This is a genomic window from Chlorogloeopsis fritschii PCC 6912 (assembly GCF_000317285.1).
In the GTDB taxonomy this organism is placed as follows: Bacteria; Cyanobacteriota; Cyanobacteriia; order Cyanobacteriales; family Nostocaceae; genus Chlorogloeopsis; species Chlorogloeopsis fritschii.
This window is the reverse complement of the sequence record NZ_AJLN01000108.1, coordinates 1-57,671: the sequence shown is the minus strand read 5'-3', so window position 1 is coordinate 57,671 and position 57,671 is coordinate 1. Positions and strand designations below refer to the sequence as shown.

The 57,671-nt window shown below is 40.8% G+C and carries 53 protein-coding genes and 1 tRNA gene; 19 read left to right on the top strand and 35 right to left on the bottom strand.

The window, feature by feature from the left end; translation table 11 throughout:
• Positions 1–7: 7 nt before the first annotated feature.
• Complete coding sequence (locus UYC_RS0123015; RefSeq protein WP_016874948.1) at positions 8–1,057, bottom strand: 1-acyl-sn-glycerol-3-phosphate acyltransferase; 1,050 nt, start codon at positions 1,055–1,057, stop codon at positions 8–10.
• Between the two features lie 350 nt (positions 1,058–1,407).
• Here UYC_RS0123015 and UYC_RS0123010 point away from each other — a divergent pair, with 350 nt between their 5' ends.
• The 3 genes from UYC_RS0123010 to UYC_RS35720 all read left to right on the top strand — a co-directional run bounded on the left by UYC_RS0123010 (position 1,408) and on the right by UYC_RS35720 (position 6,114).
• Positions 1,408–2,358, top strand: a complete 951-nt coding sequence (locus UYC_RS0123010; protein ID WP_016874949.1) for an ABC transporter ATP-binding protein — start codon at positions 1,408–1,410, stop codon at positions 2,356–2,358.
• Positions 2,359–2,446: 88 nt separating this feature from the next.
• Positions 2,447–4,366, top strand: coding sequence for an ABC transporter permease subunit (locus UYC_RS0123005; protein WP_016874950.1), 1,920 nt, complete (start codon positions 2,447–2,449; stop codon positions 4,364–4,366).
• 62 nt (positions 4,367–4,428) lie between these two features.
• Complete coding sequence (locus UYC_RS35720; protein WP_100227220.1) at positions 4,429–6,114, top strand: hypothetical protein; 1,686 nt, start codon at positions 4,429–4,431, stop codon at positions 6,112–6,114.
• 55 nt (positions 6,115–6,169) lie between these two features.
• Here the strand turns inward: UYC_RS35720 and UYC_RS0122995 are convergent, their stop codons facing one another.
• Together UYC_RS0122995 and UYC_RS0122990 are read right to left on the bottom strand one after the other, a co-directional pair.
• The gene (locus tag UYC_RS0122995) at positions 6,170–7,054 is read right to left on the bottom strand and encodes a succinate--CoA ligase subunit alpha (protein WP_016874951.1); all 885 of its coding nucleotides are present in this window, start codon (positions 7,052–7,054) and stop codon (positions 6,170–6,172) included.
• Between the two features lie 244 nt (positions 7,055–7,298).
• Complete coding sequence (locus tag UYC_RS0122990; protein WP_016874952.1) at positions 7,299–8,534, bottom strand: succinate--CoA ligase subunit beta; 1,236 nt, start codon at positions 8,532–8,534, stop codon at positions 7,299–7,301.
• Positions 8,535–8,888: 354 nt separating this feature from the next.
• Here UYC_RS0122990 and UYC_RS39080 point away from each other — a divergent pair, with 354 nt between their 5' ends.
• Positions 8,889–9,053: a hypothetical protein gene (locus UYC_RS39080; protein WP_016874953.1), complete on the top strand. Its 165-nt coding sequence runs from the start codon at positions 8,889–8,891 to the stop codon at positions 9,051–9,053.
• 93 nt (positions 9,054–9,146) lie between these two features.
• Here UYC_RS39080 and UYC_RS0122980 read toward each other — a convergent pair whose 3' ends face one another.
• The gene (locus UYC_RS0122980; protein WP_016874954.1) at positions 9,147–10,082 is read right to left on the bottom strand and encodes an ABC transporter permease; all 936 of its coding nucleotides are present in this window, start codon (positions 10,080–10,082) and stop codon (positions 9,147–9,149) included.
• Positions 10,083–10,746: 664 nt separating this feature from the next.
• Between UYC_RS0122980 and UYC_RS0122975 the strand changes: the two genes are divergently transcribed.
• Complete coding sequence (locus tag UYC_RS0122975) at positions 10,747–10,965, top strand: hypothetical protein (protein ID WP_016879679.1); 219 nt, start codon at positions 10,747–10,749, stop codon at positions 10,963–10,965.
• On the opposite strand, the gene UYC_RS0122970 is transcribed toward UYC_RS0122975, so the two are convergent.
• Entirely contained in the window at positions 10,962–12,161 is a 1,200-nt protein-coding gene (locus tag UYC_RS0122970) for a PAS domain S-box protein (RefSeq protein WP_016874956.1), read from the bottom strand. The genes UYC_RS0122975 and UYC_RS0122970 overlap by 4 nt on opposite strands.
• Before the next feature lie 722 nt (positions 12,162–12,883).
• Between UYC_RS0122970 and UYC_RS39075 the strand changes: the two genes are divergently transcribed.
• Complete coding sequence (locus UYC_RS39075; protein ID WP_016874957.1) at positions 12,884–13,045, top strand: hypothetical protein; 162 nt, start codon at positions 12,884–12,886, stop codon at positions 13,043–13,045.
• Positions 13,046–13,344: 299 nt separating this feature from the next.
• On the opposite strand, the gene UYC_RS0122960 is transcribed toward UYC_RS39075, so the two are convergent.
• From UYC_RS0122960 to UYC_RS0122940, 6 genes are all read right to left on the bottom strand, one after another.
• The gene (locus UYC_RS0122960; protein ID WP_016874958.1) at positions 13,345–13,701 is read right to left on the bottom strand and encodes a hypothetical protein; all 357 of its coding nucleotides are present in this window, start codon (positions 13,699–13,701) and stop codon (positions 13,345–13,347) included.
• Positions 13,702–13,800: 99 nt separating this feature from the next.
• A complete protein-coding gene (locus UYC_RS38040; protein WP_157171269.1) occupies positions 13,801–13,959 on the bottom strand; it encodes a hypothetical protein in 159 nt (52 codons plus the stop codon).
• Positions 13,960–13,979: 20 nt separating this feature from the next.
• Positions 13,980–14,053, bottom strand: a tRNA-Pro gene (locus UYC_RS0122955).
• A gap of 47 nt (positions 14,054–14,100) precedes the next feature.
• Positions 14,101–14,466, bottom strand: a complete 366-nt coding sequence (locus UYC_RS0122950; RefSeq protein WP_016874959.1) for a DUF1818 family protein — start codon at positions 14,464–14,466, stop codon at positions 14,101–14,103.
• A gap of 101 nt (positions 14,467–14,567) precedes the next feature.
• The gene (locus UYC_RS0122945) at positions 14,568–15,107 is read right to left on the bottom strand and encodes a hypothetical protein (RefSeq protein ID WP_016874960.1); all 540 of its coding nucleotides are present in this window, start codon (positions 15,105–15,107) and stop codon (positions 14,568–14,570) included.
• Positions 15,108–15,131: 24 nt separating this feature from the next.
• Entirely contained in the window at positions 15,132–15,368 is a 237-nt protein-coding gene (locus UYC_RS0122940; protein WP_016874961.1) for a DNA-directed RNA polymerase subunit omega, read from the bottom strand.
• Between the two features lie 246 nt (positions 15,369–15,614).
• Here UYC_RS0122940 and UYC_RS0122935 point away from each other — a divergent pair, with 246 nt between their 5' ends.
• Positions 15,615–16,034: a fasciclin domain-containing protein gene (locus UYC_RS0122935; RefSeq protein WP_016874962.1), complete on the top strand. Its 420-nt coding sequence runs from the start codon at positions 15,615–15,617 to the stop codon at positions 16,032–16,034.
• A 15-nt stretch (positions 16,035–16,049) separates the two neighbouring features.
• Here the strand turns inward: UYC_RS0122935 and UYC_RS0122930 are convergent, their stop codons facing one another.
• Positions 16,050–17,513 (bottom strand): glycoside hydrolase family 13 protein, encoded by a 1,464-nt coding sequence (locus tag UYC_RS0122930; RefSeq protein ID WP_016874963.1) that lies wholly within the window; start codon positions 17,511–17,513, stop codon positions 16,050–16,052.
• Positions 17,514–18,178: 665 nt separating this feature from the next.
• On the opposite strand from UYC_RS0122930, the gene UYC_RS0122925 reads away from it, so the two are divergent.
• Positions 18,179–19,936, top strand: coding sequence for a WD40 repeat domain-containing protein (locus tag UYC_RS0122925; protein WP_016874964.1), 1,758 nt, complete (start codon positions 18,179–18,181; stop codon positions 19,934–19,936).
• Between the two features lie 63 nt (positions 19,937–19,999).
• Here the strand turns inward: UYC_RS0122925 and UYC_RS0122920 are convergent, their stop codons facing one another.
• The 3 genes from UYC_RS0122920 to UYC_RS0122910 form a co-directional block, all read right to left on the bottom strand.
• Positions 20,000–20,632, bottom strand: a complete 633-nt coding sequence (locus tag UYC_RS0122920) for a PEP-CTERM sorting domain-containing protein (RefSeq protein ID WP_016874965.1) — start codon at positions 20,630–20,632, stop codon at positions 20,000–20,002.
• Positions 20,633–21,054: 422 nt separating this feature from the next.
• Positions 21,055–22,992 (bottom strand): ATP-dependent zinc metalloprotease FtsH, encoded by a 1,938-nt coding sequence (ftsH, locus tag UYC_RS0122915; protein WP_016874966.1) that lies wholly within the window; start codon positions 22,990–22,992, stop codon positions 21,055–21,057.
• Positions 22,993–23,299: 307 nt separating this feature from the next.
• Positions 23,300–23,968: a DUF1614 domain-containing protein gene (locus tag UYC_RS0122910; protein ID WP_016874967.1), complete on the bottom strand. Its 669-nt coding sequence runs from the start codon at positions 23,966–23,968 to the stop codon at positions 23,300–23,302.
• A gap of 152 nt (positions 23,969–24,120) precedes the next feature.
• On the opposite strand from UYC_RS0122910, the gene UYC_RS0122905 reads away from it, so the two are divergent.
• Together UYC_RS0122905 and UYC_RS0122900 are read left to right on the top strand one after the other, a co-directional pair.
• Positions 24,121–24,312 (top strand): hypothetical protein, encoded by a 192-nt coding sequence (locus UYC_RS0122905; protein WP_016874968.1) that lies wholly within the window; start codon positions 24,121–24,123, stop codon positions 24,310–24,312.
• Between the two features lie 180 nt (positions 24,313–24,492).
• On the top strand, positions 24,493–25,665 hold the full coding sequence (locus UYC_RS0122900; RefSeq protein WP_016874969.1) for an AI-2E family transporter: 1,173 nt from the start codon (positions 24,493–24,495) through the stop codon (positions 25,663–25,665).
• Positions 25,666–25,669: 4 nt separating this feature from the next.
• On the opposite strand, the gene UYC_RS0122895 is transcribed toward UYC_RS0122900, so the two are convergent.
• Positions 25,670–26,386, bottom strand: coding sequence for an SDR family NAD(P)-dependent oxidoreductase (locus tag UYC_RS0122895; RefSeq protein ID WP_016874970.1), 717 nt, complete (start codon positions 26,384–26,386; stop codon positions 25,670–25,672).
• A 354-nt stretch (positions 26,387–26,740) separates the two neighbouring features.
• Positions 26,741–29,644: an excinuclease ABC subunit UvrA gene (uvrA, locus tag UYC_RS0122890; protein WP_016874971.1), complete on the bottom strand. Its 2,904-nt coding sequence runs from the start codon at positions 29,642–29,644 to the stop codon at positions 26,741–26,743.
• A gap of 338 nt (positions 29,645–29,982) precedes the next feature.
• Between uvrA and UYC_RS0122885 the strand changes: the two genes are divergently transcribed.
• Together UYC_RS0122885 and UYC_RS0122880 are read left to right on the top strand one after the other, a co-directional pair.
• Positions 29,983–30,210 carry an indolepyruvate ferredoxin oxidoreductase subunit alpha gene (locus tag UYC_RS0122885; RefSeq protein WP_016874972.1) on the top strand — a complete coding sequence of 76 codons (228 nt, stop codon included), beginning with the start codon at positions 29,983–29,985 and terminating at the stop codon, positions 30,208–30,210.
• Positions 30,211–30,583: 373 nt separating this feature from the next.
• On the top strand, positions 30,584–31,312 hold the full coding sequence (locus tag UYC_RS0122880) for an ABC transporter ATP-binding protein (RefSeq protein WP_016874973.1): 729 nt from the start codon (positions 30,584–30,586) through the stop codon (positions 31,310–31,312).
• A 1-nt stretch (position 31,313) separates the two neighbouring features.
• Here UYC_RS0122880 and UYC_RS0122875 read toward each other — a convergent pair whose 3' ends face one another.
• The 8 genes from UYC_RS0122875 to UYC_RS0122840 all read right to left on the bottom strand — a co-directional run bounded on the left by UYC_RS0122875 (position 31,314) and on the right by UYC_RS0122840 (position 41,932).
• On the bottom strand, positions 31,314–33,641 hold the full coding sequence (locus tag UYC_RS0122875; protein WP_016874974.1) for a GumC family protein: 2,328 nt from the start codon (positions 33,639–33,641) through the stop codon (positions 31,314–31,316).
• A gap of 892 nt (positions 33,642–34,533) precedes the next feature.
• The gene (locus tag UYC_RS39560) at positions 34,534–34,716 is read right to left on the bottom strand and encodes a hypothetical protein (protein ID WP_016879677.1); all 183 of its coding nucleotides are present in this window, start codon (positions 34,714–34,716) and stop codon (positions 34,534–34,536) included.
• A gap of 87 nt (positions 34,717–34,803) precedes the next feature.
• Entirely contained in the window at positions 34,804–35,142 is a 339-nt protein-coding gene (locus UYC_RS0122870) for a hypothetical protein (RefSeq protein ID WP_235082961.1), read from the bottom strand.
• 513 nt (positions 35,143–35,655) lie between these two features.
• Positions 35,656–36,507 carry a universal stress protein gene (locus UYC_RS0122860; RefSeq protein ID WP_026087476.1) on the bottom strand — a complete coding sequence of 284 codons (852 nt, stop codon included), beginning with the start codon at positions 36,505–36,507 and terminating at the stop codon, positions 35,656–35,658.
• A 410-nt stretch (positions 36,508–36,917) separates the two neighbouring features.
• On the bottom strand, positions 36,918–37,658 hold the full coding sequence (locus tag UYC_RS0122855) for a DUF928 domain-containing protein (protein ID WP_016874977.1): 741 nt from the start codon (positions 37,656–37,658) through the stop codon (positions 36,918–36,920).
• Between the two features lie 405 nt (positions 37,659–38,063).
• Positions 38,064–40,166, bottom strand: a complete 2,103-nt coding sequence (locus UYC_RS0122850; protein WP_016874978.1) for a M3 family metallopeptidase — start codon at positions 40,164–40,166, stop codon at positions 38,064–38,066.
• Positions 40,167–40,382: 216 nt separating this feature from the next.
• Positions 40,383–40,760 (bottom strand): DUF6658 family protein, encoded by a 378-nt coding sequence (locus tag UYC_RS0122845; RefSeq protein WP_016874979.1) that lies wholly within the window; start codon positions 40,758–40,760, stop codon positions 40,383–40,385.
• Between the two features lie 251 nt (positions 40,761–41,011).
• On the bottom strand, positions 41,012–41,932 hold the full coding sequence (locus tag UYC_RS0122840) for a LysR family transcriptional regulator (RefSeq protein WP_016874980.1): 921 nt from the start codon (positions 41,930–41,932) through the stop codon (positions 41,012–41,014).
• Between the two features lie 125 nt (positions 41,933–42,057).
• On the opposite strand from UYC_RS0122840, the gene UYC_RS0122835 reads away from it, so the two are divergent.
• Positions 42,058–43,095, top strand: coding sequence for a zinc-dependent alcohol dehydrogenase family protein (locus tag UYC_RS0122835; RefSeq protein ID WP_016874981.1), 1,038 nt, complete (start codon positions 42,058–42,060; stop codon positions 43,093–43,095).
• Positions 43,096–43,331: 236 nt separating this feature from the next.
• Here UYC_RS0122835 and UYC_RS0122830 read toward each other — a convergent pair whose 3' ends face one another.
• The 4 genes from UYC_RS0122830 to UYC_RS0122815 all read right to left on the bottom strand — a co-directional run bounded on the left by UYC_RS0122830 (position 43,332) and on the right by UYC_RS0122815 (position 45,467).
• Complete coding sequence (locus UYC_RS0122830) at positions 43,332–43,547, bottom strand: hypothetical protein (RefSeq protein ID WP_016874982.1); 216 nt, start codon at positions 43,545–43,547, stop codon at positions 43,332–43,334.
• 135 nt (positions 43,548–43,682) lie between these two features.
• A complete protein-coding gene (locus UYC_RS0122825; protein WP_016874983.1) occupies positions 43,683–43,988 on the bottom strand; it encodes an ArsR/SmtB family transcription factor in 306 nt (101 codons plus the stop codon).
• A 299-nt stretch (positions 43,989–44,287) separates the two neighbouring features.
• Positions 44,288–44,878, bottom strand: coding sequence for a thioredoxin family protein (locus tag UYC_RS0122820; protein WP_016874984.1), 591 nt, complete (start codon positions 44,876–44,878; stop codon positions 44,288–44,290).
• A 334-nt stretch (positions 44,879–45,212) separates the two neighbouring features.
• Positions 45,213–45,467 carry a catalase-related domain-containing protein gene (locus UYC_RS0122815; RefSeq protein WP_268743996.1) on the bottom strand — a complete coding sequence of 85 codons (255 nt, stop codon included), beginning with the start codon at positions 45,465–45,467 and terminating at the stop codon, positions 45,213–45,215.
• Between the two features lie 247 nt (positions 45,468–45,714).
• Here UYC_RS0122815 and UYC_RS0122800 point away from each other — a divergent pair, with 247 nt between their 5' ends.
• From UYC_RS0122800 to murQ, 3 genes are all read left to right on the top strand, one after another.
• Positions 45,715–46,119: an NIL domain-containing protein gene (locus tag UYC_RS0122800; RefSeq protein WP_016874988.1), complete on the top strand. Its 405-nt coding sequence runs from the start codon at positions 45,715–45,717 to the stop codon at positions 46,117–46,119.
• Between the two features lie 469 nt (positions 46,120–46,588).
• The gene (locus tag UYC_RS0122795; protein WP_016874989.1) at positions 46,589–46,999 is read left to right on the top strand and encodes a DUF3110 domain-containing protein; all 411 of its coding nucleotides are present in this window, start codon (positions 46,589–46,591) and stop codon (positions 46,997–46,999) included.
• A 171-nt stretch (positions 47,000–47,170) separates the two neighbouring features.
• Positions 47,171–48,097: an N-acetylmuramic acid 6-phosphate etherase gene (gene murQ / locus UYC_RS0122790; protein ID WP_016874990.1), complete on the top strand. Its 927-nt coding sequence runs from the start codon at positions 47,171–47,173 to the stop codon at positions 48,095–48,097.
• Between the two features lie 234 nt (positions 48,098–48,331).
• Here the strand turns inward: murQ and UYC_RS0122785 are convergent, their stop codons facing one another.
• A complete protein-coding gene (locus UYC_RS0122785; protein ID WP_016874991.1) occupies positions 48,332–49,090 on the bottom strand; it encodes a WecB/TagA/CpsF family glycosyltransferase in 759 nt (252 codons plus the stop codon).
• A 599-nt stretch (positions 49,091–49,689) separates the two neighbouring features.
• On the opposite strand from UYC_RS0122785, the gene UYC_RS0122780 reads away from it, so the two are divergent.
• The 3 genes from UYC_RS0122780 to UYC_RS0122770 all read left to right on the top strand — a co-directional run bounded on the left by UYC_RS0122780 (position 49,690) and on the right by UYC_RS0122770 (position 52,707).
• Positions 49,690–50,418, top strand: a complete 729-nt coding sequence (locus tag UYC_RS0122780; protein ID WP_016874992.1) for a response regulator — start codon at positions 49,690–49,692, stop codon at positions 50,416–50,418.
• A gap of 183 nt (positions 50,419–50,601) precedes the next feature.
• Positions 50,602–52,272 (top strand): SpoIIE family protein phosphatase, encoded by a 1,671-nt coding sequence (locus UYC_RS0122775; RefSeq protein WP_016874993.1) that lies wholly within the window; start codon positions 50,602–50,604, stop codon positions 52,270–52,272.
• A 3-nt stretch (positions 52,273–52,275) separates the two neighbouring features.
• Entirely contained in the window at positions 52,276–52,707 is a 432-nt protein-coding gene (locus tag UYC_RS0122770; protein ID WP_016874994.1) for an ATP-binding protein, read from the top strand.
• A gap of 164 nt (positions 52,708–52,871) precedes the next feature.
• Here the strand turns inward: UYC_RS0122770 and UYC_RS0122765 are convergent, their stop codons facing one another.
• From UYC_RS0122765 to UYC_RS39070, 5 genes are all read right to left on the bottom strand, one after another.
• Positions 52,872–53,786 carry a peptidoglycan-binding domain-containing protein gene (locus UYC_RS0122765; RefSeq protein ID WP_016874995.1) on the bottom strand — a complete coding sequence of 305 codons (915 nt, stop codon included), beginning with the start codon at positions 53,784–53,786 and terminating at the stop codon, positions 52,872–52,874.
• 443 nt (positions 53,787–54,229) lie between these two features.
• Complete coding sequence (locus tag UYC_RS0122760; RefSeq protein WP_016874996.1) at positions 54,230–55,927, bottom strand: NAD+ synthase; 1,698 nt, start codon at positions 55,925–55,927, stop codon at positions 54,230–54,232.
• 154 nt (positions 55,928–56,081) lie between these two features.
• Positions 56,082–56,828, bottom strand: coding sequence for an NUDIX hydrolase (locus UYC_RS0122755; protein WP_016874997.1), 747 nt, complete (start codon positions 56,826–56,828; stop codon positions 56,082–56,084).
• The gene (locus UYC_RS0122750) at positions 56,789–57,388 is read right to left on the bottom strand and encodes a nicotinate-nucleotide adenylyltransferase (protein ID WP_026087478.1); all 600 of its coding nucleotides are present in this window, start codon (positions 57,386–57,388) and stop codon (positions 56,789–56,791) included. Before UYC_RS0122750 ends, UYC_RS0122755 begins: the two co-directional genes overlap by 40 nt.
• 27 nt (positions 57,389–57,415) lie before the next feature.
• Positions 57,416–57,671: hypothetical protein (locus UYC_RS39070; RefSeq protein WP_040432577.1), on the bottom strand; the 256-nt coding region annotated here is incomplete at its 5' end.

Genomic DNA, 57,671 nt, shown 5'->3' with positions numbered 1-57,671 from the left:
GAACTGCTCACGCTTTATTTTCAATATTTTTATTCAATAAAGAATTAATTTGGCTTTGCATCTTTTCTCGCAATCTTTGTGCTTGTTGAAAAACAAAAGAACGTTTATTTTCGGATTGCTGCTCACCGCTTACTGCTGGTTTCAGCGGTTGAATAAAATAACGCAGACGACTTCTCATTGCCCAAACACCCATAGAAGGAAAGAGAATAAAAATTGGTATCAAAGGTGATATAGGCAAAAATGGTAAATTAAATAGGTGCTGCAATTTTTGGAGATTAATAGTCCAAGGATGCAAGCCTTCATTGCCAATACAAACAACAGGTAAAATCGGAATTTTAAAACGCTGACTCAACTGAATAAAACTGAGATCGAATTTCTCTAATTTATAACGTTTTCGCCAACCTTTTCTCGGCCCTCTCAATCCTTCTGGTGCATATAAAATAACTCTACGCTCTTGCACTACAGCAGTAAAATCATCTAATTCAGCCCTCACACCACCTAAAACTTTTGACCATCCAGGTGGTAACCACCAAATCATCCAAGCATGGTCAAATAAAGATACACCAGCCAAAGTTTTTATTATCCATCCCCTTTGTTTATTTAATAAATAAGCCAAACTAACAAAATCCCACGGGAAACACATTCCCGCATGATTCATTGCTACAATCATTGGCTCTGTAGATGGTAAGTTTTCAATTTGCAGTAGCTCTCCACGAAAATAATATTCAACTATAGGAGCTATAATTTCTTGTCTAAAAGCTTGTTGATAAGTAGGATCAAATTCAGTATTTTCCTGACGTGGCAAACGACATCCAAGACGCAGCCAACGAATCAATAGTGCTAGATAAAAACCACCAGGAATTAAAAATAATATATATTCAAGCCAATTCCAACCGTCTGGATCGGAATGGTAATGCTGCCAGTGACGATTGAATAAAATTAGCCAGCCTGGAGGATACCACAGACAAAACCAATCAAACCAGCTAAATTTATAACCTTCAATAGACGCTCTTTCAATTGGATTGCTGACTAAATTATCTGGATTTTGATTAATCACAACGAATCAGCATATTAACTAAACAGCAGCAGATAGGATATACTAACTCGCTATCTTAATAATTTTTATCTTGCCTTAGACATAAAAGGGAATAAGTAAAGAGGAATTTTCTATGTATCAGCATCTTGACAATTGCCTCAGCAACTGAAAGCGATAAAGATAGCTAGATGTCTGCGTTCTGGTGATGGCTGAGGCGATCGCTCTTGAGATCCGCTAACTCTATTGTCAGTGTGTGACAAAGCACTAACATCAAGTTTTCTTAAAGCCAGTTACATTTTCCGAAACGAACCTGACAAATACTGCTGCAAAAGGCTAGCTTATTTGTTAATCACAAGCCGTCTTCAGCAGCTATGGTAAAAGAATTAGCAATTCGCACTAGTGGATTGATTAAGCAATTTGACAGACATATTGCCGTTAATAATGTTGATTTAGAAATTTATTCAGGTGAAGTATACGGGTTAATTGGCCCCAATGGTGCAGGAAAGACGACTCTGATTCGGATGTTGGCAGCAGCAGAAGAACCTACTACGGGTGAGATTTATATTAATGGCGATCGCTTACTACGCGATCGCAGCAACCTCAATCTCAAGCGTCGTCTTGGTTACTTACCTGACGATTATCCGCTGTATGAGGAACTCACGGTTTGGGATTACTTAGATTATTTTGCTCGTTTGTATCGTTTGCGAGAACCACGCCGCACTAGACGCCTGCATGAAGTTTTAGAACTGATACAGCTAAGTAATAAACGCAATAGTTTAATTTCTACCCTGTCACGGGGGATGAAACAGCGTTTGAGTTTAGCACGAACAATTATCCACGAACCGATTTTACTGCTGTTAGATGAGCCTGTTTCGGGACTCGATCCGATCGCGAGGATGCAGTTTCGAGAAATTATTAAAGTCTTGCAGGAAGCAGGGATGACGATATTGATTTCTTCCCACGTTTTGAGCGACTTGGCAGAATTATGTACTTCTGTAGGAATTATGGAACTTGGTTATTTGGTAGAAAGTGCCTCGCTACAACAACTCTACCAACGTCTTGCCCGCCAACAAATCATCATCTCAACTCTAGGGAAACAAGAGGAATTGTTGGGGGAATTAAAAAATAATCCTTTAGTACAAGAGTGGGAGGTGATGACAGCAAAAAACAGCATCCGAGTGAATTTTTCTGGTAAACAGGAAGACAGTGCAGATTTATTGCGATCGCTCATCCAAGCTGATATTCCCATTACTGAATTTCACTGCACTCAAGAAGATTTGGAAACAATTTTCCTCAAATTAGGTCACAAACAAGCATCATAAGTTAATAGTCATTAGTCATTAGTTGTTCTCCCCTTGTCACTGCGTCACCGCGTCACCTACTTCCTCTTATCTTCGGAGAAATTTATATATGATGCTCAATTTTATTAACAGGATTGGCGATTTAAATCCCCAATTAATGAGGGAAATTAAAGGTCGCCTAAAAGTTTTTCCTGTTATTATTACATTTGTTTCATCGCTGTTCGGGCAGTTAATACTTTTTTTATATCAATTACGTGAACTACCCGGAAATAGATACTCTATGTCTGGCACCTACTGTCTTGAAGGTGTAACTTACAGACAACAATTGAACCAACTTTACCCACAAATTAATCAATTACAACAGCAAATATCTTTATTTAGTAAGGCAAAGAATGCAGTAAAAGTTCAGGAACTCACACAACAATTAGAACAACTAAGGGCAGAAGAACGTAGTATCCAGAATGTTTTATATAGTAGTAATCAATTTTGTCCCTTAAACCAAATTGATATGCAACTTTGGTGGCGGGATCACTGGGAATACATATTTTTATCACTCAGTGTCATTTTTATCTTTACATTATTAGTTGCAGGTACTTATTTATTAATCAATAACTTAGCTCAAGAAGAATACCGAGGTACATTAAATTTCTTGCGTCTTAGTCCCCAATCAGAAACAAGTATTTTGACTGGCAAGATATTAGGAGTGCCGATTTTAATTTATCTCGCTGTTGGAGTTGCAATTCCTTTACATATTTGGGCAGGGCATTCCGCCAACATAGCCTTGAGCCACATTTTCAGCTTTTATGCTGTTTTAGTTGCTAGTTGTATTTTCTTCTATAGCGCTGCACTTTTATTTGGCTTTTTTAGTCGTTTCTTCAGTGGCTTTCAGCCTTGGTTGGGTAGTGGTATAGTCTTAGTTTTCTTGACTATTACAATGCAATTAGCAACAACCGGGACATATTTAAACAATGCAGCAGCTTGGTTAAGACTATTAAGTCCTTTTGACTTAACTGGTTACTTATTCCCAAATCTCTTTCGTAGATACAACTGGGAATTGCTAGAACAAGTGCAGTTTTTTTATCTTCCTATTGGGAAAAATCTTGTTGGTTTACTTGGTTTGCATATCTTGAATTCTGGCTTGTGGACTTACTGGATTTGGCAAGGATTAAAGCGCCGCTTCCGCAACCCAAATGCCTCTATGTTGAGTAAAAGCCAAAGTTATTTACTAGTAGCTTATTTGCAAACAATTCTTTGGGGATTTACCCTGCAATACGAAAGAAACTACTGCCCATCTGGTAGCCATTACACACCATCATTATCTTCTTCTTGCTATTACGAGGTTAATTATCAGATTGGGCAAAATTTTCCTTGGCTAGTGTTATTTAATCTGATACTTTTGTTCAGTTTAATTGTAGTTATTTCTCCTCATCGCCAAGCAGTACAAGATTGGGCAAGATATCGACACCAAAATATTTCTAGTCGTAAGGGTTTCTGGCAAAATTTACTGTTAAAAGATTTGATTTGGTCTGAAAAAAGCCCAGCAATAATTACAATGGCAATAAATCTAATGATGATTACCACCCCACTCATCATTTGGATTTTAATCGCACCTATTTTAAATGCTCATCACCTCAATAACTTAAATTGGTTGAGTCAAATTGGGCAATTCAAAGCAATTTTAGGTGTGGCTTTGTTTATTACTTTAATGATGATTTATGCGACTTTGGCGCAAAGGATGCTTTTACTGAAAACTCCCAAGCGTTCTTTTTGGGCGATCGCTACTGTTGGCGCAGTAATATTCTTACCAATGATATTTCTAGTCATGCTGGGTGTTCAACCACAAAAAGCTCCTATTTTATGGTTGGTTTCCACTTTCCCTTGGAATGCTTTGGAATACGCTACAATCCCAACAATTTTTATTGCTCTTTTAGGTGAATTTAGTCTTTTAGTATTGTTAAATTTTCAGTTAACACGCCAAGTAAGATTAGCGGGTGAATCGGCTACAAAAGCATTGTTAGCAGGAAGTTAGATTAATAAATTTTGAAGGTGCGTTGTTTGCTAACGCACCTTAACTTTATTGGAGAGTTTACAATGATAAAAAATCTTTTAGATAAAATTGGAGACTGGAATCCCCAGTTTTTACGGGAAATCAAAGGGCGTCTACAACAACGCAACATTATACTGGCAATTACTGTTTCTTTGCTGGGACAATTTTTGCTATTTATGTATTTCCAAGCCCAGCTACCTGATAATAGTGAAAGTTTCCCAAGTTCAAATAAATATTGCACCGGAAAGATTTTGTATGGAATGCCAGAATGCCTGCAAGATGAGTTTGGCAATTTAGCTATAAATTGGCAGCTATTGTGGTTAAATTTATTTACATTGCTCAGTATTATCGGCTGCTATTCCCTCTTAGTAGCAGGAACTTATCTGCTAATTAGTAATTTAGCCACAGAAGAACGTCGTGACACGCTGAATTTTATTCGCCTTAGTCCCCAGTCTCCTCAGACTATTTTAGTAGGGAAAATCTTAGGGGTTCCAATCTTAGTTTATATTACATTAGCCCTAGCAATTCCTTTGCATTTGTGGTCAGGTTTGGCGGCAGATATTCCATTAGAATTGATTTTCTGTTTTTACGCTGTAATATTTGCAGCTTGTCTTTTCTACTATAGTGCTGCACTGTTATTTGGCTTAGTTGGTTCTTGGTTGAGTGGTTTTCAAGCGTGGTTGGGTAGCGGAGTAGTTCTTGGTTTCCTAATTCTTACTAAAGAATGGTTATCCTACAACCCTGTGGATTACCCTTTAGTTTTGCTGAGATTTTTTAACCCATATTTCTTGATTCCACATTTGTCACTCAATTCTGCTTCTAAATCGATTTACTCATCGGAAACATTTCATTGGTTTGCCCTACCAATAGGAGCTAGTTTTACCGCTACAGTTGCCTTAACAATTTTAAATTATATAGTGTTGACAAGTTTTGCATGGCAAGCTTTACAGCGCTGCTTTTCCAATCCCAATGCCACGATGTTAAGTAAGAAGCAAAGTTATTTGCTAACGTCTTATTTTACAGTCCTAACTATAGGATGTGCAAATTGGCATTCCTCAGTTTTGGTAAAAGATTCTCACTATTCAACGATAAGAGAAAATCTCTCATCTCTTTTCTTTTTGCATTTCTGGCTATTTTTATATCTAATTGCTGCTATTAGTCCTCATCGCCAAACCCTAATAGATTGGGCGCGTTATCGGCACTTCTCTGGTTACAAGAGTTTCTGGAATAGTCATACAATCAAAGATTTAATTTGGGGAGAAAAAAGTCCAGCATGGGTAGCGATCGCCTTAAATGCAATGATTGTTATTTTTTCTCTAAGCCTATTGGTTTTCTTCACACAAAATGACACAAACCATAAAATAAATGGGATTTATGCTCTCGTTTTAGCTGGTAGTTTAGCTATGATTTACGCAGCATTAACCCAACTAATGTTATTCATGAAAACTCAGCATCGAATATTTTGGACTGCTGCTACCCTCGGCGCTGTGATTGTATTACCAGTAATTATTTTAGCCTTGTTATTCAATAACCCGAATCATGCCACTGTTGTGTGGCTATTTTCAGTAATTGCACCGCTTATTGCCTTATATCCGACAGGGGCTTCATTATCTTTAATCACAGTCTTGTTTGCGATTCTTGTTCAAGAAATTATATTGGGAGGTTTAATCTTCTCAGTTGCAGCGAAAATTGCAAAAAGCAGGGGAATCTGCCACAAAAGCATTACTTAGTCATTAGTCATTAGTAAAAACAAATTACAAATGACTCATGACAAAGGACAAAAGACTATTTATTAATTACTTGTCTGACTAATTGTGGTATTTGAGAAGGGCGCTCGGCTACAGGAACTTTTAATTGAGAAAAAGCAGCCAGTTTACTTTTTGCAGAGCCAAAATCTGGATGACGCCCGATTACTGCTGCTAATGTTCCTGTTTGACGCCAATGTTTGGCTGGTGGTGCATTGATGCCTGCTATATAAGCAACTACTGGTTTATCGATCGCTTCGGCAATGTAACGTGCTGCTGCTTCTTCACGCCCACCACCTGGTTGTCCAACTAGTACAATTGCTTCTGTAGCATCATCCTCATCCAGAATTTGCAGCCATTGGATAAATGATGAACCTACGATCGCATCACTACCAATACTGACACTGAGTGACTGCCCTAAACCAGCTTTGGTTAATTCTCTGGCTATTTCATAGGTAAGAGTAGTACTGCGACTGATAATTCCCACAGAGCCTGGAGTATAAAATTCACTTGGTTGTGTGCCTAAAAGAATTTTTCCCGGTATGATAATGCCAGGACTATTTGGCCCTACTACTAGAGTTTCTTTTGCTTCAGCTTTACGCAGCAATTGCACCATATCTAATGGTGGTACCCCTGGCGAAATGATAATGATTTGGCGGATGCCTGAGGCGATCGCTTCTAATGCTGCATCTAAAACTTGGTAAGGGTGTACGCAGATAATCGTAGTGTCAATCAGCCCGAATTTATCAACTACTTGCTCTACCAAATCAAATACTGGTAGATCGTATATTTTTTGCCCACCACATCCAGGATTGACTCCAGCTACTAAATTTGTTCCATAAGCTATCATTTGAGCAACATGAGTCGCTGATATAAATTCACTAAAGCCTTGGATTACAACTTTACTATTTGGCGTTAAGTTCATAAAAATTTACTTTAATTTCTAAAATCGATGAGAGTGAGCCACTGTGAAAAACGGCATTTTATCGATACAAACTCAATTTTTACTAGAATTACGACAAATCCGTCTTAAAGCTTGATGACACAAAACAAACTATCCCATTTGCTCTTGCTAGTAATATTCACAATGCCTTTTCATAACAAGCACCTCTTCTAGAAGAGATTTATCTATTTTGCCTCCAGTGCCACTGCAAGTTTGAGGTAAAGTATCAAAATTTTTTATGAGAAGTTAATTTAACAAGACGAACTGCTTCCACTACAGCTTCATCTAAATTTTCTATCACTACTATAGATGTATCGCTTGAGGTTTTGATTGTTGCTAAGTATTTTCTAGCTGCATCAAACTCAGATCCGGCAAGACGAACAACCAAGCGCGGCAAATGACTTTCGCGGCGGCTTTTAGAGCCATTGTTGGAGCGCAGTACCTGTGGTTTGCGATCGTTTTTGTGATGTGGTACATAGTTGGCAATTACTTCCACCACTTCTTCTACTTGGGGAAGGCTTCCTAAAAAATTAATTAGTATTACTTGAATACTTTTGTCACCAGCCAGGATGTTGAGAGCTTTATCAAGGCGATCGCAAAAGGTAGTGGGTGAGGTATCGGTAGGAAAACCGTGGCGTAAATTTAGACAAATACCTGGTTTGCCACCCGCATTCACGACTAAGTCTAAAGTTGCCAGCACCGAGCCTGTACCGTTGCCCAGGATGCCAATTTTACCGTGAAGTTCTACCCCATCCCAGTTGCCTAAATGTGGTTTGAAATCTATATTACTGTGGCGAGTAACCATTTTTCTCGCCATTTCTGCGAGATCTGGATGACGGGCGATCGCTCGTTCATTGACACTCACATTACCATTGAGAGCCATCACTTGATCGGAACTACTCACTCCTAAGGGATTAATTTCCACTAAATCAAGGTCTTTTTCTACAAATAATTGATACATTTTTTCCACGACGGCGCTTACCGATTGCATTAACGCACCTTGCAAGCCCATTTTTAAAGCCAAACGTCGCGCATAAAATGGCGAGAATTCCTGTTCTACCACAACATGCTGCATTTTTTCTCCAGCAGATTCCCAATCTATATCTGCTTGTGTACAGCCCAAAAGTATGGGACGACAAACAGCTGTATCTAAAACTACTGCTAGATAAAATTCTTGTTCAGCATCATATTTTACTTCTGCCAGCAAAACTTCTGGCAACTCACCCAAGATTGGCAAATTAAAAATACTTTGGGCAGCAGCGATCGCATCTATGGTTGTTTCTGCAAACCTTACCCCGCCAACATTTGCCCGCTCACCCCCATACACTTGAGATTTGAGTACAATTGGGTAGTTTATTTTTAGCCTTTTCAAATCTGTGGGATGCTCGATTTTTTGGGAAGGCAAGACAGGAATACCGATCTCCCGAAACCATTCTTTTACCTGGTACTCTAATAATTCCATCGACACACACCTTGACTTTAGCCACTTTTGTTGGGTTAATTGGGAACTATCTCATGCTTGCGTAATGCACTCGAATCACATAGTTTAACTTTAGTCTTTAATTAAAAAATATTTTTCTCATTACTTCTATCTAACTCAGTTAATCAGGTAAAATCAAGCTTCTGTCTCTTCTGGCTGCAGAATGCCTCAGTAAAACTTCTTAGATATCAGGTGCAAAATTTTTGTCATTAAATATTGACATATTGAACTCCTGTTTGATTTTGGACAAAACTCAGTAAACTTTTATTCTTTCTTTTCTGTCCCCTATTCCTATGAGTGATTCAGTAATCAAATTTGATTTAGTTGTGGTAGCGAGTGCCTATCTTAACACTCAAAACTTTACGTGATGTAATTCGCTCATCTGTCTATCAAGCAATTGCACAAGGTGACAATCCTGATAAAGTTGCACAAGCAATTGTCCGTGTTGCTTCGAGCCAGTCTCCGCGATTAAGTTACTGTGTTGGTAATGAGGCACAATAGTTGCCTCGCTTGAAAGCGATACTACCTGATCAGCTGTTTCGATTTGGTGCCCGCAAGCGATTGAACCTGCCATGAGCTACAGCAAATAAGATTTTATTTACTTGCTCGATTATCTCGAACATACGGTACTCCTAACGCTGCTGGAGGTGTTGATTTACCTGCTAACCCCAACAAGGCGAGTAAGGCGATCGCATAGGGTAACATCACCAAAAACTGATAAGGTATATCCACGCCCAAGGCTTGAATCCGCAATTGTAAAGCTTCGGTGGCACCGAATAAAAAACAAGCCAAAGCACTGCCAAGCGGATGCCACTTACCAAAAATTAAGGCTGCTATAGCAATAAATCCCTTACCGGCACTCATGCCCTCAGCAAAATATCTGACTTGAACTAAGCTTAAATAAGCACCTCCCAAACTAGCAAGACACCCACTTATGGCTACAGCTAAATAACGCACGCGCTGTACAGGTACTCCAGCAGTATCGGCAGCTTTGGGATATTCTCCAACCGCTCTCAAGGTTAAACCAAAACTAGTTTTAAACAAAAGATAAGTAGTAAAAATAAGTAAAGTCAAAAGTAAATATACAAGAATGTCCTGCTGAAATAACAAAGAACCAACGAGGGGAATATTGACAAGGTTGGGAATAATAATCGGCTCGATTCCTGGTAAACGTTGGGTGCTACTACCATGAAACACTAGCCGTGCTAAAAAAGATGTTATCCCAGCAGCTACCAAATTAATCGCCAAACCGGATACTAATTGATTAACGTATAAACTGACGCATAAAAAAGCATGGGTTAGCCCTACAAATCCACCAGCTATTATCGCTGCAATCACACCAATCCAAACATTACCAGTGTAAAAAGTTGCTACTGCACTACTAAAAGCACCAGTTAGCAACATACCTTCCAAAGCAATATTTAGCACTCCCGAACGTTCCGAGTAAAGTCCTCCTAAGGCAGCAAATGCTAAGGGTACAGTAAGGCGCAAACTGGCAATGAGGTAATCTGAGAAAAAGTCACTTGTCATTTTTTTAGGGCGGGTTGAGTAGATAGGCGATCGCTCCACTAGAGATATCATTAACAAAACCCGCTCGTACAGTAATTGGTAGCTATCTCTCTCCTCAGGTAAACATTTTAACTAATCAGATAATAGAGTTACTGATAAAAATATTAAATTTTAAATTTAGATATTTTGAGAATCAAAAGCACAAAAGTATTTATTAACTAACAGAAATAAAGATAAGAAGATTACAAGGCTAATTGGTAATACCTTGTAATCTTCTGGCCCCAGAATACTTGTCTGAATCAAATCTAAGCTTATTAAAAAGTTAACTATATTCTATACTCAATACACTTCTATCCAAGGAAAGAAGTCCGTTTTACATAAGAATGTGATTGGTAATACATTTTCCGCATTGAACTTAATATTGCTAATGATAAAAACGATACACTTACTGTTTATATCAGGAATTTATAGGAAATTTAAGACTATTTCATCAATGAGATTAATGGGTAAAAAGCAATAATATTGCTTGATGGCAATCAAGAGAATTATTGTATTGACAAACACATATTAATTTAATGCTAAACAAACTTTTGATAGAAGACTAATCTATGCTCTAGTTAGAAGATACCAAAAATCTTATTAGTTAATTTAGTTAGTAGTTAACGAGTGAAAATGGAAACTAAAAATGAAGAGTCATCAGCAGCTAATGCCACCCAAGTTTACTATCCATCAGTTTGTTTATTTTCTTGGAGGTGTTGGTACAATTTTAGATTTTCATGTTGATTCCAACACCTGGAAATATGCCGTTGAGATGGAAAAAGGGCCAGAACCAGATATGGGTAGAATTGGCAGCGAAACAACGATTTTATTGCATGAAACAGATATTCATGGAGTAATTAACTAGTCGATATTTCTTAAGATTATATATCTATTAGCATCAAAAGAAATTCTTCCTTGTGTTTTTAACTTACACAATAATCGTGTAATAGTTACTCTGGTAGTACAGCAGGCATTAGCAAAATCTTCGTGAGTTAGGCGAACCAAAATACGAGTTCCCTGTGCTACCTTTTCACCAGTTTCCTCTTTTAGAAGTTGCAAAAAACGATCCAATCTGTCTTGTACTTTTCGTAAACCAGAAATAACTAAAAAAGACTCTGTCTGCTGTAATCGCTGATTTATCTTTGGTAAAAGAGCATGACTTAAACTTGGAGAAGCTATGATTTCTAATACAGAAATTGACACTAATTCAACATCCGAAAGCGCTGTAGCTTGGTAAGTTTTTAGAGAAGTCATGTAAGAGCCAAAAACCATTCCTGGCACTGCCAACCCTACCAGTACTTCTTCATTAGTTTCATGAAGTGTAGACAGTTTGACAATGCCTTGATGGACATACCAAAGCGTTTGTGGATCTAAAGGGATAATTTCTCTTTTGGAATACTTATGTACAGGGCGATCGCTACTAAAGCTGTAGTCTTTTTTATTTAGTGCTAATTCCCCTCGTCGAGAGTCAGTTATATCTCGCAGCAACCAACGTATATTTTGGGCTTTTCCCTGCTGATCGTAAGTAACTGCAACTGTTAATGCTGCCTCAAAGAACTCACCATTGCGTTGTTGTAAGCCTATAAATAACTCTTGATTTTTGCGATATTGGCTTAACTGACTAAGGAAGGTACGAAAGTACTGACGTTGTTCTAAGGCAACAAAACTAATCATTGGTTTGCCCAATAGAAAACGCTTTTCAACATTGAGCAACTTAGCAGCAGTACGATTAGCTGCCTGGATACAGCCTTGTGGATCAGTCACTAAATAGCCGTCTGGCGCTTCCTCAAATAATTCCTCGTAGCGTTCAAACTCCTGTTCTAAAATTTCTTGTGTTTGTTCTAGTTGCTCATTTTGCTGATAGAGTTCCTCTATTGCCTGGTGTAGTTTTTGTGAAGCGCTGCCAAGTTCGATCAGAGCTTGCGGTACTGTATTTGCTATCACAGGCATAGCAATCACATTTTCGTATAATTTAGCTATACGTTTGTCCATTGCCTGTGTTTTTTGAGCAAATTTATCTATTTTTGTTTTATCTACGTCTTTTGTCTTATCTACGTCCATTTTAGATTTGCCTACTTAGTTGCAAAATTTTAACAAGCCATTACTCCTAATGCCGTATACTCCACCTTCGGATGAGTTTCTAACTAGGTAGAGATGCTTGCTTATGTGCGATCGCAAAAATCTCCTCCAACATAAGCAAAATCTGAACTCGGCTCACGGATGTGTTGAAATTCTTCTGGCGTTTTCTATTCAATGGTTGGATCAATGTTAACCGCAGCATAGTGTATACACATATACAACTATCCGTTGCTTGCTTTTATTAGAAGTTGGCAATTTATCCTATTTTCAATATTAATAAACAAAATACCTACTACTCTTTACTCCAATCTTCTTCCATAGGAATAAATTACATATACCAAACGAATTGGCTTTATGTTAACTCAGTTTGTAACCATAAATACAAAAAAGACTGTAGTCAGCTAAAACAGATAAACAGCCAGACAACATTTCTGGAAAACTAGCAAGAGTTTGAGCTGATAGCGATCGCCTTCAAAGTTTTGTTAAAAATATTTGTGCTATGGGATACTTGGTAGGTGTGCTCTAAATCTATGCTGGCAAAGACAAGGAGGGCATAATTTGTTACCAGGCTTTGTGAAGTGAAGTGGCAGTGCTGGTTGAAGTTTCTATGAATTACCTTCAGTCGTTACCACAGTCACATTGCAAGCGGGAACAATAAAATCGCAAAGAAAGCGCAAAATCAAACAGGTAAAGGCAGCATAGGAATGTTGACGACTAGAGAATACCAAATACTGTACGCAATCATGGAATTTTGCAACGAAACCGGCAATATGCGAGAACAATTGCTTAATTTATATGGCTTTAATGTTACTCAGCAAGAATTAAATGAATTGAAGGACAAAGTATTGGAACTAGCAACAGGATAATATTATTTCTGCTTAAAGACTTACTGTTGTTAGACGTCAAACAAAAGAAGTAAAACGCGGTTCCTTCTGTTTCCCGTCAAGAAAAAGAACCCAAAAGGTTAATAAATTGAAGGTAAGCGGGATTACGCTAGATGAGGGGATATTTGGAAGGCACACTATTGCAGAGGCTACTATCTTTTACTGTCTTATCCGAGCGTAGATTCGAGTCTTACAGATATAGCGGTAATTTTGACTATTGCTCTACTGCATACTTAACGGCAATAAGGTCAAGTTTGGCTACACAAGTTGAATTATTGCCGTTAAGAAAGACACATTCTATCACTTACTCGGTCAATTGTCTCCTCGATTGCCCGTGAGTAAATCGATACTGCCATACTATGTACTTTTGCAGCCATCATGCGAGACTCTACAGCTTTTGTGTAAAAATCTGCTACATGATGTCCCTGCATCAGCAACTTAGAATACATCAATGATTGTGTAGCGTAATACTGGATTAACTTGCCGTATTGTTCAATAGAGTATCCATATTCTTGTACCATTAAATTCTCATGTTTCTGTAGACGCTTACCAATAGCTACAACAAAATCACCATGCTTCTTTGCCAGCAATGCGTGTTTAAAGGTTAGATGTACATTTTCCTCGGAAATCTGATGCATAACTATATGTGGGTTAGTACCTCACAAATTAGTTAATTCATGTCCACCTAACATCTACTTAAGGAATTAGTAGAATATTAATTTCTTATATATATAAAGTTAGCTACAGAGACACCCCGGCTGGCATAACACTAAGGATATTGCGATCGCGCAAAGACGCATTACAAGCCAAGGTACTGCTTCAACCACATCAGCAGGAGAAACAATGCCTTCAGAATCGGTACTGTAATAATGCGGCAATTGGCAGCTATCACTCAAGCTTTTTTACTGCTCATCAATCGGAGCGGCGGGATTTGAACCCACGACCTCCACTACCCCAAAGTGGCGCGCTACCAAGCTGCGCTACGCCCCGACAACCTTTATATACTAACACAAACTCTTAAATAAACAATAGTTAAATTAAAAAACCTTAAGCGTTCCAGCAGCTTGCAGTAAGCCTGGAACAGCACAAGCACTCCATTTACCTTCTACACAACGACCCGTATTTAAGATCAAGCGAAGGCTATAGGCATGAGGATAACCTTCTACCTCCATCCACAATAAATCGCTTTCGGCCTCACAAGCGATTTTTTCTTCATCCATTAATTCAGATCTAAGTTGCTGCATAGTGTCTGCCAACTGCAACAGTAATCGGCAAAAATCATCTAATTCTGCTTCTGTTAACTCGATCGCCCAATCATCTGTACCTACTAAACCTTTAAATTCAGGTGCAGATGGGTTCCAACCAATACGCCAACCAGATCCACTTTTAATCACACGTTCCATAATTAGGGGCTAGAGGCTAGAGGCTAGGGGCTAGGAAATTAAAATTTTTGAATTTGGTAGACGCGTAGCGGCTTCCGCAGGTATTTTGAATTAATTAGTCCTTAGTCCCTATTATTAAAAACATTAACTAATGCTTGCACCAAGGCATTTCGCTGCTGACGATTGAGGCGGCGAATGGCAGCGCGATCGCCCGCAAAAGGATTTTGCCGCAATGTATCATGACCTGGATATGATGTTTCATACATAACTTCATTTGCATCCAGGTAATCAGCCAAAGTTAATTTCCAATCAAGTCGATAATTTGGTGCACGTCCCTTAACGTAAATGTGATACCTCATCATGCGACTGACTAAGGTGTTATTTTCAGCAACCTTTCCTGTTTCCTGGCTGATATAACGATTTTCCTTTGGTAAATCTGGCAACTGTTTATAAACTTGCTGCCAAGCTTCGCTAGGATTAACTCTTTGAGCATAGGCAGGTTGAGCAACTAACAAACTGGTATATGTTGATTCAGTTTTGCCTAAACACAAAATCAACGCAGCAAAGACTAACATCAGCTCCACCCCCTTTTTGAGGGGGCGGACAGAAATTATCTGCCAAAGCTGGAGCATAAATCGCAATAACGGTAATTTTTCGCTCATCTTAACTTGGCAAATTGCATTCGGTTATACTTCACCAATAATTTCTGGTTGAGTTAGTTCGTCTGACATCTCAATAATTGCCCTCAGAACTGGTTTCATCATAATGTCATCGCTACTGTCAAAGTCTTCATAACGGCGACGTTTAGCGCGATTTGCCACCTGAACCGTAATGCGGTAGCGATTTGAAGCTGCACTAATCAGATCCTCAGCACGGTGCATAATTTGGGTTTGGGTAGTCTCGAACTTAGAACGCTTTAGCATATTTACTGGTTCTTGGGGTCATTTTTAGTTTAACAGGATAATAGTTAGTGGATAGTGGTAAACAACCAACTACTGTACGGGCGGGTTTTGTTGATTAACTTTCGGTTCAAACCGATAACTTATCTTCTAAACCCGCCCCTGCTAACTACTAACCACTAACTACTATCTCTTGATAGAGGTTGTATAGCTGTTGATAAATTTATAAGGGTTTTGTAGCACTACCTGAAAATAAAGTTACAAAATATTATGGCTGACATTGTGGAAACTGCCGTTAATGCAGGTTCTTTCAAAACCCTCTTAAAAGCGGTTGACATTTCCGGACTTACGGAAACTGTTAAAAGTCCTGGCCCGTATACAATATTTGCACCCACCGATGATGCTTTTGCCAAGTTACCGCCAGAAACGTTAGATTCTTTGCTGCAAAACGTTGAGAAGTTGAAAAGAATAGTTGCTTATCATATTGCTTTTGGAGATGTCAGATCTGAGGACTTAGCACAAATTGACGAAGCTGAGACTATTGAGGGATCGGTTGTAGCTATTGAGTCTAGTAACGGCACAATTAAGGTAAATGACGCCAATGTCGTCAAAGTTGATATCTTAGCCGATAATGGCGTCATTCATGTAATTGATATGGTATTAATGCCTGCAATCCTTGCTGGGCATTGAATGTAAACTAAAAAATTACCCTACACCCAAAATGCAGCCAGTACGTGGAGGCAGATTTAAGCTCAGATGCTTATTTTCTCCCTCGCCGTGCCACTCTATCTCAGCAGTGCCATACAAAAGCTTTTGGGGTTGGGTATGCAAATTAGTTGTATCTATATTTGCTTTTGCTGATGCAGTACCAGCATTAACAGCTACAACTAATTCCTCTGTATCTAAAGTGCGAGCAAACACGTAAAGCTCCCCTTGGGTATATAAAACTTGGTAATCACCTGTCCGCAAGCAAGGGTGAGTATGGCGGAGAGCAATTAAATGGCGGTGGGTATTGAGAATTTCTCGATCCCAATTGGCTTCTAAAGGAAATCCGCGACGCGAATCTGGATCGAGACGACCCGGTAAACCCACTTCATCACCATAATAAATACTGGGCGCACCAGGAAATGTAAGTAGCAGTAAAGTTGCTAATTCCACACTAGGGCGATCGCCTCCAGCAATAGTAAGCAAGCGGGCTGTATCGTGACTGGCGAGCAAATTTAATTGGGTAAGTTGAATTTCCCAAGGATAAAGTTGCAGTAATTCTTGAATTTTGGCAGCATACTCGGCAGCAAACAAAGGTGGGTAGGGATGATAGGAACGCCCTTGTACTTGTTCTATATCCACACGATCGCCTGCGGTAAAAGCGATCGTTGGCGCGGCAAATAAATAATTCATCACACCATCAAATTGCGTGCCATCCAACCATTCACGGGAATCGCCCCAAACCTCACCGACAATGTAAGCATCAGGATTGATTGCTTTGACGCGATCGCGGAATTCCTGCCAAAAACCAGGAGTCTTAATTTCAAATGGCACATCTAAACGCCAACCATCAATGCCAAATGTAATCCAAAATTCGGCAATTTCCATGATATATTCCCGCACCTCTGGGTTGTCATGATTAAATACTGGTAGCGCTCGATTTCCATCCCAACCCACATAGTTAGCAGGAAATTCCCCATTATAAGGAGAAAGGGGCCAGTCTTCAATTTGGAACCAATCTACCCAAGGTGAATAGGGGCCATTTTCCAAAATATCGTGAAAAAAGAAAAAGCCACGGCTAGCGTGATTAAATACTCCATCTAAAACAATTTTGATATTGCGGGCATGGGCTGCATCCAACAATTCTTTAAAAGCCGGATTTCCCCCCAGCATTGGATCGACTTGATAATAGTCGTGGGTGTGGTAGCGGTGATTACTTGCAGATTGAAAGATGGGTGTAAAGTAAATGGCATTTATTCCTAAATCCTGAATGTAATCTAACTGCTCGATCACGCCCCATAAATCCCCTCCTTTATAACCTTGGAGTGTGGGCATAGCATCCCAATCTTCCCAACTAGCATTACGCAACACCTTTCTGTGCGGTTGTTTGCTTCTGGCAAAGCGATCGGGAAATATTTGATAGAAAACAGCGTGTTTAACCCAGTCTGGCGTGTGAATCTGCATCAATCACTCCTGGCTCCTAATCTATATCATCGCGATCGTTGCAGATACTTGGTTATTTGTGTCTCACACTTGTGGTAGAAAATTTTGTTAATGGTAATTAGTCATTGGTCATTGGTTAGTAGTTAGTAGGGGCGGGTTTTGTTGATTAACTTTCGGTTCAAACCGATAACTTATCTTCTAAACCCGCCCGTACAGTAGTTGGTTGGTTTATTACTCCCCTTGTCCCCTTGTCTCCTTGTCCCCTTGTCCCCTGTTCTCTTGTCCCCTTTTTAGAAGAACTGCTTACCTAGAAACAGTATTTTCGTCCCCAAGTTCGTTAGAATGAACTGCCATCGTCTAAATTCTTGTTTCGGCAAACCTTGTGCAGTAACCATCTTTGACTGTATCTGGTGAATACCCCCCAGTCTCAGGCGCGATGGTTATGTTACCTTGACTTCTGGTATTACTGAGCGCTTGTTAACTCAATCTAATCACTTGAGCGATCGCCTCAGTATAGCCTAATGTTAGGTGTGCAATAATTTGCCGCAAGAATATATTGGACATAATCTTTGCCTATACCGCGAGGTTGGACAAAGAATTTTGGATGATGACAGTCTAACCCTTACTGGCTGCGCCACAACCAATCGCTAACGCGATATAGTTGCAGTACCCTTGCGAGGTTTTCGATGGATTGGACTAGCTTACTCAAAGCTCAACAGGCTGATTTCCTTCTACGGGTGAAAAAACCAAAGACTCATGATGTATCTTTGTTAGAAAGTCAAGTCAAAGGTTGCCACACCGAAATAATGGCTTTTTGGGGCGAAATGCTGGAAAAATTATTGGCAGTTGCTCGCCAACAAGCAGAAATTTTGGCTAAAAATCCGCCTCCAATCCCACCTGAATATCCCGAATTTCCTGAGTGGGCTATACCTTTTCCAACATACTTTCAACAACAAGCCGAAGATTATATTTTACGAGAGCAGATTGTCGAACAAGTCATCAATCAGCGCCTGGGCAAAATTGTCAAAAAAGTGCCACAAGATGCAGTCAAAAATATGCTACTTGATGATGAAGGCAATTTGCGTAGTGAAAGCAAATTTCCTTATGTACTTGCTAATAATCCTAAAGTCAATATTCTAGTTTGTGTTGCAGATGGAGAAAGTTTTAATGGTATCAAGAAAGACAAAATTAGATGGTCTGTTACTCAAGAGGATGTTAAAAAATACCGATTATTAATTTTTTTATGTTTGTTCTATCCGTTTAATGGCAAAAGAGGCTACGAAAAACAAGCTATAGTCGTCGGTTTCTTACCTACTAATCAAATTGAACTTAACGAGCCAAAAATTTCTGTCACTCCCAGTAACTTATTGTATGCAGGGGGATTGAATTGGTATTTAGAAGGAATTACCAAACTAGATGTACCACCAGTTGTTGATGAGATTGTAGTGCCAGAAAAAACTCAGACTGTACCATCAGAACATCCCCTTAAAAACATCATTGGAGACTGGGAATGCTGGCAAACATTGAAAGGCCATACTAGAGGAATAAATTGCCTTGCTTTCAGCCCAGAAAGTCAAAACCACGAAAATTTACCTTTAGTGGCAAGCGGTAGTCGCGGAGAGACAAAGTTATGGGATTTGGCTAGGGGGGAGTTGGTATGCACTTTATCCGAATATCCTTGGATTTTGTCAAGTTTAGTGGATGAGGTAAACGCCCTTGCTTTCAGCCCCGATGGGCAAACTTTAGTGAGTGCAGGTGCGGATTCTACAATCAAAATGTGGCACGTAGGCGCGCAAGACTTGATAGATATCCTGCACAAGCATAATGGTATGGTGCGCTGCGTAGCTTTTACCCCCGATGGACGGGTATTAGCGACAGGAGGAGATGACAGAAAAATTTTATTTTGGGATTTGATCCATCGCCAGGTGATGTTTGCCCTTTCTTTGGATGATACCGCAGCTCATGCTTTGGCATTAAGTCAAGATGGTCAAATTTTAGTCACGGGCAGTTACCGCAAAATTAAAATTTGGCAAGTCTCTCAACAAATAGGGGGCAAACCTCCTATTCCTGAACTATTGCACACTCTTACAGGTCATCTTCATATTGTTTGTTCCTTAGCCATGAGTGCAGATGGCAAAATTCTTGTCAGTGGCAGTCGAGATAAAACTATTAAGATTTGGCGGTTAGATACAGGGGAATTGTTGCATACTCTGAAGGGACATAGAGATGGAGTATACGCTATTGCCCTCAGCCCTGATGGGCAGACGATCGCTAGTGGGAGTGCTGATAAAACTATTAAGTTGTGGCATCTGTCAACTGGGGAACTGCTAGGTACATTTACAGGGCATACTCACACAGTTACAGCAGTCGCATTCACTGCTTCTGGGGAAATGTTGGTGAGTGGGAGTTTGGATAAGACGATTAAAATTTGGCAGCGGAGTTAACCAAACATTAATAATGTAAAAACGCCAAGAATAGTTTCTCTTGGCGTTTTTGCGTGAGTTTATTTATCCTTGTGAATTTGAAGTTGCTTGAAGCTTCTTCCTTTTGAGAACAATACCAATACCGCCAGCGAGCAAAGTACCAGCAATAGTAAAAGGTTCAGGTACTGGTTCGCTACTTTGGAGAGAGATGTTGTATCCCAGTGGTTCTGTCGAGGGATCGGATGCGAAAGAAGATACAGCAATTGTGTATAAGCCAGAATTTGGCAATGTAAAAGTTGCTTCTGAATCGCCCCAAAGCCCTGTGGGTATTGCTGGTGGCAAATCGTCATCTCCAACAGCAACTAGTGGAGTGGTAGCACCATCCGAGAAGATGTCAGTGTAGTCAGAAGTATCTGCCTCAGTACCAAACCATACACCAAAAGCCGGATCGAGTGCCTCTACAGTTCTTCTCACTGTTACAGTCGCAACATCACCTGCATTGCCAGAGAAACTCCAAAATTTCCATTCTGAGGGATTTCCGGTATTGTCTCCACCTGGAACTACTCCAGCCTGGGTGCTGCCATAAGAAAGAGTTCCTTCAAATGTTACTGCAGCAGCTTGGACTGAATTGATTGCTCCCAGAGCGATCGCTGTTGTTGTTGCAGCTAGTATGGAAAATTTCTTCACAATTGCAGTAGTGGTTTTTGCTAGCTTCATTAGATCAAGTACTCCTGTTGCTGATTTTTTTGGGTAAGCAAAGTCAATTGCCCAGCAATGTTATAATTAGCTTTTGTAATTTATGTCAACACACCCTCAGTAGTCTTACTTAGACAAATATGAGGATTCTCCAAGGTTATACAGCCTGTTTTACAAAAACTTGATATGAAATAATATTTTTTTTATATCTTTGGATAGATGAAAATCTAAAAAATTTAAAAATTGGTTAGACAAGAGAACAAGGAAGCAATACAGCGATTTCAGTCGTGTTGAAAAATGGCCAAATATTTATGCGTAGGTACTTAAACGCTCCGAGGGGGTTTGACATCAAAAAAGCGATCGCCCTCATGAAAGAGCGATCGCTGGTCTGAATTCTATTTCTGACTATTAGAGTAATCAGTAAAGCTTTACAACCCTCTGCTTTACACTAGCAATGTTTGCATCAAAGGCTTATCTTCCGATATCTTACCTGTGCGCAACCATTCTTGGAGTTCAACAGGTGGTTTGGCTTGGTTGAGTTTTTCCCGCAGTTGTGCACCTTCGAGGATTTCTTTTTGCAACAGTTCTTGTGCGGTTTCTTCTAACAAGTCCCGATTTTCATGCAGAATCGTCAAGGCAATGTGGTGAGCATTATCAACTATTTGCTTCACTTCGCGGTCAATTTCCTCAGCCACTTTTGGACTAATGGCACGACGCGGATTGCCATAGCCTTCGAGGAATTGTTGTTGAATCTTCTCAAATGCTACTGGCCCCAGTTTCTCACTCATGCCGTAAAGAGTGATATAGCGTTCTGCCAAATCAGTGGCTTTTTGGATATCATCACTAGCGCCAGTGGAAACTTTACCAAAAACAACTTCTTCTGCTGAACGTCCACCCAATAGGGTAGCAATGCGACCGCGAATTTCATCTTCTATCATCAAGAAGCGGTCTTCTTCAGGCATCTGAATAGTGTAACCCAAAGCACCCACGCCTCTCGGCACAACAGAGATTTTTTCAACTTTACCAGCACCAGGCATCAAAGCACCAATGATGGCGTGACCAACTTCATGATAGGCAACAGTCTTTTTCTCTGTCTCATTTAGGACGCGAGAACGTTTTTCTAAGCCAGCAACAACGCGCTCAATCGCTTCGTTGAAATCTGCCATTGCCACTGCTTGCCGATTTTGCCGTGCTGCTAAGAGTGCAGCTTCGTTGACAAGGTTAGCTAAGTCTGCCCCAGCAAAACCAGGTGTGCGGGCAGCAATAATTCCCAAATCGACATCATCAGCTAATTTGACGTTGCGGGCATGAACTTTCAGAATTGCTTCTCGACCGATTTTATCAGGACGATCCACAACAACTTGACGGTCAAAGCGTCCGGGGCGGCGCAAAGCTGGGTCGAGAATTTCGGGGCGGTTGGTAGCAGCAATGATAATTACACCCGTGTTGGCATCAAACCCGTCCATTTCGGTAAGTAGCTGGTTGAGAGTTTGTTCTCGTTCATCGTTACCACCCATCATCGGGCCTGCACCACCACGAGATTTACCCAGTGCGTCTAATTCATCAATAAAGACGATACAGGGAGCTTGTTGTTTAGCTTGCTCGAACAAGTCACGAACACGGGCTGCACCCACACCCACAAACAGTTCGATAAATTCTGAACCGGAAATGCTAAAGAAAGGAACACTAGCTTCACCGGCAATAGCTTTTGCTAATAGGGTTTTACCTGTTCCCGGAGGCCCTACCAAAAGCACACCTTTAGGGATTTTCGCGCCCAAGCGGGTGTATTTACCAGCATTTTTGAGAAAATCAACAATTTCTTCTAGTTCAGCTTTAGCTTCATCTACACCAGCTACATCAGTAAACTTGACACCAGTGCTGCCTTCAGAGTAAATTCGAGCTTTACTTTTACCTACAGTTAACGCCGCAGGGCCACCACCACCCCGGTTGAGTAAAAATCCCCAAATGCCGAAGAAAATCAGGGGTGGTACAACCCAGCTTAAGAGAGTAGCAATCCAGCCATTTTGGCTTGGTGGTGGTGCAGCAAATTTGACATTATGATCGCGAAGAATCTTGGGTAAATCTAGGTCAATGGCTACTGGTGTAGTCTGGAAAACTTGTTCTACTGTTTGGCCATCGGGTGTTTGAGTTTTGATGGAATACTCAATGCGATCGCTACCTACAACTGCCCGATCAACTTTACCTGCTTCTACCTGAGCGATAAAGTCACTATAGGGAGCTTGTGGCAACCTCGGCCCAAAAAAGCTAGGAACAATAAAGTTAAGTAGTAACAGCAGGGTGAAAAGAATCAGTAAACTGCCACCAAACTGTCGTATTCTCGGTGGTTTAATTTGATTTTTGTTATTAGTTTCTACAGGCATTTTTTATTCAGTCTCCGATTGAAAAGTTTTTATTTTTGGTTAGTAGATAGCAGATAGTAGGTAGTAGGAACCACTAACTATGTACAGATGCTTCAAAGTACGGGCGGGTTTAGAAGATAAGCTATCGGTAGTAAAAGAAAGTTAATCAACAAAACCCGCACGGCAGTCGCACTCGACGCGCTTAACCCGACGCCAGGTGCTACAACGGGGGGAACCCCCAAGGGCGCACTGGCCCGCAAGGGCGCGCTGCCTCCCCTACTAACAAATGACCAATGATCAATGACTAATGACTCTTGACTAACCACCATCAACTCAATAACAGCGCAAATAGACCACACAAAGCAATCCCATCAAACACACCAGCACCTCCGATACTCAATACTCCCGAACTCTTTGCTTGAATATCCTTAAGGTGTAGTAAATCAGCCCCAATCAAGGTTCCTAGAATACCACCAGCAAAGGCAACTGGAGCAGCATGAGCTGGGACAAGTAACATTGCAGATACGACAGCAGTCAGAGGAGCCAGTAACGGATTCATTTGAATACCTATTCCGGGTACTACCCGCGATGCATAGTAGCTAACAACTGTGACAATAGCAGTAACTAACAAAATAGCCAGGGCGTTTCCTTGCGTAAATTGATACAGCGCCAACAGTACTGGAATTAAGCCACCGCCAACATTCAGGGCAACTATAGTAGAACGTTGTACTTTCCTCAAGGGGATGCCCCAAAATTCCCTTAACCATAAATCAATAAAGTCATCTGCTACGGCAACGGTAGACTCAGTGCGGTATAAAGGGATGTTAATAGTGCTACCTAAAATCACCAATGTTAATAATATAAAGGCGATACTGGGAGAAAACCCCAACTTAGCTACTGCAATTTCTACTATGTCTACTGCTACAACAAACCAAAGAAAAGGTATGAGCAACAACAATAATAGAAATAACAGTAGTGAAACCGGCAAATAGATCATGACGGTAGACAAGCAGGAATTTTATTGCCGAAGTTCAGATGACGAGAGTCACTCTAACTTCTGTTTTAGTTGACTTGAGTTTATTGTAAAGATTGCTGTTACAATTCGTTTTCGTATCTACCCACCTTGGGAATAGGAATAGCCGTACTTTGATGGAAAATCAGCTTGGATTTGTATTGAAAGTATTTTTACTTTCCGCCGTTATTTCGGTTTTGATTAAGTATGCTGGCCCTTATTTGCCGATCGCGCCAACGGGAAAAAACGCTTTGATGATAGTGTTATTGCCAACTATATGGATGGCGATCGCCTTACTATGGCGATTCCAAACACACAAACAAACCTAAAGCTATAAGTAGAAGGCAGAAGGCAGAGGGTAAAAGGCTGTTTTCACCTGCTTTCTAGAAGTTGCGATTTTACATTTAATTATGTCCGCTTACTTATCCTCGTTGCTAAAGTTGCTAAAATTCAGCTAACTTAGCTTAGTTATAAAAAATTGCAGTTTGTCAACTGCCGGGAGTTAGGGAGTGAATCTAGGTCAATGGATTGGCTTAATCGCCTTAGTCTTATCACTGTATATTTTATGGCAAATTCGTGAAGTACTTTTACTTATATTTGCCGCAGTTGTATTAGCTACTACCTTAAATCGCCTATCTAGACGCTTCCAGCGCTCAGGAATGAGCCGAGGATTTGCTATATCGCTATCTGTAGGTATTTTTATTGCTGCGATCGTCGGATTTTTCTGGTTGATTGTACCGCCTTTCGCCCAGCAGTTTAATGAACTGACTTATCGAGTTCCCAAAGGCTTTCAATTATTTAATAGTTGGCTGAATCAACTAGAAACTCGCATTCCTGTTCAATTAACTCCATACATACCAGACATAAACAGCCTCACTAAACAAGCAGAACCTTTGATCAATCGTTTACTGGGAAGTTCTTTTGCTATTGTTTCTGGTTCTTTGGAAGTTGTCCTCAAAATTCTGCTGGTGCTAGTGTTAACAGGAATGTTCCTAGCCGATCCCATCGCCTACCGCAAATTATTTATACGCTTATTTCCTTCATTTTATCGACGCCGGGTAGATGGAATTTTGGATCGGTGCGAGGTTTCACTAGGGGGATGGGTAATAGGCGCTGCTATTGCCATGACTTACGTGGGAATTATGAGTATGATTGGCTTGTTTGTTTTGCGCGTACCCTCAGCCTTGGCATTAGGAGTTTTGGCGGGGTTTATGAACTTAATTCCCAATCTTGGCCCTACTATTAGCGTAGTACCTGCAATGGCGATCGCGCTTTTAGATGCTCCCTGGAAATCCCTTGCTGTATTAGGTCTTTACTTTATTATTCAGCAGACGGAGGGTAATTTCCTCACACCCATTGTCATGGCGCATCAGGTATCGCTGTTACCAGCTGTGACATTAATCTCTCAACTATTTTTTCTTAGTTTCTTTGGGCCTTTAGGATTATTACTAGCACTACCTTTAACAGTTGTAGCTAAAATTTGGGTGCAAGAAGTATTAGCTAAAGATGTTTTAGATCAATGGGATAACAAGCCTCACCGAGAAACTGAGTTTGTCATCGTTTCTGAAAAATCACTAAAACGTGAATCTGAGGCAGAACTAGATGGGTTTGTAGCAGAAAGTACAATGGACGAGCAAGACAAACCAGTCATTGATGATGAGATTGCAAAAACTGAGGATTAGTCCTCTAAAATTTTTCTACTGCCGGTCGCAAATCCAATTCTAAAGTCCAAGCTGTCTTATCCTGTTTGTAGAGTTGCCAGTAATTTTCAGCTATAGCTTTTGGTGAAAGTAGGGTGTGTGCTTCTCGTTCCAATACCATTCCCCGCACCCTTTCAGTATTAATCATGCCATCTATGACAATATGGGCAACATGAATACCTTGGGAACTAAATTCTCGTGCCAACGACTGGGCTAATGCCCGTAACCCGAACTTACCCACAGCCAAAGCAGAAAAGCGGGCAGAACCTCTTGTGGCAGCAGTCGCACCTGTAAGTAAGATAGTACCTCGGCCTCGCTCCACCATTGTGGGTAAAACCTGCTGAACTGCCAGAAATGCACCAAAACAGTTTATTTTCCAACAATTTTCAAATTGCTCCGGTGTCAGTTCCAGAATCCCAGCCATTTTAAAAGCACCAGCGTTGTAGACTAAAACTTCTGGTGCGTCGAAATACGATTCCACCTCAGCAAAGGCAACTTTGACAGATACAGGATCGGTAACATCACAAGGAACAGCTAAAGCTTTACCACCAGCAACTTCAATCTCATTTTGAAATTCAGCCAGCTTGTCTGCACTTCTTGCCATCAATCCTACAGCAAAACCTTCACGGGCAAATCGATGGGCAATGGCAGCACCTAAACCAGAGCCAACGCCAACAACTACAGCGACTTTTGCTTCACTCATGACAGGAAAGCTCTTAAAAGGCAACATTCCTAAACTATATTATTTAGAAATTCTTTTTTGTAAACATCCTTTCGGTATTGGCGTTGTTTTTATAAAGGTTTGGGAAAGATTATGTGTAAAATATGAAACTTGTAGTGGCGCGTCTACTCTTATTTGGAGCATGATATTTTGAAATCGACCACGGATGCACACAGATGGACACAGATAAAATCTATGTTTATCGGTGTTCATATGTGGTTGTAATTAATAATGATCGTAATTGCTGCAAGAAGTCTATGATATAGGTAGTCAGCTTCTGTTCAGACTGCGCTACTACAAGCATTTTCTATCGCATCATTTTAGTTGTGTCATCTACTATTTACTTCCATTTGTTACAGCCACTGGCGGATATTGCTGCAACACCTGCTTCAAATACTGTCCAGTATAAGACTTCGGATTTTCTGCCACTTCTTCTGGCGTACCTATGGCAATTATTTCTCCTCCTTTATCGCCACCTTCTGGCCCCAAATCTATCACCCAATCGGCACAACGAATCACATCTAAATTATGTTCAATTACCAAAATTGAATTACCTTTATCTACCAATCTTTGCAAAACATCTAACAATTTGTGGACATCATAAAAAGATAAACCTGTTGTTGGTTCATCAATTAAATAAAGTGTCTTTCCTGTGGCGCGGCGCGATAATTCTGTTGCTAATTTCACCCGCTGCGCTTCTCCACCAGATAAAGTAGTCGCGGGTTGTCCCAAGTGAATGTAACCCAATCCGACATCTACTAAAGTTTGTAAACGAGTAACAGCTTTGGGAATGTTTTGAAAAAATTCCAAAGCTTCTTCAACAGTCATATTGAGAACGTCAGCAATAGATTTATCTTTATACTTCACCTGCAAAGTTTCGCGGTTATATCTTGCACCTTTACAAACTTCGCATTGCACATAAACATCAGGCAGAAAATTCATTTCAATGACGTTTACACCTTGCCCGCTACAAGCTTCACAACGCCCACCTTTGACATTAAAAGAAAATTGTCCCGGTTTGTAACCCCTAGCTTTCGCTTCAATGGTTGCAGAAAACACATCGCGAATCACATCAAAAACGCCTGTGTAAGTTGCGGGGTTGGAACGGGGTGTTCTACCAATGGGAGATTGATCGATGACAATTGCTTTATCAATCGTATTCAGTCCCTTAATGCCATCCATTTCTTTAGGAAAAGGCACTTTGCGGAAAAGGTGGTGTTGCAGTGCTGGATATAGTAATTCGTTAATTAGGGTAGATTTACCAGAACCAGAAACACCGGTGACAGTGACGAGTTTACCCAGTGGTATTTCTACATCTATATTTCTTAAATTATTGCGATGGGCATTTTTAATCACTAAACTTAGTCCATTTCCTTCCCTTCTTTGAGCAGGTGTTTGAATTACTCGTCTTCCCGACAAATATGCACCTGTCAATGATGCTTCAGCTTCAAGCAATGCCTTTAAATCACCTTGAGCAATAATATTTCCACCGTGAATGCCTGCACCAGGGCCAATATCAACTATATAATCGGCAGCACGAATTGTTTCTTCATCATGCTCCACGACAATTAATGTATTGCCCAAATCGCGCAATTTGGTTAAAGTTCGCAGCAAGCGCCCATTATCTCGTTGATGCAATCCAATACTTGGCTCATCTAAAACGTATAAAACTCCAGTCAAGCCAGAGCCAATCTGAGTTGCCAAACGAATACGCTGTGCCTCTCCACCCGAAAGCGTCATTGCCGGGCGATCTAACGTCAAATAATCTAATCCCACATCTAAGAGAAATTGCAACCTAGCTCTAATCTCTCTCAATACCAAATCGGCAATGCGATAGGCACGATCGCTTAACTTTAAATTATCAATCCTTTCTCGACATTCTGCGATCGATACCCCTGTCAAGTCTAAAATTCGATACTGCCCCAATCGCACCGCCAAGGCTTCTGGTTTCAACCGCTTGCCATCACACACCGGACAAGGTTGATCAATTAAATACTGCTCTAACTTTTGCTTAATTAGCTCTGAACCGCCCTCATATTGCCTTTGCAAAATCGGAATTACCCCGCGAAAAACTTGTTTTCTCTGCGTTTCTGAGGTGATTTCTTCTCCATGCAAAATTATCTGTCGCTGCTCCTCCGTCAACTTATTCCAAGATGTCTGCAATTCAAATCCATAGGCTTGTCCCAAACTATAAAGCAATTCTAAGTAATAAGAATTATCTTTTTCTGACCAAGGTGCGATCGCTGCATATACTGGTGCTTCCGGATCGGGTACTACCAATTCCACAGAAAATCTTCTTAAGCTGCCAATACCATGACAATTAGGACAAGCACCATAAGGAGAGTTAAACGAGAACAATCGTGGCGATAATTCTTCCATCACCGCGCCGTGTTCTGGGCAAGCAAAATTCTCTGAGAATATTAATTCTTGTTCATCGGTGGATGGTTGAGTGCTATCCGAAGCAGGTGTAAATAAAATTACTGCTATTCCTTCAGATAATTTTAAACAAGTAGCGAGTGAATCTACTAAACGCTCTTGAATACCGTCTTTTTTCACTAAACGGTCAATTACTACTTCAATAGTATGAGTAGTATTTTTATCTAACTCAATTGAGTCTGATAATTCGCGCACCTCACCATCAATACGCACGCGGACAAAGCCACCAGATGCCAAACTCGATAACAATTTTTTATGAGTGCCTTTTTTACCCCGCACGACAGGCGCAAGAATTTGAAAGCGGGTGCGATCGCCTAATTCCATAACCCGATCAACCATTTCATCAATAGTTTGCGGGGCAATACAGCGATCGCATATTGGACAATGGGGTTCACCCGCTCGTCCAAATAATAAGCGCAGATAGTCGTAAATCTCTGTTACTGTCCCCACTGTAGAACGGGGGTTATGGGAAGTAGACTTTTGGTCGATGGAAATTGCCGGGCTTAACCCTTCAATTGACTCTACATCTGGTTTATCCATCTGACCTAAAAATTGCCGCGCATAAGCACTGAGGGATTCGACGTAGCGGCGTTGTCCCTCGGCAAAGATAGTGTCAAAAGCTAAAGAAGATTTGCCCGAACCAGAAACACCTGTAAAGACGATCAGGCGATCGCGCGGTAAATCTAAGTCAATATTTTTCAGGTTATGCTGCCTAGCACCCCGAATGCGGATAGTGTTTTGAAGATTTTGATTGGGATAGGGAAGATGCCCATTTATAGATGCAGCTAATTGAGTTTCTGACATATCGGCAGGCTAATCAATGTAAGGCAGCATGAAACAGTCCTTAATAATACTACCGTTGTTATGGTAGAACAACAGTACTGTTATAGGTGTTAATTTCACTCCTATTTATAGAGCGATCGCCGTTTGTTTTAATTATTTTCTAATTTGGAGCATCAGTAGTCCGCCACGCAACTTCTGAGAAGTTATAGATCCCCGACTTTTTAAAAAAGTCGGGGATCTGAACACCCGTATTTATTGAGAGTCTGGCTTGACTATTGACTAATGACCAAATCATTATTGTTAGGCTAGAAATAGCTGGCTAAGTACAGCGATTGCGATCTAATAAAGAGGGGAAATCTATGCCACACACTATTGTTACAGAGGTTTGTGAAGGCGTCGCAGATTGTGTAGACGCTTGTCCAGTTGCTTGTATTCACCCAGGGCCAGGTAAAAATGTCAAGGGAACCGATTGGTTCTGGATTGATTTTGCCACCTGTATTGACTGTGGCATATGTCTCCAAGTTTGCCCAGTAGAAGGAGCGATCGTTCCAGAAGAAAGGCCAGATTTACAAAAGACGCCATCATAGTTTACTAGGGACTAGGGGTTAGGGGCTAGGGGCTAGGAAGAGAACAAGGAGAGGAATTGTACAGACGCTTCGGAACCGAAGCGTCTCTACCCAGTCGCCGATACCCAGTCCCCAATTTTTACTTGACTAGGAAATATTGATTAATATTATTAACTACTAACTACTGTGCGGGCGGGTTTATGTAAATTATGGGTTTGAGCCGAATACCATCAAAAAAACCCACACGCCAGTTGTTTTATGCCGGGAAACCCTTACTTTCGCTTATCCACTTTGTGTCTACGCCAGTCGCCTGCGCTCGTGTTACCCTCCCGCAGCGCTGGCTCACCACCGCACTGGCTCCCCTACTTAACCACTAACCACTACCCACTAACCCATGACTATTGACTATTTACTAGAAGTTAAAAATGTTCATGCTGGATACATCAAGGATGTAGATATTTTGCAAGGTATAAATTTTTGCCTTTACCCTGGAGAAATGGTGACAGTAATTGGCCCCAATGGTGCAGGTAAATCAACCTTAGCGAAAACTATTTTTGGACTGTTAACACCCCACAAAGGCACAATTACCTTTAAAGGAGAGGATATAACAGGACTAAAGTCAAATCACATTGTTCAAAAGGGAATGTGTTACGTACCGCAAATTTCTAATGTCTTTCCCTCTTTGAGTGTTGAAGAGAACCTCGAAATGGGTGCTTTTGTCCGTAATGTCGCCTTAAAACCACTGAAAGATAAAATATTTACCATGTTCCCCAGGCTTGCCGATCGCCGCCATCAACGTGCTGGCACTCTCTCTGGAGGAGAACGGCAGATGCTAGCGATGGGTAAAGCTTTGATGTTAGAACCCAGCTTATTACTTTTGGATGAACCTTCCGCAGCTCTATCTCCTATGTTGGTAACTCAAGTATTTGAGCAAATTAAAGAAATTAACCGCACAGGTACGGCAATTGTCTTGGTAGAGCAAAACGCTCGTAAAGCTTTGGAAATGGCGCATCGGGGTTATGTCCTAGAGTCGGGGCGAGATGCAATCCAAGGCCCTGGTTTAGAATTATTGAACGATCCAAAAGTGGGCGAATTGTATCTTGGGGCTGGTAAGGCGCGTTAACTCAGGCATGAGAACTGCTAGCTAAATTAGCAATGATGCCAATCAAATTCAAGTTGCTCAAAATATCTGTAGCTTGAATCAATTGGGTTTGAGTTACTTTACCAATACGTGCCACCATCACGATGCTATTGCAGAAGGTTGCTAAAATTCTGGCATCGACCATAGTCAGAATAGCAGGAGCATCTATCAATACAAGGTCATAAGTGTCCTCAAACAACTCTACCAATTCTTTCATTCGTCGAGAACTCAGCAACTTCACCGTATTTTCGGTGGTAGATCCAGCGGTTAAAACATCTATAGAGGGGTGAATAGGCTGGATGTAATTCTCAAAGGAGGTGTTTGCTTCATCTACTAATAATAGCGATAATCCCCAATCATTAGAAAGTTCTAGAGTTTTGTGCAAATTTGGTTGGTGTAAGTTAGCATCAATTAGCAGTACCCGTCGATGCATCCGAGCAGCACTCACCGCTAATTCCACAGCCAAGGTTGTTTTGCCTTCCCCTGGTACTGCTGAAGTTACCATGAGAGACTTAAACGAAAGGGGAGATTTGATGATTTGGATATTTTGATACGCCATATCCAATGTTTGCTGGGAAGGCTTTTCGTCAAAGATTTCTGCTGCTTTAAAGTCAGCTTTGGTTCGCCCCCACTTCCAAGGTAATCGCCACCCTTGCCAGCGATGGTTAAATGGTCTTAATTTTGGAACTGTAGCTAGTATCCGCAGGTTAGTCAGCTTTTTTAACTCTTGTGGAGAATAAATAACGCTGTTAGACAATCCTCCCATCAAGGCAGCGGCAATACCTAAAATCGGTGCAGCGATCGCTCCTCCAACAAGAAATAATAATCTGTTGCTACCCACGTCGATTCCCCGCTGGGGTTCTTCTAAAACTTGCCAGTCAAGGTTTGTTTGAGAAATTTTCAGTCCTAGAGATTGTTGCGCCTGAGTAAGTTGCTCAAGTTGCTTGCGATTAGCTTCTACACCTGACTGCAAGCGTTTGTACTCCGATATTAGTTTTGGATATTTACTTAACTCGGAGGAAAATTTTTGTTCTGACTCAACTAAACTCTTTTCATTGGCACGCAATCCCTTGATAGTTGTCTCTACCTCAATTAATTTTTGCGCTAGCTCAGGTTCAACCTCTTTTAATTGCCCTTTTGTCAATAATGGTTGTCTTGTACTTTCTAGAGCAGGCACTTTTTCTGCTAGCGATCGCTTGAGTGCTTGCCAGTTAATTGGCTGTGCCGCTCTGGTGTTTGCTGTGTTCAGAACTCGCAGTACTGAAGCTTGTGTCTGTTGATTAGATGTTGAGAGTAATTGCCTTATTTCTTCCCTTAATAAATTAACTTGACTCTGGCGCTGTTCGATTAGTTTTTGTACAGCAGGAAAGTCATCTGTATAGCGTTGGCGTTCCTGAGCTAAAGTTGATTCGGTTTTTTGAATTTCATCGAGTAGTACTTGATAATGCGAGGATTCACCCAGGGAAGAAGAGCTTGTGTTTGAAGAAGACAAGGCAAGTTCTTTCTCGATATTTTTTTGGCGAGCTTGTAAATTTTGCAGTTGAGCGCGAGTGGATTGCAGCTGTTTTTTCGTATCTCCAAGTGATTCTAGAAGAATTTTGCCTTGAATCTCAGGATCGAATATATTGTGTTTTTTGCGAAATTTTTCTAATTTTTCCTCAGCTAGCTGCAACTGCTGTTTCATTGTCGGTAGGCGATCGTTAACTAAAGCAAGTGCCTTATTAACGCGGTATTTTTGTTGCTCAATATTGTAGTCTCGAAATGCTGTTTGAAGAGCTTGCAATACTTTTTGGGCTTTCAGTGGATCGCTACTTTCAAAGGAAAGCTCAAATACTTGCTCGTAGGCAGGATCAACTCCTGTTTCTTCATCTAGTTCCTTGACAACTAAAGGTTTCCAATAAGGGTTTTTACCTTTAATTTCTTCTACAGTAATATTGGGATATTCAGCACTAAGTGCATTTACAGCTTTTTGGATAATTTTGGAACTGACTATCAACCTCATATTAGGAGTGTAGTCAAAAGCTTCTAATTTAGGTTCAATTAAATCTTTCAATAAACCTTCTTGAGCATTACTTAGCAGTTCTCGTTCATCAAGGCTGGAGTTTACTAATAACTGCATAGAGCTTCGGTAAACAGGTTTTGCACTGAAAGCCATAAAACTTGCAACCGACATGACTACGCAGGAAACACCTACAATCAAAAAGCGTCGTTGCCGCAAACTTGTAAAGATTGTAGGAGTTTTTCTCAAATCATCAGAACTTTTTTGAGAAGTAATAACTAGTTTTCCTCGTTCCAGCTCAGTGTTAATCACTATGAAATCCCTCTAAATCAAAACACTATTTTTTAGTAAAAATAGTCAATCATTTTGGTTATATTAATAAAACTTTGTTTTTCAGATAGGCAAAATGCCATACTTAATCATTACTACATCTAATGACTATATCTACATCCAAAGTTTATCAATAAATAAATATTTATAGTTACACTTCTCCAATTTGAGCGTACATCTCAAATATTTATCAAATATCAACTTATTCTTCAACTCTTATGCAACAAGTAGGTTGATATTTGCTAGCAGTTTATTTATATGTACACAGATAGGAATTTCACTTAGTTTTTCAATTAGAACACCAGGAGAAATTTGTTCATACAAACCTAAAGTGCCAATTTAGAAATGTCAATGCTCTCTGTGAATCTTTAAATTTTCTTACCAATAAAGATTATTAGACATAAAATTTAAACACTTAGTTTTTTATACATTATTTTGATTGATGATTTTTGTGTCATATTTTTTACTAATAAATTTAAATATATGCAATTGGAAGTGTATATTGATACTTTTAGTTGGGTATAAATAATTTAACTATATACAGAGTAGATTTAGATATTGAATTGAACTTAACGTTTAAAGGCAATGTATATGAAATGGTCGAGTAGAAACTAAATAAAACTATTCGTATAAAATCCGTATTTAAATTGTCAAATAGTAGTTAAGTACAACTTATATGATTGTCCTAAACTTCTGCCTGACAGTAAGTTTAATATGTATAGTTCAGCAACTAGTAAAGTATTATCACTATCAACTTATTTTACTAAAATATGCAATACGTGTGTAAAATTTTCAAAATAGTCTAGATAGTATTACTTAAAAAGCTTGCTTGCTTTACTAACTTCAAGTAAAGATTTGGTAAAGTAATCTATATTCAAGCGATCGCTGATAGAGTTTTACGTTTTATATCCGAAACACAACCCACATGAAGGTACTTAAAAGCCTCGACATTTCTAACATCTGAAAACAGGCTTTTATACCACTGGCAATTATTTTCAACATAGAACATAGATAGTAAGCTCGCTCTTAAGTCAGAAACGTAGCCCAGAGCAGCCATAATATCAAAAGCTCGGCTGCTCTGATCTGCTGGAGGTACAGGCGCATACTGCAACTGAGATGAGGAAGCTCTTAAGACTATGGCTTACTAGTCGTCATCGTCCTCATCATCGTAACGGTCTTTACGAGAACGGCGGGAACCCTTAGAATACTCCTCATCGTCTTCATCGTCCTCATCATCGTAACGGTCTTTACGGGAACGGCGATCGCTGCTAGAATACTCCTCATCGTCCTCATCATCGTAACGGTCTTTACGAGAACGGCGATCGCTGCCAGAATACTCCTCATCGTCCTCATCATCGTAGCGATCTTCACTAGCTGGATGTACCCGCCGTCCTCTGTGAGTATCATAGTCTCTTTCACGTTCTTCGTCTTTTGACCCGCCGATAAAGTCCTTCGCTTTTCGCAAAAAATCATCTACCATCATCTATCTCCTATTCAAAATTCTGAAAAATCTTGTTATTTACCTGTCTTTGCCTATGATTAGCACCTAACAAGGCAATGTTTGATTTAGTAACATCAAATATCTGGAAAACAACGCTATATCTAATACTGGTTTCCTTGTTACAAACATCCATCTCTCTTGAGGTATGTTTATAATTTCTATGAAAAGGAAGAGCTTTAACAGTAAGGTGGGCACTATCCACAATGTAAAAATAAGGTTTTGAGGAAAGATAGGCAGTACCCACCCTCAAAAAATTGCTTACTTGGGTTGATATGAATTGGGCGTAATCATCCCATAATTCAGTAACGCCAACGCAGAAAGGGATCGTTGATTGCAGATATCTCAAAGGGGCGACAATACGGCGTCTTATACAATTTCACTAAGACTCTCATAAAAATACAAACCTTGTAGAGACGCATATACCGCAGGCATTCCTGGAGGATAATTTAGCGTCTCTACTTCTACTACGACTTTATAAACCGCAAAATCTCAACTTTAGCCGACAGTTCGTGCTAATAAGACTGGGCAAGTAGCATTGATTCTCACGTAGTCAGACAAAGAAGAGCCTAAAAGTCGATCTAGATCGACAAAACTCTTAGCAATCGAAGGACGACGATCTGGAGAACCAATTAATAATAGATCTACATTCAACTCTTCTGCCAAGCGGCAAATTTTTTCACCTGGCTTGCCCATACTTAGCACGCAGCGAGGTTGTACACCTTGTTTTTTAGCTTCTGCAACTGCCGCTGCCAAAACAGGATGTTGTTCAGGATTAACCTGAGTTGATGCAGCAGATTCTCCTCCTAAATCTGTGATTACATGGGATAGAATTAATTCTCCTCCCTTAATATCTCGAATTAAAAATAATGCCAAATTCAAGCACTGTTTTGACGCTTCAGAATTATCTATTGCTACCATAATGCGGTTAATTTTTTTGACATAAATGTCATCTTTTACCAGCAACATGGGGCGAGAGGATAATTGAAAAACGTACTGACTCACAGAGTTTGCTAAAATCGATTGCAGTCGTTTGAGTCCACGAGAACCCATGATAATTAAGTCTGCATCGATTTCTTCTGCTACTTGACAAACTACATCTTTGGGTTCACCTTGCCGCAAGATTGAAGAGACTTGACTGGGATCTAAATTCAAAGTTTGAATGGCGTTAGCCAAGATTTTGCCACCTTCTTCCCACTTAGCTGTCATCGCTCCGGCGGTGCTTTGTGGCGGAACAACGTGCAAAACTGTAACTTTTGCTCGTTGAATTGATGGTATTTCCTTCAAAGTTTTCAGCATTTCTTCCGCATGTCCCAGCCCAGAGACAGCTAGCAAAATATTGTTGATCATCGTTACGCCTTGTTGCTCACGTAGCTTTGGTTTGCAATCTCTTGTAATTGGCTTAACTTTCACCGCCTTGCTGAACAACACTATCAACAGTTAACAGTAAATAGTCAATGGAATGCGAATTTATTGCTTTTGACTATGCACTGCCAAACGTTGACAAATGTTATTTTTGTTTGCACCTAGTGACGAATAATTTTCAACTAGGCTTCATTTATTCAGCTTACTCTTAATATTGCACGATTAACTTAATGAATGATGATGAATTTTATTAGTTTTAATCTATGTTTACTATTTTTAATTAAAGCTAAGTTAAGTATTGCAAAGAAAAACAGAAAAGTAGATAAAATCTATTTTTGTTTATTGACAAATTTTCAATTTGCTATTAAGAGTTTACCTCTTTCAGTAGTGACCTTTCACCGACGAGAACATTTTTGCTGCAGAGGCTGTTGAGCTAGTTCTACTAACTCGGCTTGTTGTAGCAGATTGATCCAGAGGTTCGATAAATTATTATCAGAGGGGTTACAGGCACGTAACTCGGCTACGGTTGATAGTGTATCAAACCAAAGTCCTTGTTCGGCATAGATAGGAATACGCTCTTTAGGATTCAACCGCTGCAATTGATGAGCTACATTTTTACTGAGAGTAACTCGTTGTATCCAACCATCTACAGTAATCACAGAGCGGGGTGAAGGATCTGTTCGATCGCAAATAATTGATACAGTCCAGTAATAAGTTTGATTAATTTCTAAAGGCGGAATCTTATCTTGACTCGGTAGGGCTAAACTAGTCACGCCTGCTTCAGCGCTGGGTTTAAAAATTGTGTTGTACAGAAGGGTTCGCTGGCGCGATCGCTCGTCTATCTGATACAAGGAAAACTGTGTTTGCTGGGCAGTATTTTGAGGTGAATACCAAAAAAACCGAGGATAAGCAGCACTTGTCAATCCCAAATTAGTTGCAGGCAACAATAAAGCCACAAGTGCCGGATCGCCAGAAATACAGCTGCCTCTGCGTGTACTCCCTGCCTCCCGGCGTGCTGGTAGTTTCTTAATCGGTATCTTCACTTGGATAGTGCCACTTTTGTTGCTGCGATTACCTGTTTGTTTTGGTTTCCCTAGTAGCTGGGAATGAGAGGTTGTCTGTGCAATAGCCTCCAAGGGTAAGCTCCAAGGGAATATATGTAGAAGCAAAGATAGACAAACTTTCAGAAAATTTGGGCGATACACGTCAAAAAATATTATTTTGCTTTGTGTTCCTTACAACCCAGACATCTGGTTGGGAAAAAATAGTTCCCTGGCTTCACCACCTGTTTCCACTTAAATTCGTCATTAGCATTCAAACCTTAAGAGACTATTTAATGTACTTTTGTATTATTCTGATCCATGTTATTGTTCACGCAGAAACTATCCCTGAATAAATAAGGTGAGTATCCAGGTTTGTTCCTTACCTTATAGATTCATCTAATCACGGTAATCAGGCGCTATCACCAGCGCCTTCTTTGTTGTATTTATTATTTGTATTATTTGTAGGATGGGTAGAGCGCAAGCACTACCCATCTATGTTTAAGCAGCAGCTAAACCATTATGCCTGAGTAATGGTTCTGTACTCGGTTCACGCCCCCGGAAAGACTTAAATATTTCCATTGGGTGCTGGCTACCACCGAGAGCCAAAACAGTATCGCGATAACGTTTACCTGTAGCTTTAACAGCCTCCTCGTTTTCTAAACCTGCCTCTTCAAAAGCAGCAAAAGCATCTGCACTCAATACTTCTGCCCATTTGTAGCTGTAGTAGCCTGCAGCGTATCCTCCTGCAAAAATGTGTCCAAAAGCGCACAGGAAAGCATCTTCTGGCAACGGTGGGATGACAGTGGTTGTCTTGGCAATGCGATCGCGCACATCTTTGGGTGTTTCATTGCCACCAGGGCGATAGCGATGGTGCAGTTCGATATCAAGGAGGCTAAAGTGCAGTTGCCTGAGAATACCACTACCACTCATATAATTTTTTGCCGCTAGCAGCTTTTGGTAATAGTGTTCTGGTAAGGTTTCGCCAGTTTCGTAATGTTTAGCCATGCCAAACAAAGTCGGGCGATCGTAACACCAATTCTCCATGAATTGACTAGGTAATTCTACAGCATCCCACTCGACATTATTAATACCTGCTGCTCCGGTATAATCTACCTTAGTCAGCATATGGTGTAAACCGTGCCCGAATTCGTGGAATAGAGTTTCTACTTCCGTAAACGTCATTAAGCTCGGTTTGCCATCAACGGGGGGTGTTTGATTACATACCAAATATGCTACAGGTAAGCGAGTCTTTGCCGATCCATTTTCTGTGAATTTGCCCCGATTAATACAGACATCCATCCATGCACCACCACGCTTCTCGGCGGGGCGACTGTAAGGATCTAGGTAAAAGTAGGCAATGGGATTACCCGCTTCATTAGCGATTTGGAAATAACGGACATCTTCATGCCACACAGAGGCTTTCCCATCAGCAGGAGTGACGGTGACGCCAAATATTCGCTTCACTAACCCAAATAAACCATCTAGCACTTGGGGCAAAGGAAAGTAGGGACGTAGTTCTTCTTGAGTAAAGGCGAATTTTTCTTCTCGTTGGCGCTCTGCCCAAAAGCTAAAATCCCAATGTTTTAAATCATCCGCTTCTGCTGCTCCCTTAGAAGCTGCAAAGGCTTTCAAATCTTCTAATTCCTTGATTGCAGCATCGTAACTGGCTTGGCGCAATTCTTCCAGTAGTTTTTCTACAGCCTCTACATTGGGAGCCATTTTACTCGCCAAACTAACTTCTGCATAAGTCTTATAGCCGAGTAGCTCTGCTAGTTCTTGACGCAATTCCAAAACGCGTTCAATGATTGGATTATTGTCTAACTCTCCAGACGAAGCACGAGTCATGTAAGCTTTGTAAAGCACTTGGCGCAAGTCACGGCGAGTGCTGTACTGCATAAAAGGAAAGTAACTAGGGAAGTCTAAAGTAATGCGCCAAGGGCCATTTTCTGGAGTGGCGTTTTCTGCTCCCGCATCTCGTGCTGCTTGTGCTGCTAAACTAAGTAAACTAGGGGGTAGTCCGTCAACTTCTTCTTTCTTTGTCAGTGTCAAGCCAAAGGCTTTTGTCGCATCTAGGACGTGGTTAGAAAACTTAGTGGAGAGTTCAGCCAACTCCATTTGGATGGCATTGAAGCGCTCTTTTGCCTCACCTTGCAAACCAACTCCAGAAAGTTCTGTATCTCGAATCGCTGCTTCTACGATTCGCTTTTGGGCAGAGTCTAAATTATCCCAGTGATTGCTGTTGCGGAGTGCTTTAAAAGCATTATAAATGGGTTGGCTTTGGCTCAACTTGTTAGAAAACTGTACTACCTTTGGTTGAACAGCCTCATAAGCTTCCCTTAGTTCTGGGCTATTTTTTACCCCCATTAAATGACTGACAACACCCCAACTCCAACTGAGACGCTCGGTGATTTTTTCTAGAGGTTCTACTAAACCGCTCCAAGTAGGCTGTACTTCAGACTCTAATTTGGTAAGTTCTCGATCTAATTCTGTCAGTAGCTGATTGAATGCTGGTACCACCTGCTCTGATTTAATGTCTGCAAACGCAGGCAAACCGGAGCCTTGAAGTAAGGGATTATCTAAAATAGTGGCTTTTTCACTCATGATTTATTGTGAGTACCCTGAAATTAAATACGATCGCTGATTTATCTTTCTCTATTCTCTAATGTAGCGATCGCATCTACGATTGGGGGTTTCTCTGTAAGTAATGTCAAAATACCCGTACTCACAAAATCATTTACAAAACCCACAGCCTTGCTAAGGTGTGGGCTATCAAAGAAGTTTGGACTTAAATTTTGCTTCTCAAAGCTACATTTATGTTTATTCTTGATTTTGAGAACCTTTGATAATTACTTGTGGGTTCTTGACTGCTTGTTGGGTATTTTCTTTTACGTCCTGGAAAAACTCTTTGGTTGCTGGAGGAATCGGTTCATTCAAATTGAGTTTTTCGATGATATTCTCTTTGGCACTTTCAACTATATTTTTACCAGATTCTTGAGTATTTTTTACTGCTTTTTGAAATTCTTCGCCACCTTCAGAATGATATTGCTGTGCTTCTGGTGTGAGTGCTTTGGCTTGTGCAGATTGCTGATAAGTATTGCCAAAAGCAGTGCTAAATAAAAATGCAATAGTTACTAGCAAAACTGTAACTAACTGACGTAGTCGAATGCTTTTTAACCAAGATATGACTCGATTCATCGAGATGAAACCTTTTATCTTTATAAATGTCTAGAAATATTTCTCAAGGCTGATACTGCCGAGAATGTAACTCGCAGAAAAATTTTTATGCAAGTTACGATATCAGTATTCAGCTTTTATTGAAAGCGTACATCAGCCTGGCGATATATATAGCAATTCAACACATAGATCCCCGACTTCTTTGAAAAGTCGGGGATCTTGGCAATCTTGTTTTTCCTACCAACTATTCCTTGGCTTGTCTCAATTTCATCTTACTCTGGACATAGTTGGGCAATTAAATTCCGCAACCATCGATGAGCAGGATCGCGATCGCTTTTTGTATGCCACAATAAATCCACTGAAAATCCAAGCATTTCAAACGGTAGAGGTAAAGCATGAAGTTTCCACACTTCGACGAAAGTTTGAACAATCTGGGTTGGCAGCGTGGCGATTAGATCTGTGTTACACAATACAAATGGCACAATTAAGAAATTTGGTACCGATAATGCCACAGTTCGCTGTAAATTGTGCTCTTGTAAAATCTCATCGACCATACCCACCATATCTTCTTTGGGAGACACTAGGAGATGGGAGGCGGTAATGTACTCATCTAACGTAATTGCTTTGCGCTTTTTGAATTGCTTCGCATTAGTAACGCAGACAAACCGTTCCTCATAGAGGATTTGGCGCTGATGCCACGTTTGATATTGAGGACAATAACCGATCGCTAAATCTATTTCATTAGCATCGAGCAGTTTGGGAGCTTTTTGCCAGTTGCTAGAACGAATTTGAATTTTAATGTGAGGAGCAAGTTCTTCAATTGTTTGGAATAACTTGGGTAGAAATACAATTTCGGTGTAGTCATCCATGCCAATGCGGAAGGTGCGATCGCTTGTGGCTGGATTAAATTCCGGCTGGCTGCTCACCACAAATTGAATCTGCTCCAAGGCTTGACGAATGGGTTCAGTCAGTTCAAATGCTCTGGGAGTAGGCGTAATTCCTCTAGAGGTTTTGATAAACAGATCGTCTTTAAAGAGCTTGCGTAGCCGAGCAAGGGCGTTACTCGTTGCAGGTTGGCTCAATCCAATTTTCTCGGCTGCGCGGGTAAGGTGTTGCTCGCTCATTAGCGCATCGAATACTACCAAAAGGTTGAGATCAACACCTGCTAGTTGGAAATGTTGGACGGCTTGCATAATTCATTTTATGAATGTAAATCATATTATTAATCGATTGGAAAAATCATAGCGCATCCGCGAGGATAGAGTCATGAAGTTTGCAACGCCACAACAGAAACACCAAGTTCACAGGAGATTTAGCCATGACTTCCGATGCTACCACTACGCGAATTTACAGATTTCATCAATACGGTGGCCCAGAAATGTTACAGCTTGACGTGGTTCCCCTGCCTCAACCTGGTGCAGGTGAAGTGCGAGTTCGAGTACAAGCAATGAGTCTCAACCGTGCAGATTTATTGTGGATGGCAAACAATTATGTTGAAACTCCAGAACTGCCTTCGCGTCTTGGCTATGAAATTTCAGGAATTGTCGAGGCTGTAGGTGCTGATGTTACTAATTTTCAGGTTGGCGATCGCATCAGTTCTATCCCTGCATTCTCAATCGGCGATTATGCAAACTTTGGTGAAACCGCTATCTTACCTGTTCGTGGTTTGATGAAAACACCGGATAACTTTACTCCTGCCCAAGGTGCTGGATTTGCTTTCGCTTATTTCACAGGTTATTTCGCACTGTTAGAATTGGCGCATTTGCAACCCTATCAAACGATTCTGATTACGGCAGGAACAAGTACAACAGGTTTGGCAGCGATCGCAATGGCGAAAAAGATTGGAGCCAAAGTTATTGCCACTACTCGTACTAGCAAGAAACGCCAAGCCTTACTTGATGCAGGTGCAGATTATGTAGTGGCGACGGAAGAAGAAGATCTCGTTACCCGTGTCATGGAAATTACGAATAATCAAGGTGCGGATGCGATTTACGATGCAGTAGCAGGTGCCCTCAGCGATCGATTAGCCCAAGCGGTGAAGGTACGAGGACATTGGATTGTCTATGGTTTGCTGGATGCTGAGAATTTGAGCACCTTTCCGTGGATGGCTGCCTTTATTCGCAGTTTTCATTTCTACGTCTACAAAGTGTTTGATTTTACAGGGAATCGAAATTTGGGCTTACTAGGCGATGAAGAAGCCTTTGCTCGTGCCAAAGCTTTCATTGCAGCAGGATTAGCAGATGGCTCGTTCCCACTGACTATCGATCGCGAATTCCAAGGGCTTGAAAGCCTCCCAGAAGCAATGCGCTTCATGGCATCTAATCAAGCTGCTGGTAAGATTGTCGTCACGTTGTAATTTCCCAAAAAGAACTATAAAACCACAAAGGCGCAGAGGGCACGGAGAAATAAGAGCTGGAATTGATCGCTAATATTGCCCAATCGACTATTATGCCTCAAGGTGTTCACTTTCCGTTCTATGAAGAGCGCGATCACTATGTCGCCGATCTGATACAGTTCGGTCGTAAGTTGCGCTAATGATCATCCACCCTCTTGTAACTCAACTAAACAATTTGATTGCTTTGTCTCAAACATCTAAAATTTTGGCTGTGGAGTATAAAGTTTATGCAGTCCCAACAAAATTAGCACAACACCAAATTGCACAGCAGATGGAGACAACACGAATCCCATCACTAATAGCATTACTCCGCTGAATACAACTGCAATGCGATAGACTTCCTCACGTATTTTTAATCCTAGCCAGATAGCACCCAAACCGATAACTAATAAAACTAAATAGCTCGCTATCATCGTCTCTCCCTCATCTACACCGTCGGTTGTCTGTCGCACCTACACCATAACAGTCTTTTGAATATTAGAGATATCGAATAATTTCGATATTAAATAATAAAAATGGATGAAGAGGAAGATTAGCTTTTATTTATATTAAAGTTCTGTAGCAACGTGAGTAACGAACTCAGAGAAAGCCTCTTCATTCCGACGGTAGTAAGTACACTGCCCTTGGCGGGTTGATACAATCAGCCCTGTAGCCTCCAGCATCGACAAATAGTGAGACACAGTAGATTGAGCCAAGCCGGTTTTCTTTTGAATACTACCGACGCAAACTCCAACGGTATGAGGATCGACATCTTGAGGAGGAAAGTTGGCTTCAGGTTCTTTCAACCAGTGCAAGATCTGCAGCCTAGTTTCGTTAGCAAGAACTTTAAATATATCAGTATCTTTCGTATCCATAAGGCTAATTATATCGAATATATTCGATATTTCAAGACTACTGTTGGTAGTTTAATTAGTCTTAGCTAAAACAAATGTATGGAACTAACATAATCCTTGCCGTAAACTCCCTGAAAAAGAGAAGTTTTTTGTAATTGTGATGAAATCGCTCTTCTTGTTGTAATTACACGTAGAGTTTCTTGTAAAAAATACATTAGCTTGCAGCAACAAAATCAACCTCGTTACCAGGTTCAACCTGGCAACGAGAACAGGAGCCTCTGGCTATTTAATGTAGACTTTACTGTCCCCCTACTATACATTTAATTTGCTACTTGACTACCATGACTGCGGGGATCGTCTTTGCTACCTGCTGGTGCTACTGATGCTGAAACTTTGGAAACTTCCCCACTAGCTTGAGCATAGGGTAAGGGCGAATTAGTAACTAAGGCTTCTAAATTACTTGCCATGACTGTACGGGGTTGATCGCCGATCGCTTGTGCAACAGATTCTCCGTTCTGGCTCAAAAACACAAAATGAGGAATACCATCTACCCGGTATTTCAGCATTTCTGGCAACCATTTGGTGTTATCTACGTTTAGCATGACAAAATTAACTTTGTCTGCATACTGCTGTTCTAGTTGGGCGATGTCTGGTGCCATCTTCTGGCAGACTGTACACCAGTTAGCGTAAAATTCCACTAAAGATGGCTTGCCATTAGTCAAAGCTACTTCTAATGGTGTAGATTGTTCATCTAAACTAGTGAGGGAAACTGAGCTAGTTTCGCTTTTTAATCCCAAGACCAAGGCAACGCTGAGGGCGATCGCTACAATTGCAATTAAAAAGTTTCTCAGGCGCGCTCCTGAAGTAGATTCTGGCTTGATTGGAGAATTCACAGGTGAATTCGTACTCATAACAGATTTATTAAAACTTATTAAGTACCGTTATCTTTCACTCTAGTACTTTTGTTGGGTAATTGCCTGCTGTTTCTCGACTGCCGCAGGGGAAGAAGAGGGGGAGAGTAGGAGAGAGGAACAGATGAGGGAGATAGGGAAGATGGGAAAGATGGGGAAGAATTTATACTAATTCTCCAAAAGGCGGTTACAGATAATGACGCGGAGATTGATGTGTAGCAAAATTTTAGAGAATTGGTATTACTCTTATCACTTCCCAACTTCCTCAACTTCCTCAACTCCGTGTCTCCTGTTCCCTGTTCCCTATTCCCTGTCCCCTGTCCCCTATCCCCTATTACCGAGCACCCCCGACGGCTTCGGCAGACTTGGGAAGCATAGATGGATCGATCGCTATTCCCAATCCTTCTGCGACGCGACGACCATAATTTACATCAGCCCGGAAGAAATGGCAAAGTTGACGCATCTGTAAATCGCGTCGCGCCTGACTCAAACTACCTACAATATTTTGGATCAAACGCTCCTGTTGATCGGGTGTCATGAGCCGATACAGATCTCCTGCTTGGGTGTAATCGTCATGACTTTGTTTTATTAGCGTAGTCGAAATGACTTTGACTTAGTAGGATTTAGGCAGAGATTGTAATAAACCGTAACATTTGCTCAATTTTTGAAGAGCTAACGCCATCAGTATCTGCTTGAGAGCGGGATTGGGCAGAAAAAAGCATGAAAATTTTAAGAAAGTGTGGCGATCGCTCGCTGTTTGCATTCTCGTTGAGTCAAAAGTTATGGCTAAGTACGCTAGAACTAAAGGTGAGGTGGATGCAAAAATTTAGACAACAGTGAAAAAGCGAATTACTCTCACCTTTCCCAAGCGTGCGATTCAGATGCCAGTTACCTATCGATTGGCAAAAGATTTTAACGTCGCTGCCAATATTATCCGCGCTCAAGTGGCACCAAACCAAATTGGCAAGCTGGTTGTGGAACTTTCAGGAGATATAGATCAGCTAGATGCTGCGATTGAGTGGATGCGATCGCAAAATATCAGTGTTTCCCACACTTTAGGTGAAATTGTCATCGACGAAAATTTGTGTGTGCATTGTGGCTTATGTACTGGAGTTTGCCCTACTGAAGCTTTAACCCTCAACCCAGAAAGCTATAAGTTAACATTTACGCGATCGCGCTGTATTGTCTGCGAGCAATGTATTCCCACCTGTCCAGTACAAGCAATTTCCACTAATATTTGAAAAATTTTCAAATAAAAAGCTGGGGTTCGTTGCCCCAACTTTGCAATCACCTGGTAGTTACATAAGTAAATTTTTACAAAAACTCGAAGAAATTACTCAAAAGTATTTTTGAAGTTATTTTAAATTTATTTGATTACTACTGTAATAAAAAGTGCTAATTAATACATTTATCAAAAATAAATATCCTGGTAAATACTAGATTGAAATAGGTAAAATCCAAATTATAGGGGGATTTTATATAAAGCTTTGATTATAAACAGCATAAAAATATACAAGCTAACCGGGTATAGGTATAAAGTTTTCTTCCCCTACGCCAAGCTTTGTAGATTGCTTAGAAAGGAGGCTACATTGATGAAAACCTCTGTTTATTAGTCTCTAACTCCCATTTTCAGGTAAGAAATTTTGCTTAGGCTTTCCCTTAGACACAACCAGGAATTTTAATAAAAATAGATCCCAGATGACAGGAACGATGATTACACCCATGCGTGTTTTTGTGTTAATTTTTAATGCTGGTACAGACAATGAGGGCATTCACACGATTCGAGTAGGCGATCGCAACAAAATTCTGATGTTCGAGTCAGAAGATGACGCCCTGCGTTTTGCTCTCATGCTGGAAGCTCAAGATTTTCCTACACCGAAAGTAGAGGCAATAGATGCTGAAGAAATAAAGGAATTTTGCCAAAGTGCTAACTACGATTGGGAAATCATCCCAGAAAACAGCGCATTAATAGTTCCCCCAGAAATCAACGTCGAAGAAACCGATTGGAAACCAGATGCTCAAGATGACTCTGTGCCCGAAAAACAGGAATCACAACAAGAACAGGAATTTTCTGATTCTGAACTTGAAAGCATACGTCGCAGATTGGAGGGATTATTGTAACGCATTCCCCATACATAAATGCAGGGGCTTCCACCCTTCGATTTTGGTGATTAGTCATTTAGTCAACAGCCAATAGTAATCATTAAAATCCTTTACTCTGGATTTTGGACTGTTGACTTTTCACTCCACATCGCCGTGGATAGATGACAAATGACAAAGGACAAAGAATAAATGACGAACTTGCAGGAGCGCGGGCATCTTTTAACAGAGCAGGTTAATTCAAATAGTCTTAATTTAGACCAGCTCAATACTTTAGAATTGGTGGAACTTTTTAATAGCGAAGATCAAAAAGCAGTAGCTGCGGTGGCTGCTGCTAAAGTTGAATTGGCAGAAGCGATTGAACGTACTGCCGAGTGTTTGCGCCAAGGAGGGCGTTTGTTTTATGTTGGTGCAGGCACGAGTGGTAGGCTAGGGGTGTTAGATTCTGCTGAGTGTCCACCTACTTTTTGCACGCCTCCAGAACTAGTACAGGGAATTATTGCTGGTGGTGCTGGAGCTTTGGTGCGCAGTTCTGAAGATTTGGAAGATCGCGCCCAAGATGGAGAGGCTGCGATTCAACAACGGCAAGTTACACAACTAGATGTAGTAGTAGGCATTACTGCTGGTGGTACAACACCTTTTGTTCACGGTGCAATTAATGCTGCTCGTCAAAGGGGTGCTACTACTATTTTTATTGCCTGTGTACCTGTTGAACAGGTGAGCGTAGAAGTAGATGTTGATATTCGCTTGTTAACTGGAGCGGAAATATTAGCTGGTTCTACGCGCCTCAAAGCAGGCACGGCAACAAAGCTGGCTTTAAATATCCTTTCTACAGGTGTAATGGTACGTTTGGGCAAAGTTTATGGTAATCGCATGGTAGATGTAGCAGTTACTAATCAAAAATTACGCGATCGCGCTTTGCGAATTTTGCAAGACTTAACGGGTTTGAGTCGTGAGGCATCTGGGTTTTTACTAGAACGTAGTGGTAGATGGGTTAAATTAGCACTGTTAATGCACTGGACTGGTTTGGAAAAAGAGGAAGGCTTAAAGCTGCTCTCAGAACATCAAGGTAATTTGAGAGCAGCAGTTGCTAGTCAAAAAAATCACAGCTCATTTTAAAGCCAAGGAGCTTAAGGTGCAGGGAGCAAAGGGAACGTGATTCATGTACCTGAAGCTCCCTTTCCTCTTAAAGTAGGCGTGTAAGTGTCTGCGTTCTTCTGGATTAACGATTCGCTTATCAAGAAGAACGCAAGCCCGCTTTTTCCCTCAGTTTAATCAGAGAATTAATTCTCTGACTGGATTGCAACGAAGCGAGAGATTGAAAGATTGACAAGCTTGAAGTATTTAGAGTAGTTATTGACCGATCGCTTCCTTCGCAGTCAAACCATAAACTAAAGACTTTAGTGCAAACTTGGGTAAAGCCAACATTCGCCGCCAACGCCAAGGCTCTTTATACAGCCGATACAACCATTCCAAATGATTATTTCCCAACCAAGCTGGAGCACGATTTTTTGCACCAGACCAAATATCGAAACTACCACCGACTCCTACCCAAATTGCCTGAGGACACAAATGACGGTTCTGGGCGATCCATAATTCTTGACGTGGCACACCCAAGCCGACAAAAATCACTTGTGGTTGAATTTGAGCAAGAGTTTGTCGCAATTGTTCTGCTTCTGACTGGGAATGGAAACCCGAATGAGTACCTGCTACAAATAAATTAGGGATGTGAGCCAGCCAATACTCTGCTGCCTTGGCAGCCACTCCAGGTGCTCCACCATAGAAAAATACTTTTGTACCTGCTCCTTGTTTTCCTATTTCTCGCAACAGTATTTCTGCTAGTTCAATTCCTGGGGTGCGTTGCACTTGTTGCCGCCGTAGCCATTGCAAAAATAAAACTACTCCTGCTCCATCTGGAATTACTAGCTCTGCACTTTTAATTGCTTGAGCTAAGGACGGATTCTGCTCTGCTTGCATAGTCATTTCTGCATTCAGGGTGACTACATGAGTTCCCATTCCTTTTTGCAGGCGTTCTAGCAGCCAGCCTGGATAATCAGTCATGACATGAACTGGTAGCCCTAACACTGAAAATACTTTAGGCGGTTTAGACATAGTCTATTCTTTAGTAGCCTCACACCATAAAGTTTATTGAACGATAGTTTAACAAATTTTTTTAAATAATATTATTTATTTAGATATTAGCATAAAAAAACACTCTATAAAAATGCATAAATCTATAAAGTTCTTATATTTATCATAGATTGTAAGTACATTATTACTTCAGTATACTGATGGTAACAACCATTTAATTTGTTATAAATTAGACTAACAAACAGTAAATGCATTAAGACTAAAATATCAAGTACTAAAAAGGGGTAGAGGGCATAAAGCGTCAAAGTATATAAAAAGCAGGATCTAGTTACTATCCCCTGCCCAGCAGTATATTGGATAGAGCTTATGTTATGTTTCATTGTGAGTTCATTGATGTAATAAAACGCAAAACAAATTAAATTGATATGAGGCATTCTTGCAACAGCTAAATAATATTCGTACAGTGATCTCCATCACTGACAGCAAGCCCAAGGATCAGGTTGGCTCTCTAACACCCTATATCTTTCTTACAAAGAACCAAATATCTTTAAACTACACATCCTAAGACTTTTTAGTAAACTCAATTTTACAGTGAAGATTACAACGGGCAGAAATAGACAATGAGTAAAATTCGTGTGGCATTAATTGAAGACCATGACCTTACCCGTGTAGGTATTAGAACAGCACTACAGCAAAAGGATGAAATTGAAGTTGTAGGAGAAGCTGCCAACGCTGCTGATGGACTTAGGCTGGTAAAGATGGTACAACCGGATATTGCGATTATAGATATTGGTTTACCAGATAAAGATGGTATAGAACTGACACGAGAGGTAAAATCTGCCTTAGCTGGGGAGGAATCACCAACCAAGGTTTTGATTTTGACGCTACGAGATAACAAAGAGGCAGTGCTAGCAGCTTTTGCCGCTGGGGCAGATTCTTACTGCATGAAGGATATCAAGTTTGATAATTTGCTAGAAGCTGTGCGCGTAACTTATAACGGTAATGCCTGGATCGATCCAGCGATCGCCCGGATTGTATTGCAACAAGCTCGACAAAATCAACACAAGCCAGAAGTATTAGCAACAGATTCTAAAACAATAACCACACCTCAAACTTTGGAAACGGTCGAGAACAATGAAGAGATGATCGATCCCTATACCCTGACAGAAAGGGAATTAGAAGTATTGCAGTTGATTGTTGAAGGTTGCAGCAATGCTGTAATTGCAGAAAGGCTTTATATCACGGTAGGGACAGTAAAAACTCATGTTCGTAATATTTTAAACAAGCTATGTGCTGACGATCGCACCCAGGCAGCAGTCCGGGCATTGCGTTCTGGATTAGTTGGATAGACTAGATTTTTGGTGTGGTTACTCTTGAGGAGAATATGCGTAAATTTACCACTACAAGAAAAAATATGTGTTAAAAAAGAATTGTTTATTTTGAATTTGGTCTATCTAAATATTTATTGATGGTCAAATGTAATTTAAATTACACAAATTTGCTGTCTAAATATCCGAAAAATGAAGTCACCTATGACCGAGACAGATTTAGCAAAACTTAAACTGATGGTGGTAGATGACGAACCGGATAACTTAGAGTTGCTCTACCGCACTTTTAGACGAGATTTTCAAGTATATAAAGCAACTAATGCCCTGGGTGCTTTTGACATTCTAGATAAAGAAGGCGAAATGGCCATAATTATCTCTGACCAAAGAATGCCAAACATGAATGGTACAGAGTTTCTCAGGCTAACAGTGGAGCGCTTTCCTGATACAATTCGCATTTTGCTAACGGGGTTTACTGATGTTGAGGATTTGGTAGATGCGATTAATTCCGGTCAGGTTTTCAAATATATTACCAAACCCTGGAAACCTGACCAGTTAAGGATAATTGTCCAGCAAGCAGTAGATACATATCGTGTAGTCAAAAAACGCACTCAAGAGTTAAGTCGTGCTTTGCGGCGAGAATCTTTATTTAATGCAGTGACAACAGCAATTCGAGAGTCACCAGACTACTCTAGTATGCTGCAAAAGATTGTTGACATCATCGGTCAGACTTTTGAAACTAGTTATTGTTTGCTTAGACCAATAGAAAATAATTGTCTGACATCAGACGAGTTTTCTTACCTCAGTTCCAAAACTCCTTTTTCTGACTTATCTCTCGCTCCCAATAACTTAATTGAACAAGTTCTAGCCAGCCATGATTACCAACACAATCAATGCACCCATCAAAATGGGCTGTGTTACCAGCTAGCTGTACCACTTACCTACCAGCAACACCTACTTGCAGTTATTGCTCTGTTTGAGTGGGAACGCGATCGCCCATGGCAAGAGGAAGATATTGAGCTTGTAACAGGAGTTGCCGAACAAGCAGCTTTAGCTCTGTCTCAAGCCAAACTCTACCAGAGCCTTCAGGAAAAGCAAGCACAGATCCGGGCAGAACTAGAGGTTGCTCGTCAAATTCAAAACAACCTGCTGCGTCAAAGCTTACCTGAGATTCAAGGTGCCAAGGTACAAGCCTGTTGTTATCCCGCTCGTGAAGTAGGAGGAGATTTTTTTGAAGTATTTGTTCATCCCCAAGGCGATTTGTGGATAGCAGTGGGTGATGTTTCTGGTAAAGGTGTGCCAGCTGCTTTATTTATGACGAGTGTAATTTCGGTATTGCGCCGTGAATTATCTCAACAAACGCCAGCAATGCCGAATGCAGTGATGGAAAATCTCAACCATGCCCTAGCAGAGGACTTAATAAGTAACAATTGCTTTATTACCCTCTTCTTGGCTCGATATACTCCTGCCACTGGGGAATTGGTTTATGCAAATGCCGGGCACATATATCCTCTACTATGGTCTCGCAAAGCCTTAACAGAAAACCCTAATTATCTTAAGATTCGTGGTATTCCTTTGGGAATTTTACCTAAGTGGCAAGCAGCCTTCGGTCAATTGTTTCTCACTTCCGGAGAAACTCTATTACTAACAAGTGATGGTATTACTGAAGCAACTGTTCTCAAAAATATAGATTCATTAGAACAATCAAACAATGGTATCAAGCTAAGTCAACGTTCGATGCTGAATCAAGATGGGCTTTGGCAACTTTTGCAACAGGAAACTCAACCACTTTCTCTCAACAGTTTACTAGCTCGCATCCAAGCTGACAACCACGTTCAAGAAGATGATCAAACAATACTCTCACTAGAGGTTTTATAAGTAATGAAAAGTGAGCTGAATGTACCAAGTGACTTAAAGTTTCTAAGCATCGTAGAAAATTGGTTGTTAGGATGCTTGGAAGTTAAACTCAAAGAATCTATTGATTGGCCGAGGCAATCGAGTCGGTTACGGTTAGCTTTAGTAGAAGCTTATTCCAACGTGGTACGTCATGCCCATAAAGATCAGCCTTGTTTGCCAGTGTTAATTCGTTTGGAACTCAAAGAGCGCGATATTGCCGTCGAAATTTGGGATCGCGGTGAAGGTTTCGATTTATCTGATTATTTGGCTCCCGATCCGACAGATAAACAAGAAGGTGGTTATGGTTGGCTAATTATGCATCGTCTGATGGACAGGGTGGAGTATCAGTTGCAGGTAAATGGTGGAAACTGTTTGAAGTTAGAAGTATCTCTGCCAGAATCTGTTTCAACTGTTTAACAAGATTTTTAATTTGTAAAGAGCCGGAGGCTCTAGTTCTCGTTACCAGGTTGAACCGGGTAACGAGGGTTTGTGGGCTGTTGCCTGGTGGCTGTTGGTAGGAGTCTTGATGTGAATGTAAAAGACTTTTAACCCTGTCACCTGTCCTCTGTCACCTGTTATACTTACCGGGCTGTAGCTGGAAACTTTTTCACTAAATCGTCTCCAGGAATAACAGTAGTATAAAAAACATAGTTATTATTAGTTACGTAGCGACGGTCTTGTTTAACTATTGCCATGAACTCTCGATGTCCTTGGCGCATACGTCCTACTAAACAACCTGCACTAGCATTTTTAATATCATTACTAGGAGCATCATAGCCCCAGTGTTGATTAACCAAGAAAAGACCTGTATCTAGTTTATCGCCAGTTCGTTTAAAGTCTTTGTTGAAATCGCGGCAAACGGTGATTGGTGCAACTTGTATTAATGCTTCGTGACGATCTGCGTTGCCATGATAACCAACTGCCCAAGCTTTGTATTGTCCAAACTGAATTCTGGCAGCACCAGCCCGATTCATTGGCTTGTAGGTGTAATAAGCGCCTGGTTCTGTGGTAGCTTGCCAGTGATCTACTATTTTGGGCACACCATCAACTATTTCGATGACAATCCGTCTGTCGTTAAATTCGTTTTTGTTGTCTTTGTTAAGGCTTCCGTCTCCGTTCATTCCCTCTACATAAGTAATGTTGTATTCTTTTAACCCAGTGAAAACTTGATAATTCATTGCCTGCATATATTTCACAATCCTGCTGGCAAGATCGTTACTTAGCTTTAAGGGAGGTTTGGGAAGATCCTCTGGTTTGGTTTCAATCAATTTTTTGGCTGTTTCTGCTCCGATAAAGTCTGTTTCTGTGGTGTTTGTGAGAGATTGAAATTTTTTGAGTGCGGCAACAGAAATAGGCCCAAATTTGCCATCGGCTGGAGGTTCAAGCAAGCCTAAGCCAATTAATAATATCTGAATCTGACGAGCCAACTCTGCATCATCAGCGATCGCTTCCAAGCCATATTTAGTATCCGTCCCTAAAAATTCTTGTAGTTTCATTTCACGCTTTCTCCTCAGCGGTTGATCTGAAAGTTACTGAAAATAGATTTTGTGTAGTCATGTCTTTTCCTACAGCAATTAACCTGCAAATTTCTGAAAGTTAATTTCTTGCAAGATTATTGCTTAGGTAGGACATATAGTTAAATTTATTACTTTAATTTCTGCAATACTATTGTTCTACGCAAAATAAAATCTAGTGTTATTACTTAAATATTTGTAATAAATATAGTGAGTAGTATTAGGGGATTAGGGGCTAGGGGCTAGAGGCTAGGGACTAGGGACAAGGGGAATTGGGGACAAGGAGTAAAGAGGAGTGAGAGTACCAGAGAGGGAAAGTATGAGGGAAGAATGCACCCTCGCTCCCTCACTCCCTCACTCTCCCCTTCTCCCCCTCCCAGTGTCCTCTTTCCCGAATCCCCGCTCCCCAGTCACCAGTACCCAACTTAACTTCTCACGAATCGCCGGAAGGTATTTTTGACAGTCAACCAGTTGCTGGCAATGGGCATTCGCCAACCAGTACTAAAAGCGCGATCGGTAATTTTTAAACCTGGAGGTGCTTGTCGTCGTTTAAATTCTGCGCGGGCTACCATTTGAATTACTCTATCTACAACTACCGGATCGTGTCCATTTGCAATAATTTGAGCAGGTGATTGGTGATTTTCGATCAGGCGTTGCAAGATGTCATCTAAGACATCATAGGGAGGTAAAGAATCTTGATCGACTTGATTAGGTTTGAGTTCAGCACTAGGCGGTTTAGACAAGACGTTTTGAGGAATTATTTCGCCATCACGATTTAACCAATGGCAAATTGCATAAACGCGGGTTTTGGGAACGTCGGCAATCACTGCTAATCCGCCATTCATATCGCCGTAGAGGGTACAGTAACCGACTGCCATTTCTGATTTGTTGCCTGTAGACAGCAGAAGATAGCCAAATTTGTTAGAAATTGCCATCAACAAATTACCCCGAATCCGGGATTGAATATTTTCCTCGGCAAGTCCAAATTCGGTGTTGGCAAACAAGTCTGCTAAGGTTTTGTCATATGCTTGCATTAAATTCCTGATCGGCAGGGTTGTAGTTTTGATACCAAGATTCTCTGCTAAAGCCAAAGCATCTTGGATGGAATGCTCGGAACTGTAGGGCGAAGGCATCAGCACACCAAAGACATTTTCTTTACCTAGTGCTGCTGTGGCGATCGCAGCCACGAGTGATGAATCAACTCCACCGCTCAAACCCAGAACTACTTTGGAAAAGCCACACTTGCGGACATAATCCTGTACGCCCAAAACTAAAGCTTGCCAAATTTCTTCTTCTTCGCACTCATACTTGGGTGCAATAGAACTTAGCTGTAAATCCCGCTCCTCTTCGTCAAAATCTATGATTACTAAGTCGGTTTGAAAACCGTGGGCACGACAAACAATTTCACCTTGCCGATTCAATGCAAAACTTCTGCCATCAAAAATTAAGTCATCATTGCCACCCACTTGGTTATTATAAATAATTGGTTGCTGAAAACGCATCGCACTATGACTGAGCATTGCTTCGCGAAATCGCTGTTTATTGACAGTGTAGGGAGAGGCAGACAAATTGACGACCAAATCTACACCCAAAATCGCTAAATCGGCAATGGGATTGGCAGTGTAACTACGTTTACCCCAAAATTCCTCATCATTCCACAAGTCTTCGCAAACTGTGACGCCAATGTCAACACCATCTAAGGTGAAATAATTAGCTTGCAAGCCTGGTTCAAAATAACGGCGTTCGTCAAAAACATCATAAGTAGGTAAAAGCCGTTTGTGAAATACTTGCTGGACTTTGCCTGCTTCTAACCAAGCAATACTATTAAATAGAGTTTTACCGCCAGTGATGTGGGCTTGAGTATTTTCTTCTACGGTTCCGACTAAAACAGCTAGATGAGGCGGCAAATCTGTTGCTAATTGTTGCAGGGTAATAGCCATTGCCTCTACAAAACTAGGATTTAACAATAAATCCCGTGGAGGATAACCACATAAAGATAGTTCTGGAGTCAACAACAAACGCGCGCCTTCTGCTACTGCTTGTTGTGCTGCTTCTAAAATTTTTTGGGCGTTTCTAGGTAAATCACCAATGGTAGGATTAATTTGAGCGATCGCTATTTTCATTTTCAAGTTCAGACTTGGTTTTTCGATTTGAGTTTGAGAGCACAGGTGAGGAATGTAGCAGCGATTTTGTAGAGGATATAACAGATAATTAATTTTTTGAGAGTTACAGATTACTAATCCGTTATATCTGTGATTATGTTCGTTGCAAAGTTAGTTAAATAAATACCAAAGGTTTATCTTTAAAAGGAGCAAAAGCATCAGCATTAAATTTATATAAAGTTGCTGGACGTCCTGCTCCTCGCGACACTTTAATTCCGGTATCGCACAGAAAACCTAACTTGAGTAGACGTGCCCGAAAATTAGAATAATCGGAAAAATTTTCCCCTAAAACTGTAGTGTACAACTGATATAAATCATTCAAAGTAAACGTTTCTGGCAAGACTTCAAATGCTACCGGGCTGTACTCCAATTTATTTCTTAAACGTCTGTGTCCATAAGCCAGAATTTCGTTATGATCAAAAGCCAATTGCGGCACTTGCTTGACTGGATACCAAGCAATACCAGCTACTTTATCAGCAATCAATTCGGCTTCTTCAAATCGCACTAAGGCAAAGTAACTGACACTGAGATAACGTACTCCATAGCTATCTGTTGCTTCGCGCGGATCACGTTTCGGCCCGCCGAAGGTATATAACTGTTCTAAATAAAGATTTTTAACCCTGATTTTTTCAGCCATGATGCGATATGCTGCATCTTCTAGCGACTCGCCTTGACGCACTAAAGTACCGGGAAGTCCCCAATAATTTAAAAAAGGTTCTTGCTGTCGCATTACTAATAGTACTAACAGACGATTTTGGGCAGTATCTACAGAAAAAATTACGTTATCGACACCGACCTTAAAATCTGCCAAAGGTTGTTGATTTAGCGAATCTGCAAGCTTTTTTGGGATGCGTCCTGGCATTTGTATAAATGCTGTTGGTGAATGTAGTCAATTACAGAGGGTGTGAGAGCTTCGGGATCTCCACTTTCACGATACGCTGTTGAGGATACTGGTGGGCCTGTTAACTCAGCGATCGCTATTTTTGCTCCCAGGTTTTCTAGCGTCTGCAAGCTAGTTTGATCTATCACATATCCCGGTCGCGGTACTACCAGAAGTTGTACTTGCTGCAACAAATCTTCAACCTGATACCAACGAGGTAGCTGAGTTAATAAATCTGAACCTACTACCAAAGTAAACTCTGTATCTTCTCCCCAACGTTCTTTTGCTTTTTCCACTGTTTCCAGCGTTCTCAAACTACTTAGTTGTTGTTCCAAGCTAATATTGTGCCGTGGCGAATCTATGTTGGCAATTAATAGTTGTAACATTGCCACCCGATGCTGTAGCGGTGTTTGGTGAGATTTAAAGGGATTATCTGCTGACCATACCACAACGCGATCGTAATGCTGAGATAACCATTTAATAATCGCTTGATGCCCGGCAGTTGGTGGATCGGCACTTGTTCCAAATAAGGCAATTTTCATTTTAGTCATTAGTGATTGGTCATTTGTTTAGTAGGGGAGGCAGCGCGCCCTTGCGGAGCCAGTGCGTTGCGGAGAGAAGTCTGTAGACGCTTCTGCGGCTTCCCGCAGGGTGCGGCGGCTTCCGCCGATGGTGCGAGCGGGGATAGCTGTGGTTGCTGTGCAACCACAGCGTCGGCTCTGCCGACAGCAGAAAAATCTCCGATTTTTCTGCCCCCGCCGCACCTGCATGGCAATCAGAACTTCGGAGGGTTTCCCCCGTTGTAGCACCTGGCGTCGGGTTAAG

What these genes read in the sequence shown, in the direction of transcription:
- UYC_RS0122920 (WP_016874965.1), bottom strand. Translation starts at nt 20,632, where the DNA reads ATGAAGCTAGCAAAAACCACTACTGCAATTGTGAAGAAATTTTCCATA.
- UYC_RS0122780 (WP_016874992.1), top strand. Translation starts at nt 49,690, where the DNA reads ATGAGTAAAATTCGTGTGGCATTAATTGAAGACCATGACCTTACCCGT.
- UYC_RS0122840 (WP_016874980.1), bottom strand. Translation starts at nt 41,932, where the DNA reads ATGCAAGCCGTCCAACATTTCCAACTAGCAGGTGTTGATCTCAACCTT.
- UYC_RS0122950 (WP_016874959.1), bottom strand. Translation starts at nt 14,466, where the DNA reads ATGGAACGTGTGATTAAAAGTGGATCTGGTTGGCGTATTGGTTGGAAC.
- UYC_RS0122995 (WP_016874951.1), bottom strand. Translation starts at nt 7,054, where the DNA reads ATGAACTTAACGCCAAATAGTAAAGTTGTAATCCAAGGCTTTAGTGAA.
- UYC_RS0122905 (WP_016874968.1), top strand. Translation starts at nt 24,121, where the DNA reads ATGGAAAATCAGCTTGGATTTGTATTGAAAGTATTTTTACTTTCCGCC.
- UYC_RS0122820 (WP_016874984.1), bottom strand. Translation starts at nt 44,878, where the DNA reads ATGAGTACGAATTCACCTGTGAATTCTCCAATCAAGCCAGAATCTACT.
- UYC_RS0122980 (WP_016874954.1), bottom strand. Translation starts at nt 10,082, where the DNA reads ATGACAAGTGACTTTTTCTCAGATTACCTCATTGCCAGTTTGCGCCTT.
- UYC_RS0122775 (WP_016874993.1), top strand. Translation starts at nt 50,602, where the DNA reads ATGACCGAGACAGATTTAGCAAAACTTAAACTGATGGTGGTAGATGAC.
- UYC_RS39560 (WP_016879677.1), bottom strand. Translation starts at nt 34,716, where the DNA reads ATGGCTGCTCTGGGCTACGTTTCTGACTTAAGAGCGAGCTTACTATCT.
- UYC_RS39075 (WP_016874957.1), top strand. Translation starts at nt 12,884, where the DNA reads ATGTTGACGACTAGAGAATACCAAATACTGTACGCAATCATGGAATTT.
- UYC_RS0122990 (WP_016874952.1), bottom strand. Translation starts at nt 8,534, where the DNA reads ATGGAATTATTAGAGTACCAGGTAAAAGAATGGTTTCGGGAGATCGGT.
- UYC_RS0122760 (WP_016874996.1), bottom strand. Translation starts at nt 55,927, where the DNA reads ATGAAAATAGCGATCGCTCAAATTAATCCTACCATTGGTGATTTACCT.
- UYC_RS0122935 (WP_016874962.1), top strand. Translation starts at nt 15,615, where the DNA reads ATGGCTGACATTGTGGAAACTGCCGTTAATGCAGGTTCTTTCAAAACC.
- UYC_RS0122870 (WP_235082961.1), bottom strand. Translation starts at nt 35,142, where the DNA reads ATGATGGTAGATGATTTTTTGCGAAAAGCGAAGGACTTTATCGGCGGG.
- UYC_RS0122770 (WP_016874994.1), top strand. Translation starts at nt 52,276, where the DNA reads ATGAAAAGTGAGCTGAATGTACCAAGTGACTTAAAGTTTCTAAGCATC.
- UYC_RS0122750 (WP_026087478.1), bottom strand. Translation starts at nt 57,388, where the DNA reads ATGAAAATTGCCTTATTTGGAACAAGTGCCGATCCACCAACTGCCGGG.
- UYC_RS0122880 (WP_016874973.1), top strand. Translation starts at nt 30,584, where the DNA reads ATGACTATTGACTATTTACTAGAAGTTAAAAATGTTCATGCTGGATAC.
- UYC_RS0122940 (WP_016874961.1), bottom strand. Translation starts at nt 15,368, where the DNA reads ATGCTAAAGCGTTCTAAGTTCGAGACTACCCAAACCCAAATTATGCAC.
- UYC_RS0122895 (WP_016874970.1), bottom strand. Translation starts at nt 26,386, where the DNA reads ATGAGTGAAGCAAAAGTCGCTGTAGTTGTTGGCGTTGGCTCTGGTTTA.
- UYC_RS0122825 (WP_016874983.1), bottom strand. Translation starts at nt 43,988, where the DNA reads ATGGATACGAAAGATACTGATATATTTAAAGTTCTTGCTAACGAAACT.
- UYC_RS0122845 (WP_016874979.1), bottom strand. Translation starts at nt 40,760, where the DNA reads ATGAATCGAGTCATATCTTGGTTAAAAAGCATTCGACTACGTCAGTTA.
- UYC_RS0122785 (WP_016874991.1), bottom strand. Translation starts at nt 49,090, where the DNA reads ATGTCTAAACCGCCTAAAGTATTTTCAGTGTTAGGGCTACCAGTTCAT.
- murQ (WP_016874990.1), top strand. Translation starts at nt 47,171, where the DNA reads ATGACGAACTTGCAGGAGCGCGGGCATCTTTTAACAGAGCAGGTTAAT.
- UYC_RS0123010 (WP_016874949.1), top strand. Translation starts at nt 1,408, where the DNA reads ATGGTAAAAGAATTAGCAATTCGCACTAGTGGATTGATTAAGCAATTT.
- UYC_RS0122970 (WP_016874956.1), bottom strand. Translation starts at nt 12,161, where the DNA reads ATGGACGTAGATAAGACAAAAGACGTAGATAAAACAAAAATAGATAAA.
- UYC_RS0122830 (WP_016874982.1), bottom strand. Translation starts at nt 43,547, where the DNA reads ATGATAGCGAGCTATTTAGTTTTATTAGTTATCGGTTTGGGTGCTATC.
- ftsH (WP_016874966.1), bottom strand. Translation starts at nt 22,992, where the DNA reads ATGCCTGTAGAAACTAATAACAAAAATCAAATTAAACCACCGAGAATA.
- UYC_RS0122835 (WP_016874981.1), top strand. Translation starts at nt 42,058, where the DNA reads ATGACTTCCGATGCTACCACTACGCGAATTTACAGATTTCATCAATAC.
- UYC_RS0122795 (WP_016874989.1), top strand. Translation starts at nt 46,589, where the DNA reads ATGATTACACCCATGCGTGTTTTTGTGTTAATTTTTAATGCTGGTACA.
- UYC_RS0122925 (WP_016874964.1), top strand. Translation starts at nt 18,179, where the DNA reads ATGGATTGGACTAGCTTACTCAAAGCTCAACAGGCTGATTTCCTTCTA.
- UYC_RS0122910 (WP_016874967.1), bottom strand. Translation starts at nt 23,968, where the DNA reads ATGATCTATTTGCCGGTTTCACTACTGTTATTTCTATTATTGTTGTTG.
- UYC_RS0122860 (WP_026087476.1), bottom strand. Translation starts at nt 36,507, where the DNA reads ATGATCAACAATATTTTGCTAGCTGTCTCTGGGCTGGGACATGCGGAA.
- uvrA (WP_016874971.1), bottom strand. Translation starts at nt 29,644, where the DNA reads ATGTCAGAAACTCAATTAGCTGCATCTATAAATGGGCATCTTCCCTAT.
- UYC_RS0122850 (WP_016874978.1), bottom strand. Translation starts at nt 40,166, where the DNA reads ATGAGTGAAAAAGCCACTATTTTAGATAATCCCTTACTTCAAGGCTCC.
- UYC_RS0122975 (WP_016879679.1), top strand. Translation starts at nt 10,747, where the DNA reads ATGAAGAGTCATCAGCAGCTAATGCCACCCAAGTTTACTATCCATCAG.
- UYC_RS35720 (WP_100227220.1), top strand. Translation starts at nt 4,429, where the DNA reads ATGATAAAAAATCTTTTAGATAAAATTGGAGACTGGAATCCCCAGTTT.
- UYC_RS0122885 (WP_016874972.1), top strand. Translation starts at nt 29,983, where the DNA reads ATGCCACACACTATTGTTACAGAGGTTTGTGAAGGCGTCGCAGATTGT.
- UYC_RS0122930 (WP_016874963.1), bottom strand. Translation starts at nt 17,513, where the DNA reads ATGCAGATTCACACGCCAGACTGGGTTAAACACGCTGTTTTCTATCAA.
- UYC_RS0122945 (WP_016874960.1), bottom strand. Translation starts at nt 15,107, where the DNA reads ATGAGCGAAAAATTACCGTTATTGCGATTTATGCTCCAGCTTTGGCAG.
- UYC_RS0122755 (WP_016874997.1), bottom strand. Translation starts at nt 56,828, where the DNA reads ATGCCAGGACGCATCCCAAAAAAGCTTGCAGATTCGCTAAATCAACAA.
- UYC_RS0122960 (WP_016874958.1), bottom strand. Translation starts at nt 13,701, where the DNA reads ATGCATCAGATTTCCGAGGAAAATGTACATCTAACCTTTAAACACGCA.
- UYC_RS0122765 (WP_016874995.1), bottom strand. Translation starts at nt 53,786, where the DNA reads ATGAAACTACAAGAATTTTTAGGGACGGATACTAAATATGGCTTGGAA.
- UYC_RS0123005 (WP_016874950.1), top strand. Translation starts at nt 2,447, where the DNA reads ATGATGCTCAATTTTATTAACAGGATTGGCGATTTAAATCCCCAATTA.